This is a genomic window from Kitasatospora sp. NPDC041988 (assembly GCF_055588525.1).
On record NZ_JBVJCO010000046.1, the window covers coordinates 1 to 52,605 of the forward strand.

Genomic DNA, 52,605 nt, shown 5'->3' on the forward strand with positions numbered 1-52,605 from the left:
ACCACGCACCACACCCGGACCGTCCAACGAACGCAGCAACGAGGGATCACCCAGAACAACGGCCCGCTCCTCCAACGCGGCACGCGAGGTCACCAGGGCCCGGGCCACGTCGGCCGGCTCGGCCGCCTCCAACAGGCCTGCCACCTGCTCGGCCTGTGCCCGCAGGGCCTCCGGCGTCCGCGCCGAGAGCACGAACGGCAGCACCGCCGGGGCAGTCCCCGGCACGGCGTCCACACCGGCCGGCGCCTGCTCGATGATCACGTGCGCATTGGTCCCGGAGACACCGAACGCCGACACGCCGACCCTGCGCGGCCGGTCCACCTCGGGCCAGGCCTGCTCCTCCGTCAGCAGCCGCACCGCCCCCGCCGACCAGTCCACGTGCGGGGACGGCGCGTCCACATGGAGGGTGCGCGGCAGCACACCGTGGCGGATCGCCAGCACCGACTTGATCACGCCGGCTACGCCCGCCGCCGCCTGGGTGTGGCCGATGTTGGACTTCACCGAGCCGAGCCAGAGCGGCTGTTCCGGGGTGCGGTCCTGCCCGTAGGTGGCGAGCAGCGCCTGCGCCTCGATCGGGTCGCCCAGCGTGGTGCCGGTGCCGTGCGCCTCGACCGCGTCCACGTCCGCCGCCGCCAGTCCGGCCGAGGCGAGCGCCTGGCGGATCACCCGCTGCTGCGAGGGGCCGCTCGGCGCGGTGAGGCCGTTGGAGGCGCCGTCCTGGTTGACCGCCGAGCCGCGCAGCACCGCCAGCACCTCGTGGCCGTTGCGGCGCGCGTCGGAGAGCCGCTCGACCAGCAGCAGGCCCACGCCCTCCGCCCAGCCGGTGCCGTCCGCAGCCGCCGCGAAGGCCTTGCAGCGGCCGTCGGGGGACATCGCGCGCTGCCGGGAGAACTCGACGAAGGTGGTCGGAGTCGACATCAGCAGCACGCCGCCGGCCACCGCGAGGTCGGACTCCCCGGAGCGCAGTGACTGCGCGGCCAGGTGGAGCGAGACCAGCGAGGAGGAGCAGGCCGTGTCCACGGTGACCGCCGGGCCCTCGAAGCCGAAGGTGTAGGAGATCCGACCGGAGGCGACGCTCCCGGCGTTGCCGATGCCCAGGTAGGCCTCCAGTTCGGCGGGCACCTGCCGGCCGTCGGTCGCGTAGTCACGGCCGGAGATGCCGGCGAAGACGCCGGTCCGGCTGCCGCGCAGCGCGATCGGGTCGATGCCGGCGCGTTCGAAGACCTCCCAGGTGGTCTCCAGCAGCAGCCGGTGCTGCGGGTCGATGGCGGGTGCCTCGCGCGGCGGGACGCCGAAGAACTCGGCGTCGAACTCGCCGATGCCGTCGAGGAATCCGCCGTGCCGCGCGTACGAGGTGCCGGGCCGATCGGGGTCGGGGCTGTAGAGCCGGTCGAGGTCCCAGCCGCGGTCGGCCGGGAACTCGGTGAGCGCGTCCACGCCCTCGGTGACCAGCCGCCAGAGGTCCTCGGGCGAGCCGACGCCGCCGGGGTAGCGGCAGGCCATGCCGACGATCGCGACCGGGTCGTCGTCCACCGCCGCCACCGGGGCGACGGCATCGTCGTGCGGGGCCTCGCCCCACAGCTCGCCGGCCAGCCAGTCGGTGAGCGCGGCCGGGGTCGGGTGGTCGAAGACGGCGGTGGCGGGCAGCCGACGGCCGGTGACGGCGGTGAGCCGGTTGCGGAACTCGACGGCGGTGAGCGAGTCGAAGCCCTGCTGGCGGAAGGCCTTGGCGGGGTCGACGGCGTCCGCCGAGCGGTGCCGCTGGACGGCCGCCGCCTCGGCCCGGACGACGCCGAGCAGGCTGCGGCGGCGCTCGCCGGCCGGCAGGTCGCGCAGCCGGGCGAGCAGGTCCCCCTCGGCGACCGGCACGGCGGTGCCGGCGGCTGCCGGACCGGAACGGCGGACCAGTTCGGCGGCCAGCGGATGGTTCCGGTCGCGGAAGAGCGCGGACCAGTCGACGTCGGCGACCACCAGGTGGCTGTCGCCGTGGTCGAGGGCCTGGCCGAGCAGGTCCACGGCCTGCTCGGGCGGCAGCGAGGCCAGGCCGTGCCGGAGCAGCTGCTGTTCGGCGCCCTCGGCCGCGATGCCCGCACCCGCCCAGTGGCCCCAGGCGATCGAGGTGGCGGGCAGGCCGGCGGCGACGCGCTGCGCGGCGAGGGCGTCCAGGTAGGCGTTGCCGGGCGCGTAGTTGGCCTGTCCGGGGATGCCGCAGAGCCCGGCGAGGGAGGAGAAGAGCACGAAGGCCGTCAGGTCGAGGCCGGCCGTCAGCTCGTGCAACAGCCGGGCCGCGCCGGCCTTGGCGCGCAGGGCGAGGTCGAGCTGCCCGGGGGTGAGGGTGGGGATCAGGGCGTCGTGCAGGGCGGCGGCGGTGTGCACCACGGCGGTGAGCGGCAGCTCGGCGGGGATGCCGGCGAGTACCGCCGCCAGCTCCGCGCGGTCGGCGACGTCGGCGGCGGCGAAGCTCACCCTGGTGCCGAGGGCGGTCAGTTCGGCCTCCAGGACGGCCGCGCCGGGCGCTTCGGCGCCGCGCCGGCTGACCAGCAGCAGGTGCTCGGCGCCGCGGCCGGCCAGCCAGCGGGCGACGTGGCCGCCGAGGGCGCCGGTGCCGCCGGTGATCAGGGTGGTGCCGGTCGGCTGCCACGGCTCGGCGGCGTCGTCGGCGGGCGGGGCCGGGACGAGGCGGCGGGAGAAGGCGCCGGCGGGGCGCAGCGCCAGCTCGACCTCGCGGTCGGCGGAGGTGTCGGCGAGCAGCGCGGCGGCCTGCTGCCAGGTGTGCGGGTCGGGCTCGGCCGGCAGGTCCAGCAGGCCGCCGTGGAGGGCGGGCTGCTCGGCGGCGAGGATCGCGCCGAAGCCCCAGACCAGGGCCTGTTCGGGGTCGGTGACCGGGTCGGTGGGCCCGGTGGAGACGGCGCCCCGGCTGAGGTACCAGAGCGGTGCGGCGGTGCCGGTGTCGTCCAGGGCCTGGGCGAGCGCGACGTGGGCGGCGTGTGCCAGGGGGACGGCGTCGTGCCCGGGGAGCCGGCCCTCGCGCAGGCCGAGCAGCGAGACCACGCCGGCGACCGGCCCCACCGCGGAGAGGCGGGCGGCCAGCTCGGCCCGGTCGGGGCCGCCGGGCACCACGGTGACGTGGGCGCCGAGCGCCCTCAGGGCCGCGCTCAGCTCCGAGGTCCAGGGGTGTTCGGCATGGTTCTCGTCGGCGATGAGCAGCCAGTCGCCGGTGAGCCGGGGCGCGGCGGGCACGGTGGCCGGGCGCCAGGTGACGCGGTGGCGCCAGGTGTCGGCGGTGGTGGCGGCGCGCCGGCGGTCCCACCAGGAGGCGAGCGCGGGCAGCACGGGGACCAGCCGGTCGCCGTCCACGCCGATGGCCTCGCCGAGCCGGCCGGCGTCGCGCTCGGCGACCAGCTCCCAGAAGAGGCCGTCGCCGCCGGTCTGCGGGCCGGTGCCGTGCTCGGGCGAGCGGCTGGCGTCCAGCCAGTAGCGCTGCCGCTGGAACGGGTAGGTGGGCAGTTCGGCGTGGTGCGGGGCGGCGCCGGCGAAGGCGGCCGCCCAGTCGACGGCGACGCCGCGGACGTGCAGTTCGGCGACGGAGGTGAGCCAGCGGGCCCGGTCGCCGTGGCCGCGGCGCAGCGACCCGGTGACCACGGCATCGGTGACGCCGGCCGCGTCGAGGGTGTCCTCGATCGCGCCGGTCAGTACCGGATGCGGGCTGACCTCCACGAAGACGGTGTGGCCGTCCTCGGCGAGCCGCCGGGTGGCCTGCTCGAACCGGACGGTGTGCCGCAGGTTCCGGTACCAGTAGCCGGCGTCCAGGCCCGCGGTGTCCTGCCAGTCGGCAGTGACGGTGGAGAGCAGCGGGATCTCGCCCGTGCGCGGGCTGACGTCGGCGAGCAGGCCGAGCAGCTCGTCGCGCAGGGCCTCGGTCTGGACGGAGTGCGAGGCGTAGTCGATGTTGACGGGCCGGACGGTGGCGCCGTCGGCGGTGTAGACCTCGGTCAGTTCGGCGAGGGCGTCGAGGTCGCCGGAGACGACGGTGGACTGCGGGCCGTTGACCACGCCGATGGCGAGCCGGCCGGCCCAGGCGGTGATCCGCGCCTCGACCTCGGCGAGCGGGCGGGAGACGGAGACCATGCCGCCCCGGTGCGAGATGCGGGCGAGCAGCTTGGCTCGCAGCGCGACGATCCGGGCGGCGTCGTCCAGCGAGAGCCCGCCGGCCACGTAGGCGGCGGCGACCTCGCCCTGGCTGTGGCCGACCACGGCGTCCGGCCGGACGCCGTAGGCCTTCCAGAGCTCGGTGAGGGCGACCATGACGGCCCAGAGGGTCGGCTGGACGACGTCGACCTGGTCCGGGTCGGGGCCGCCGGGGACGCCGCGCACCACGTCCAGCAGCGACCAGTCGGTGTGCGGGGCGAGGGCGGCGCCGGCGTCGCGGAGGGCGGCGGCGAAGACCGGCTCGGTGTCGAGCAGTCGGGCGGCCATGCCGGTCCACTGGGAGCCCTGGCCGGGGAAGACGAAGACGGTCCGGCCGGGGGTGCCGGCCCGGCCGCGGACCACGCCGGGGGCGCGCAGGTCGGCGAGGCCGCCGAGTGCCCCGGGCCCGCCGACGAGGACGGCGCGCTCCTCCAGGGCGGCCCGCCCGGTGGCCAGGGTGTGCGCCACGGCGACCGGGTCGCCGGCGCCGGAGCCCGCGGCGACCCGGGCGGCGTGGGCGTCCAGCGCCTCGGGAGTGCGGGCGGAGAGGACGAACGGCAGGACGGCCGGGGTTTCGCCACGGTCCGCGGGGGCACCCTCGGGTGCCTGCTCGATGATCACGTGGGCGTTGGTGCCGGAGACGCCGAAGGCCGAGACGGCGGCTCGGCGCGGTCGGTCGAGGGCGGGCCACTCCTCCCGCTGCGCCAGCAGCCGGACCGTGCCGTCCGACCAGTCGACGTGCGGGGACGGCGCGTCCACGTGCAGGGTCCGGGGCAGGACGCCGTGGCGGATCGCCAGCACCGACTTGATCACCCCGGCCACGCCGGCGGCGGCCTGGGTGTGGCCGATGTTGGACTTCACCGAGCCGAGCCAGAGCGGCCGCTCGGCGGTGCGGCCGCGGCCGTAGGTGGCGATCAGGGCCTGCGCCTCGATCGGGTCGCCCAGCCGGGTGCCGGTGCCGTGCGCCTCGACCACGTCGACGTCGCCGGGCGTGAGCCCGGCCGCGTCCAGCGCCTGGCGGATCACCCGCTGCTGCGAGGTGCCGCTGGGCGCGGTGAGCTGGCTGCTGCGGCCGTCCTGGTTGACCGCCGAGCCGCGCAGGACGGCGAGCACCCGGCGGCCGTTGCGGCGGGCGTCGGAGAGCTTCTCCAGGACGAGCAGGCCGGCGCCCTCGCCCCAGCCGGTACCGTCGGCGGCGGCCGCGAACGGCTTGCAGCGGCCGTCCGGGGCCAGGCCGCGCTGGCGGCTGAACTCGATGAACATGCCGGGGGCGGCGAGCACGGTGGCGCCGCCGGCCAGGGCCAGCGAGCACTCGCCCGAGCGCAGCGCCCGGGCGGCGAGGTGCAGCGCGACCAGGGAGGAGGAGCAGGCGGTGTCCACGGTCACCGCCGGGCCCTCCAGGCCGAGGGTGTAGGCGATCCGGCCGGAGGCGACGGACGTGGTGGTGCCGGTGAGGACGTAGCCGTCGGTCTGTTCGGCGGGCAGGTGGTGCATGCTCGGCCCGTACTCCTGGGCGATGACGCCCGCGAAGACGCCGGTGCGGCTGCCGCGCAGGGCGGCGGGGTCGATCGCGGCGTCCTCCAGTGCCTCCCACGCGGTCTCCAGCAGCAGGCGCTGCTGGGGTTCGGCGGCGAGCGCCTCGCGCGGCGAGATGCCGAAGAACTCGGCGTCGAAGTCGCCCGCGTCGTAGAGGAATCCACCCTCGCGGGCGTAGCTGCGGCCGGGCTTGTCCGGGTCCGGGTCGTAGAGGTGGTCGAGGTCCCAGCCGCGGTCGGTGGGGAACGGGCCGACCACGTCGCGCTCCTCGGCGACCAGCCGCCAGAGCGCCTCGGGGGTGTCGGCGCCGCCGGGGAAACGGCAGGCCATTCCGACGATCGCGACCGGCTCCTCCTCGGCGGCACCTGCCGCGCGGGCCTCGGCGTCGCGCAGCCGTTGGCGGGTCTGGTGCAGCTCGGTGGCGACCTTGTTGAGGTAGTCGCGGAGCTTCTGCTCGTTGGTGCTCATCTCTGCGGGGCCTCTCTCAGGAAATTCCGAGCTCGTTGTCGATGAAGTCGAAGATGTCGTCGTCGCTGACGTCGGTGATGCGGGTGGCGAGGCCGTCGTCGGCCGGTTGCGGTGCGCCGCCGAGAGTCGCGAGCAGCGCGGTGAGCCGGGCGACCGCGTCCGCCCTGGTGTCCGGGTCCTCGGCGAGGGCGTGGAGGGCGCGTTCCAGCCGGTCGAACTCTTCCTTGGCGTCGGGCGGTTGGGGTGCCCGGGCGGGCGGGGCCAGCCGTTCGCGCAGGTGCGCGGCGAGGGCGGCCGGGGTGGGGTGGTCGAAGACGGCGGTGGTGGGCAGCCGCAGGCCAGTCGCGGTGTTGACCCGGTTGCGCAGCTCGATCACCCCGAGGGAGTCGAACTCGGCGTCCATGAAGCCGATGTCGGGCCGGATCGCGCCGGCGTCGGGGTGGCCGAGGACGGCGGCGGCGGTGGAGCGGACCAGGGCGAGCAGCAGCCGCTCCTGCTCGGCCGGCGGCTTGCCGGCCAGCTGCCGGCCGAGCACGGCCGGGCCGTCGGCGGATCCGCCGGCCGGGCGTGGGCGGTGCCGGACGAGGCCGCGCAGCAGGGGTGACAGTCGGTCGGCCGGGACGGCCGCGGTGTCCAGCCGGGCCGCGGCGAGCGCCGCGTACGGGGTGGTCAGCGCGGCGTCGAACAGGGCGAGCGCCTGCTCGTTGCCCATCGGGGCGAGCCCGGTGGCGGCCAGCCGCTCGGTCTCGGCGGCGCCGAGGCCGGCCGCCATCCCGCCGGCCTCCGCCCAGTGGCCCCAGGCCAGCGAGACGGCCGGCAGGCCACGGACCTTGCGGTGGTGAGCGAGTGCGTCCAACTGGGCGTTGGCGGCGGCGTAGTTGGCCTGGCCGGGGTTGCCGAGCAGGCCGACCGCGGAGGAGAAGAGGACGAACGCGGCCAGGTCCAGGTGCTCGGTGGCGCGGTGCAGGTGCCAGGCACCGTCGGCCTTGGGCCCGAGCACCGCGGCCAGCCGTTCGGCGGTCAGCGAGGTGAGCACGGTGTCGTCCAGCACTCCGGCCGTGTGGACCACGGCGGTCAGCGGGTGGTCGGCGGGGACGCCCGCAACCAGCGCGGCGACGGCCTCCGGGTCGGCGACGTCGCAGGCGGCGACGGTGGCCTCCGCGCCCAAGTCGGCGAGTTCGGCGACCAGTTCGCCGGCACCGGGCGCGGCGGTCCCCTGGCGGCCGGCCAGCAGCAGGTGCCGGACGCCGTGGTGGGTGGCCAGCCGGCGGGCGACCAGCCGGCCGAGGGCGCCGGTGCCGCCGGTGACCAGGACGGTGCCGCCCCCGGCGAGCGGCGCGGGCAGGGTGAGCGCGAGCTTGCCGGTGTGCCGGGCCTGGCTGAGCCGGCGCAGCGCCTGCGGGGCGTGCCGGACGTCCTGGGCGTGCACGGGCAGCGGTTGCAGAGCGCCCTGTTCGAAGAGGACGGCCAGCTCGGCGAGGATCGCGGCGATCCTCGCCGGGTCGACGTCGAACAGGTCGAAGGCCAGGTAGGCGGCGCCGTCGTGGTCGGCGGCGACGGTGGCCGGGTCGCGCCGGTCGGTCTTGCCCATCTCGACGAACCGCCCGCCGGGGGCGAGCAGCCGCAGCGAGGCGTCGGTGAACTCGTGGGCCAGCGCGTTGAGGACGACGTCGACGCCGCGGCCGCCGGTGGCCGTGCGGAACGCCTCCTCGAACTCCAGCGTGCGGCTGGAGGCGATCCGGTCGCCGACCAGGCCGAGCCCGCGCAGCGTCGCCCACTTGCCGGGGCTCGCCGTGCCGAGGACCACCGAGCCGCCGTGGCGGGCGAGTTGGACGGCGGCCTGGCCGACGCCGCCGGTCGCGGCGTGGACGAGCACGGTCTCGCCGGGCTTGAGCCCGGCCAGGTCGTAGAGGCCGTGGTAGGCGGTGAGGAAGGCCACCGGGGCGGTCGCGGCCTGGGCGTCGCTCCAGCCGGCCGGGGTGCGGGTGAGCAGCCGGTGGTCGGTGACGGCGACCGGGCCGAGGGTGCCCTGCACCAGGCCCATCACCTGGTCGCCGGGCCGCAGTCCGGTGACGCCGGGGCCGGTCTCCAGGACGGTGCCGGCCGCCTCGGCGCCGATCCGGGCGCCGCCGGGGTACATGCCGAGGGTGATCAGCACGTCGCGGAAGTTCAGCCCGGCGGCGCGCACGGCGAGTCGCACCTGGCCCTCGGCGAGCGGGAGTTCGGCCTCGGGGGCGGGCAACAGGGCGAGGCTGTCCAGGCTGCCGGGGCTCTCGGTGTCCAGCCGCCAGGCGGTCCGCTCGCCGGGGTCGAGGACGTCGGCCGGGCGGGTGCGGGCCAGCCTCGGCGCGAGGAGTTCGCCTGCCCGCAGGGCGAGTTGGGGCTCGCCGGAGGCCGCGGCCAGGGCCGACGGCAGGGCGGCGAGGCTCTCGGCGGTGCCGTCGAGGTCCAACAGGGCGATCCGTTCCGGGTGTTCGGCCTGCGCGGTGCGGACCAGCCCCCAGACGGCGCCGGCCGCCGGGTCCGGCACGTCCTCGCCGGGGTGGGTGGCGACGGCCTGCCCGGTGGCGAGCACCAGCGTGCCGCTGTGGTCGCCGGCCAGCCACTCCTGGAGCAGGGTCAGTGCCTGGCCTGCGGTGCCGACGGCGGCCAGCACGGTCTGCCCGGGCCCGGCCTCGGTGGTAGCGGCGAGCACCGGACGGCCCTCTGCGAGGCGCGCGGCCTCCTGGCCGAGGACGGCCCAGCCCTCCAGCGGCTCGGCGTCGTCGGCACCGGGCTGCCAGTCGAGCCGGTAGAGCGAGTCGGGGCCGGTGGCGGCCGGGGCGCGCAGGGTGAGCGCCGCGACGGAGGCGACCGGCACGCCGGCCGGGTCGGCCAGCTCCAGCGCGACGGTGTCCGGTCCGGCCGGGGCGATCCGCGCCCGCAGCGCGGCGGCGCCGGTGCGATGGACGGTCACCTCCCGCCAGGCGAACGGGAGCACCGTCCGCCCGGTGTCCTGGACGGCGGCGTGCAGGGCGGCGTCCAGCAGCGCCGGGTGCAGCGCGTACGGGGCGGCGTCGGTGACCGGGGCGATCTCGGCGAACAGCTCCTCGCCGAGCCGCCAGCCGGCGGTGAGACCCTGGAAGGCCGGCCCGTAGCGGTAGCCGCGCTCGGCCAACCGCTCGTACAGGTCCGTGAGTTCGAGCGCCTCCGCGCCGGCGGGCGGCCAGGCGGCGCCGGCCGGCGCCGGCGTGACGGTGGCGGCTGCGGCGGTGCCGGTCGCGTGGCGGGTCCACTCGCCGCCGTCGGTGTCGGGCTGGGAGCGGATCTGCAGCGGCCGCCGGCCGGTCTCGTCCGCCGCGCCGAGCAGCACCTGGAGCCGGACGCCGCCGCGGGCGGGCAGCGCCAGCGGGGCGGCGAGGTCCAGCGACTCCACCTGGGTGAGCCCGGCGCGCAGCGCGGCCTGGACGGCGAGTTCGAGGAAGGCGGTGCCGGGCAGCAGGACCACCCCGCCGACGGCGTGGTCGGCCAGCCAGGGGTGGGTCCGCAGCGAGATCCGGCCGGTCAGCAACCAGCCCTCGCCGTCGGGGAGTTCGGCGGCTGCGCCGAGCAACGGGTGGCCGGTGCCGGCCAGCCCGGTGTCTGCGACGGCCCGGCCGGACGGCTGGTCCAGCCAGTGCCTGCGCCGCTCGAAGGGGTAGGTCGGCAGGTCGGTGCGCGCCGCCGCGGCCGGGAGGACGGCCGGCCAGTCCACCGGCACGCCGTGGACGTGCAGCCGGGCCAGCGCCTCGGTGAGACTCTGCGGCTCGGGCCGGCCGGCACGCAGCAGGGGCACGAAGACGCGCGGCGTCTCGCCGCCCGCTCCGTCCAGACTCTGCTCGGCGAGCGCAGTGAGCACCGGGCCCGGGCCGAGCTCCAGGTAGGCGGTGGTGCCGAGGGCGTCGAGCGCGCGGACGCCGTCGTGGAACCGCACCGCCTCGCGGATGTGCCGCACCCAGTACTCCGGGTCGGTGAGGTCGGTGGCGGGCACGCCGGTCAGGTTGGAGATCACCGGCAACGTCGGTTCGTGGTAGGTGAGTTGCCGGGCGAGCGTGCGGAACTCCGCCAGCACGGCGTCCATCTGCGGCGAGTGGAAGGCCCGGCCGACCTGGAGCAGCCTGGTGCGCCGCCCCCGGGCCCGCCAGGCCTCGGCGAGCCGGCGGACCACGGCGGCGTCGCCGGAGAGGACGACGGCGGCGGGGCCGTTGACGGCGGCGATCGAGACCCGGTCGTCCAGCCCGGGCAGCACCTCCGCCTCGGTGGCCTGGACGGCGGCCATCGCGCCGCCCGCCGGCAGCGCCTCCATCAGCCGGCCGCGGGCGGCGACCAGGGCGACGGCGTCGGGCAGCGAGAGCACCCCGGCCAGGTGAGCGGCGCTCAGCTCGCCGATCGAGTGCCCGATCAGGTGGTCCGGCACCAGCCCGGACGCCTCCGCCAGCCGGTGCAGTGCGACATGCAGGGTGAACAGTGCGGGCTGGGTGTAGGCCGTGGTGTCCAGTAGAGCGGCCTGATCCGTCCCCGGCTCGGCGAACAGGACGTCCTTGAGCGGCAGGTCGAGGTCCGCGTCGAAGAGCGCCGCGATCTCGTCCACCGCCGTCGCGAACACCGGCTGCGCGGCGTACAGTTCGCGCCCGGCCCCGGCCCGCTGGCTGCCCTGGCCGGAGTAGAGGAAGGCCGTCCGGACGGTGCGGGCGGTGGTGGCTCGCACCAGCCCGGGGGCGTCGCGGCCCTCGGCCAGGGCGCGCAGGGCGGCGGTGCGCTGCCCGCGGTCGGCGCCGAGCACGGCGGCCCGGTGCGGGAAGTGGCTGCGGGTGGTGGCGAGCGCGTGGGCCAGGCCCGGCGGGTCCTGCTCGGCGAGGCCGAGCAGGCGGGCGGCCTGGGCCCGGACGGCCTCCTCGGTGCGGGCCGAGAGCAGCAGCGGCGCGTGCTCGTCCGCCCCGGGCGCCGGCTCAGGCGCGGGGGCCGACTCCGCCCCGGGCGCCGACGCCGGAGCGGGGGCCGAGGCCAGAGCGGGGGCCGGCGCTGCCTCCAGGATCAGGTGGGCGTTGGTGCCGCTGATGCCGAAGGAGGAGACCGCTGCCCGGCGCGGCCGGCCGGGCCCGGACTCCGGCCAGGGCGTGGTCCGGTCGAGCAGCCGGACCTCGCCCACCGTCCAGTCGACGTGCGGGGACGGCGCGTCCAGGTGCAGGGTGCCGGGCAGCTCGCCGTGCGCGAGCGCCTGCACCAGCTTGATCACGCCGGTGACCCCGGCGGCCGCCTGGGTGTGGCCGATGTTGGACTTCGACGAGCCCAGCAGCAGGGGATGCCGACGGTCCTGCCCGTAGGTGGCGAGCAGCGCCTGCGCCTCGATCGGGTCGCCCAGCGCGGTGCCGGTGCCGTGCGCCTCGACCGCGTCCACCTCGGCGGGCGTCAGCCCGGCCTGGGCGAGCGCCTGCCGGATCACCCGCTCCTGGGCGGGCCCGTTGGGGGCGGTCAGGCCGTTGGACGCGCCGTCCTGGTTGACCGCCGAGCCGCGGACGAGGGCCAGCACGCGGTGGCCGTGGCGGCGGGCGTCGGAGAGGCGCTCCAGCAGCACCAGGCCGGCGCCCTCGGCCCAGGCGGTGCCGTCGGCGGCGGCGGCGAACGGCTTGCAGCGGCCGTCCGGGGCCAGGCCGCGCTGCCGGCTGAACTCGGTGAACATGCCGGGCGAGGACATCACGGTCGCCCCGCCGGCGATCGCCAGGTCGCACTCGCCGCCGCGCAGCGCCTGGGCGGCCAGGTGGATCGCGACCAGGGAGGAGGAGCAGGCGGTGTCCACGGTGATCGCCGGGCCCTCCAGGCCGAGCGCATAGGCGAGCCGGCCGGAGGCGACACTCGTCAGGGTGCCGGTGAGGGCGTGCCCCTCGTAGCCGGTCGGCGTCTCGTGCAGCCGGGGGCCGTAGTCCTGCGGCATGACGCCGACGAAGACCCCGGTCCGGGTGCCGCGCAGGGTCGCCGGGACGATGCCGGCACGCTCGGTCAGCTCCCAGGCCGACTCCAGCAGCAGGCGCTGCTGCGGGTCCATCGCGGCGGCTTCGCGCGGGCCGAGGCCGAAGAAGGCGCCGTCGAACCGGTCGGCCTCGTAGAGGAAGCCGCCCTGCCGGGTGTACGAGGTGCCGGGGCGCTCGCCGTCCGGGTCGTAGAGCGCGTCGAGGTCCCAGCCGCGGTTCTCCGGGAACGGGCCGATCGCGTCCCGGCCGTCGCGGAGCAGCTCCCAGAGCTGCTCGGGGGTGTCGGCGCCGCCCGGCCAGCGGCCGCTGAGCGCGACGATGGCGACCGGGTCGTCGTCCAGTGCCCGGATCGGCGCGGTCCCGGGCCGGGCGCCGGCTGCGGAACCGCCCGTGCGCTCGGCCAGGTAGCCGGCGACGGCGCGCGGGGTGGGCCGGTCGTAGACCAGGCCGGCCGGCAGGGTGAGGCCGGTGGTCCCGGCGAGACGGTCGCGGAGCTCCACCGAGGCGACCGAGTCGAAGCCGAGGTCCTTGAAGGTGCGGTCCGGGTCGACGGCGTCCGGGCCGCTCTGGCCCAGCACGATCGCGGCGCCCGCACGGACCGCCGCCAGCGCGGACTCCTCGGTCAGGCCCGGCGCCTCGGTCGGGCCCACCTCCTTGGCCAGGCCGCCCGCCTCCTTGGCCAGGCCCGGCTCCTCGCTCAGGCCCGGCTCCTCGACGGCCCGGGTGTCCACGGCCCGGGTGTCCACGGCGCGGGTGTCCACGGCCGGTGCGGACCCGGCGGCCGGCGCCGGACGTGCGGTGGGCACGCCGTCCAGCCAGAGCCGCCGGCGCTGGAACGCGTACGTGGGCAGGCCGTCCACCCGCCGCTCGCCCGGCCCGTAGTACGCCGCCCAGTCCACTGCGCCGCCGCGGGCGAAGTGCTCGGCGAGCGAGCCGTGGAACTGGACGGGGCCGCCGTGGTCGCGGCGGAGCGTCCCCGTCACGGCCGCCGCACCGTCGGTGATCTGGCCCAGGCCCACCGTCAGCACCGGGTGCGGGCTGCTCTCCACGAACGCCCGGTGGCCGTCGGCGAGCGCGGCCCGCACCGCGCGCTCCAGCTGGACGGTCCCGCGCAGGTTGCGGTACCAGTAGTCGGCGGTCAGCCCGGCGGTGTCCAGCGGCCCACCGGTGAGGGTGGAGTAGAACGCCGTGCCTGTACTGCGCGGGCGGATCCCGGCCAGCAGGGCGGGCAGGCTCTCGCGCAGCGGCTCCATCTGGGCGGAGTGCGAGGCGTAGTCGACCGGCACCGGTTTGGCCCGCACCCCCTCGGCGCGGTAACGCTCGACGAGTTCGCCGACCGCCTCGCGGTCGCCCGAAATCACGGTCGCGGACGGGCCGTTGACCGCGGCGACCGCAACCGCCCCCGCGCCGCCGGCCAGCCGGGACGCCACCTCCTCGGCGGGCAGCGGGATCGCCGCCATCGCGCCCCGGCCGGTCAGGCCAAGCCCGGCGATGGCCTGCGCGCGCAGGGCGACCACCGCGGCGGCGTCCTCCAGCGAGAGCGCGCCCGCCACGTGGGCGGCCGCGATCTCGCCCTGGGAGTGGCCGATCACGGCGTCCGGGCGAACGCCCGCGGCCTGCCAGAGCGCGGCCAGTGAGACCATCACCGCGAACAGGGCCGGCTGTACGACGTCGACCCTCTCCAGCCCGGGCGCACCCGGCTCGCCGCGCAGCACCGCGCCCAGCGACCAGTCCACGTGCGGCGCCAGCGCCGCCTCACAGGCGGCCAGCTTCGCCGCGAACACCGGTGAGTCCGCGATCAGTTCACGTGCCATGGCGTCCCACTGCGAGCCCTGTCCGGGGAAGACCAGCACCGTCCCGCCGCCCTCGACGGCGCGCCCCTGTGCCAGGCCGGCCGCCTGCCCGCCCTCGGCCAGCGTTTCCAGCCCGGCCAGCAGCCCGGCCCGGTCGGCCGCGGTCACGGCGGCCCGGTACTCGAACGGCGTCCGGGTGGTGGCGAGGGCCCGCCCGAGGGTCGCCCGGTCCAGCTCGGGGCGCCGCGCCGCGAACTCCCGCAGCCGGGCGGCCTGTTCGCGCAGGGCGGCGGGCGTGCGGGCGGAGACCGGCCAGATCAGCGGGCCGGCCGGCGCCGCCGGGCGGCCCCCGGACTCGGCGCCGCCATCGGCGGCTTCGCGCGGCACGGCGGACGGCTCCGGAGCCGCCTCCGGCGCGTCCGCGACCAGGACGTGCGCGTTGGTGCCGCCCACGCCGAAGGAGCTGACGCCCGCGATCAGCCGGCCGTCCTCGTCCGGCCATGGCCCGGAGGCCGTGCGGACCGCGATGCCGAGCCGGTCGAACGGGATGTCCGGGTTGGGCGTGAGGAAGTTGAGGCTGGCCGGCAGCCGGCGGTGGCGCACCGCGAGCACCGTCTTCAGGAGCCCGACGATCCCGGAAGCACCCTCCAGGTGCCCCACGTTGGTCTTCGCCGAGCCGACCAGCAGCGGCCGCCCGGCGAGCCGCCCGGCGCCGAGCGCGTCCCCGAGCGCCGCTGCCTCGACCGGGTCGCCGACCCGCGTCCCGGTGCCGTGCAGCTCCACGTACTGGACCAGCGCCGGGGCGACGCCCGCCCGCCGCGCGGCCTCCCGGACCAGCCCGGCCTGGGCGGCCGCGCTCGGCACGGTCATCCCGTCCGTCGCGCCGTCGCTGTTGACGGCGCTGCCGAGCAGCACCGCGTGCACCGGATCGCCGTCGGCGACCGCCCGGGCCAGCGGCTTGAGCACCAGCAGGACGGCGCCCTCGCCACGGGCGTAGCCGTTGGCGCGGGCGTCGAAGGTGAAGCAGCGGTCGTCGGGCGAGAGCGCGCCGAAGCGGTCGACGGTCTCGGTGCTCTCCGGGGCCAGGTTGAGGTTGACGCCGGCCACCAGTGCCGTCTCCGACTCGCCGCTGCGCAGGCTCTCCAGCGCCAGGTGGACGGCGACCAGGGAGGAGGACTGCGCCGAGTCGACGGTGAGGCTCGGGCCGTGCAGGTCCAGCTGGTAGGAGACGCGGTTGGCGATGATGCCCCGGTTGAGGCCGGTGAGGCTGTGCCGGGTGATCGCGCCAGTACCGGTGGTCAGGGTGGTGTAGTCGGCGGCGATCGCGCCGACGAAGACGCCGGTGCGGCCGCCGGCCAGCGCGGCCGGGAGCACCCCGGCGTCCTCCAGTGCCTCCCAGGCGAGTTCGAGGACGAGCCGCTGCTGCGGGTCCGCGGCCGCCGCCTCGGCGGGCGAGATCCCGAAGAACTCGGGGTCGAAGCGGTCGACGTGGTCGAGGTGGCCGCCCGCGCGCGCCTCCTCACCGGCGGCGAACCGCCCGGGCGGGAAGGCCCCGACGGCGCTGCTCCCGGAGTCGAGCAGCCGCCAGAACGCCTCCGGGTCCGCCGCGCCCGGCAGCCGGCAGGCGGTACCGATCACGGCCACCGCCTCCGGCGAGCCGGGGGCGGGCACGGACGGGTCGGGGGATTCCAGGCGCGCCATGGTGATTCCACTCCTGAGGGCAAGTTGCTTCGTGGTGCCCTCAGCGTTCCGTCCGGCCGCGCCCTTCGGGCCCCTAGGCAACCCCTGTCGAACCCCTATGGCCTGCCTGGGCGGTGAGCGCCGGCGCACCGCCCGGAGCGTCCCCGGTGGGGCCCGCTCCCGAGCCGACCAGCCTGGCGAGGTCGACCCGGCGGCGGACCCCGAGCTTGCGGTAGACCCGGGTGAGGTGCTGCTCGACCGTGCTCACGGTGATGTAGAGCTTCCGGGCGATGTCCCGGTTGGAGAGGCCGCGGGCGGCCAGTTCGGCGACCCGGCGCTCGGCGTCGGAGAGGCCTGCCACAGGAGACTGGGAGGCGGTCGGCTGCTCGGCCGGAACGACGACCAGCGGCGGCGCGCCCCTGCGCCGGCGGTCGGACAGCCGGGCCCGGCCCGGGTCGCCGTCGCTCTGGTGCGCCTCGCTCAACTCGCTGAGCGTGGCAGCTAGTTCGAGTTCCGCCCCGGCCTCCTCCAGCAGGGTCACGGCCCGCTCCAGCAGCGGCGTCCGGTCCGACCGCTCCCCCGCCGCTGCGCGGACCCGCAGCGCGAGGCCACGGATCCGCGGATGCCCGGCCGGCCCGAGCCGGGCGAGCTGCTGCTCCGCCAGGACGGCCGCCGGGCGCGGCCGGCCGAGCGCGAGCTGCGCACGGGCCGCACCGAGCCGCCAGGGGGCGATCGCCGGCAGGTGGTCCAGGCCCCAGCGCGCCATCGCCTCGCCGCAGGCCCGGTAGTCGGCCAGCGCCTCCTCCGCCCGGCCGACGGCCAGCCGGTGGCCGGCGCGCGCGTACCGGTGGTGCAGGCCGGCCGGCGTCCGCGCCATCCCCTCCGGGGTGGCCAACTCCAGGAAGTGCGCGGCGTCCTGGTGCAGGCCGAGCGCGGTCCGGGCAGCCGCCATGGTGGAGAGCGGCAGGCCGACGGCCACTCCCCACGCCTCCGGCCGCACGTGCGCGAAGGCGGCGCGGGCCGCCTCGTCGGCTCCCTGCAGATCGCCCTGGCGCAGCGCGGTCTCGGCCCGCAGGGCGGAGAACAGGGCGTGCCAGTTGGGGCCGCAGCGCGCGCCGGTGCGCTCCGCCAGCGGGCCGCACCATCGGGCGGCGCGGTCGGCGCGGTCCGCGTAGAGCAGCACGGTGAGCGCCGCGGTCAGCGATTCGGTGCGGATTCCGCCCAGCCGGCCCACCCGCAGGATCAGCTCGGCCTCCGGGACGGCGTCCTCGGGCGCGGTGGTGCCGCCCAGCAGCGAGGCCAGCAGCCGCATGCCGTCGCCCCGGTGGTCGGTGGCCTGCTCCCGGTCGGGCGCGGGCAGCAGCGACGGGTACCAGTACGCGATCCAGGCGCGCAGGCCGTCGGCGGTGCCCGCATCGGCGGGTGCGGCCTCGAACCGCTCCAGCGCGGCGACGCCCTCCTCGGCGCGGCCGTGCCAGAACAGGTAGCGGATCGACTTCAGCTCGTGCCGCCGGGCGGTCTCCTCGTCCGCCACCGTGCCGGGCAGGGTGGGCACGCACTCGATCGCGGCGGCGCTGACCGCCCCGCCGGGCACCCCGAGGCCGGCGTCGCCCCCGGCGGTCCCGAAGCCCCCGGTGCTCGTGGGGCTGCTGCCGGCTGCCTTGACCGGGGCGTCCGGCCCGGGCGTGCCCGGCACGCCGTCCGGACCGGCCACGGCGCCCGAGCCGATCCCGTGCGCCGTACCGAAGCCCCCCGTGCTCGGCGCTCCCGCCGCGCTCTCGGCGCTTCCGGCCGAGCCTGCCACCACCACACCGAGGCCACCGAAGCCCCTCACCCCGGCCGCGCCGAACCCGCCGAACCCGCGCGTGCTCCCGAAGCCGCCCGTACTCGGGCCGCCGGCCTCCACGCCGGCCGGCACCGCGGGCGCGAGCGACAGCGGCAGCTGCGGCGCGGCCCGCGGCCCGGCTCCCGCCACCGGGGCCGCGGCCAGGGCCTCGTCCGGGGCGGCAACGGGAGCTGCGACCAGGACCGCCCACGGCGACCGCAGGTGCCCCTCCGCCACCCTCGCGTGCCCGACCACCGTCTCCGCCGCCGCCCCGGACACCCGCAGGAGCTCGCCCGCCCGCCGGTGCAGCCCGGCCAGCTCGTGCGGCCGCATCGCGGCCAGCAGGTCACCGGCGGCGGTCGGGTGGCGGAAGCCGCCGTCCCGGAAGAGGCCCGCCGACTGGAGCAGGTAGAGCGCCCTGGGCAGCGAGTCCGGGGCGAGCAGCAGCAGTTCGGCGAGGAGTTCGGGCGTGCTGGACGCACCGAGCACCGCGACGCCGCGGGCGTAGCGCAGCGCGAGCGGGTCGATCCGGTGCAGGCAGTGCATCAGCCCTCGCCGGTAGCCCTCCCCGACCGCCAGCTCCGTCGCCGGGGCCGGCCCGCCCACACGTTCCTGGTCACCGATCAGGGCCCGGACGAGCAGCGGGTTGCCGCCGGTCAGGGCGTGCGCGTCGGCGGCCAGCCGGGCGGCGGCCGCGTCGCCGAGGCGTTCCCGGAACAGCGCGGCCACGAGGTCCCCCGGGAGCAGGTCGAGCCGGATGTGCTGGTGGTGCGGCTGGCGGGCGAGTTCGACCTCGAAGAAGGGGTTGGGCGGGGTCATCGTCTCGCGCGAGCTCAGGACGGTGAGCACGCCGGCGTTGCGGGTACGGCGGACGAGGTAGAGCAGGAACTCCAGGGACTGCGGGTCGGTGTCCTGTCGGTCGTCGACCGCGATCAGGACGGGGGCGCGTTCAGCGAGCCCGCGGACGAGGGCGAACAGGCCCTCCAGTGTGCGTTGGGTGAGCCGGCCGGGTGCGCCGTCCGCCGTGGGGCGGGCGCCCTCGGCGGCGCCCTGGGCGAGCAGGGTCTCCGCCGCGGCCGCCTCCTCCGGTTCGAGGGCGGCGCCCTGGAGGAGCTGGCGGGCGAGGCCGAGCGGGAACTCGCGCTCCAGCGGCGAGCCGGTGCCGACGAGCACGGTCGCCCCGCGGTCCGCCGCGGTGTCGGTGAACGCGTACAGCAGGTCGCTGCGGCCGCTGCCGACGGACCCGTGCAGGACGATCACGCCTCCGGTGCCGGCCGTGCACCGGTCGAACGCCTCGTGCAGGCGCCGGTACTCGGGCTCCCGGCCGGCCGGCAGAGCTCTCGGGAGGTCACGTGGAGCGGGCGCAGGGAAGGTGGACATCCGTCCTCCTGAAGCAGGCGCGCAGGGAGGGCGGGCCGCGGGGCGCTCCTCCTCACGCGGGGTCGGGGTGAGGGGATCGGACGGACCGGCCGCGGTCCGGGCGTTCAGTTGCCCGGCCGGCCGGTCACCGTCGGCGACAGAGGGAGCTGGCGCGCCGACGCAGGTCGACGTCGAGCCTGGCCACCAGCCTGAGGCCCGCGCTGTGCCGCCCGCCCGCCCGCTGTTCCACGACCTTCTCCGTCCCCCGCCCACCCCGGCCATGACTGCGCTTGCGGCACGAGGCCATGCCGCCTGGCTCTCCCCGGGACGCCCCACCGCAGGGTGGGGGGGCCAGTCAGCCGGCCGGGGCCTGGGGCCTGTCCTCCAAGTCCCGCCTTCCCGGCGGCCCTGGGCTGACGTTCTTCGCCAGTCCCGAGTCTAGGAAGGCGTCGGCGATCCCGTCAATCGGCGTCCGGCCCGTCAGCAGCCACGTCACGGCGGGCCGGGCGCCCGGCGACACCCTCCCGCAAGATGGCGCAACACCGCTGCCACAGTGGGCCGGTGGGCGGTGGCCCGGTTTCGGCCGGCCCCCGAATTGACGGTTGGTCAGAAGCGGCAGGGTGGCCCCGGTGGAGGAATCCGCCCGGGGCACCGCGGCCGCGGCGGCCCGGCGGCGGCACCCCGGCCCAGCCGGCCCGGCGGCGGTTCGGGTACGGGAGGCGGCAGCCGGCACCCTGCACGGCGTGGCCCGCCACGCCGTGGACCCGGACAACGCCCGGCGCCTGTGGACGCTCTCGGAGGACCTGCTCGCGGACGCCGGCTGACCCGCCCGGCCGCTGCGGGTGGGCCGCCGGGCCGCACCTGCGGGACGGACGGCCGGCCATGGCTGGCGGCACCACACCCCGCGCCCGCACCACACGGGTGCCGCAGGAGTGACGGCCACCCCGCACGCGGGAGCTCCCCGGACCTGCCGGGCCTCGCGGCCGGTGGCCGGATCCGCCGGCGCGGTCACGCCGAGCAGCGGATCGGTCACCGGCCCGGCGGCGATCCGCCGAGGACACCGGCGACGGACCGAAGCCCGGCGGTGACCTTGAAGCCGGCGACCGGCTGTGCGTGACTGGAGGGAGCACGTGAGCAACAGCGGCCTGGTCGACATCGAGGTGCTCCGGATGGGATTCATCGGCACGGTGGGGCTGGTGCTCCACCCCGAGCGCACCTGCGCGCCCACTGTGGAGGCCGTGGTCCGGTGGAGCCGGGCCCGCGGTACGAAGGTCCTGGGGCTGGCGGCGGAGGTGGCACGGATCGGCTGCGAGGCCATTCCGGTCGAGTCCGAGGAGATGACCGCGAGCGCCGACCTGATGATCAGCCTGGGCGGGGACGGCACCATGCTGCGCGCCATGCGGCTCGCGACCGGGGGCCACGCGCCCGTCCTGGGCGTCAACGTCGGACGCCTGGGCTTCCTCGCCGAGGTCGACATCCCGGAACTCCCCGCCGCGCTGGATGCCATCGACGACCGCCGCTTCACCGTGGAGGTCCGCTCCGGGGTCCACGCCCGCTTCGGGGCCGCCCAGGAGACGGCCCTCAATGACGTCGTTCTCCTGCGCAGCCCGGGGCACAAGTCCGCGGCGGTCGCCATACGGGTCCAGGACCAGCCCTTCGTGTCCTACACCGCCGACGCGGTCGTCGTCGCCACACCGACCGGCTCCACCGCGTACAGCTTCTCCGCCGGCGGCCCGATCGTCTCCCCCAACGCCGAGGGGCTGCTGATCACGCCCGTGGCTCCGCATGCCGCGTTCAACCGCTCCGTCTTCCTCTCCAGCGGCGAGCGGCTTCGACTGGAGGTCCTGCCGCACAGCGGCGACCTCGCCGTCGAGGCCGACGGCCTCCTGACCGGCCACGTCTCACCGGGCGACGTCGTCGACGTGACCATGCTGCCCGCCGCCGCACGCGTCGTTCGACTCGGCCACACCACCTTCTACCAGCGGGCCCAGCGCAAGCTCCGGCTCACCGGCTCGGCGGAACACGGCTAAGAGCATCCTTCCGCTCCGCTCCGCGCTCGACGTGGAGGGGCGTCGACAGTGCGGTGAGGACCCGTGGCACGCGGGAGCCCCCCGGCAACGGCCGAGGCCCGCCGGGCGGCGCGAAAATCCAGGCACGGACGGCGCAGCCCGTGCCAGGATGCTCGGCATGTCGAGTCGCGCACTGAGCTTCGGAGTGATGGCGGAAGCCTACGAGCGGTTCCGGCCGGGGTATCCCACGGAGCTTTTTGACCTGGTGACGGCGTACGCGGGCCGTCCGCTGCGGACCGCCCTGGAGATCGGCGCCGGGACGGGCAAGGCGACCCGCCTCTTCGCCCACCGGGGGGTCGCGGTCACCGCGACCGAGCCTGACGGTGCCATGCTCGCCGAGCTGCGCAAGCATGTGCCGGCAGACGTCACGACGGTGCAGGCCGCGTTCGAGGACCTGCGGCCGGGCGAGCGGTACGGGCTGGTCTACGCGGCAGCGGCGCTGCACTGGACGAACCCGGAGGGCCGGTGGTCACGCATGGCCGAACTGCTGGAGCCGGGTGGTGTGTTCGCCTCCTTCGGCGGGCCGGCACGGTTGGCCGACCCTGCTGTGGACGAGGCTGTCCGCGCGGCCCGGGCGCCGTTCCTGGAGAGCGACGAGGTCCCGTCGAACAACGGGACGCCGCCGACGCACGACCTGCAGTGGCCGGGTACGGAGCTCCGACGGTCCGAGTGGTTCACCGGTGTTCAACAGTCCGTCATCGAACGACGTCTGACGATGAGTGCTCACGACTACGTCGGCCATCTCTCGACCGTCTCGGCCTATCTCGTACTGCCGCTCCCGGAGCAGGACCAGGTCTTCCGCCGGATCAGGCAGGTGCTACCGGAGACGGTCGAGATCGCCGCCGACATCACCGTCCATCTCGCGCGTCGGCGCCACGACCAGTAGTACCTCGATCAGCGGATCCCCTGTCCGGCGAGGGGCGACCTGCCGCTCGCCGTCAGACGTCGGACCAGCACGCGGGTGGTGCTTCCGTCGTCCTCTTCGATGTCCCGGACATGCTCGAAACCGATCCTCTCCAGCAGGGTCAGTGAGGCCTGGTTCGGTGCGGCCACGGTGGCGTAGACCTCGGTCAGGCCGAGAGTGCCGAAGCCATGGGCGATGATCGCTTCTGCCAGCTCCGTCCCCAGACCGAGCCCCCAGGCCGCCGGCGCCAGCGCGTAGACGATCTCGTGGCCCCCGACCACGTCGGTCCGCTTGATCTCGGCATGCCCGACCAGGTGCCCGTCCCGGCGAACGGCCCAGACGTCGAAAAGGTCCCGGGCATAGACCTTGGTGAAGATCCGCCCGAACAGGGCGTGGTCCTCAGCCGCGGAAGCAGGGCCGTCACCCATCCACTGCGACACCCTGGTGTCCTGGAACAGGGCTACGAAGCCCTCTTCATCGTCGGGGACGTACGGCTCCAGGAGCAGCCGCTCGGTGCGCAGAGTCGGGGTCACAGCCGGCGACGCTACCCAGGCGGCACCCGGGTCGGCAAACAGATTTGGTGATGGAGAAGACGCTGCCGTCGACGCCTCGGCCGAGAAATTCAGAATTTCTTCAGCGTCCTGTCACATCGTCCCGCCGGGACACGTCGGTTAGGTGACGGCAGCTGTTGCCGTTGTTCGATGGGGGATGCCGAGGGGGGCTCCGGGGTGGCGAGACATGAGCAGTGCCCGAACCGGGTCCTGCCCCGATGTGTGCTGTGCAGACGAAGAGTCAGACGCTGAAGCCATGAATCGGCGCCATCGCGCTGCTGCCTGAGTACCAGCACAGAGGCGTGACCCCGACCAGGACGGCGGAATTCGCGGACCACCGTCCACTCGGCTCCGGACCATCTCACCGAATTCACCATGCACCTCGGTACGCCGAAGGCTGCCTGAAAACAGAAAGCCCACATGAAGATCTCTCTCATAGCCCGTGGTTCGTCCGTTGCCGCTCTGGTGACAACGGCCCTTGCCTTCGGTGCGGTTGCCGCCGCTCCGGCGGCCACCGCCGAACCCCGCGCCACCGCCGAACCCCGCGCCACCGCCGAACCCCGCGCCGCCGTGGCGAATCCGGCGAGTCCGGCGGCAGACGACCGCCCCAGCCTGGGACAGGGCGTCCCCACCTCCCAGCTGCGCGCCGACGGCCTGGCCGCACCGCTCGCCGCTGCCCAGCCCATCACCCGCAGCGAGGTCCTCAGCCGCGCCGCCACCTGGGTGGACAAGGGCCTGGTGTACAGCATGGAGGGGTCGTACCAGGGCTGGCGCACCGACTGCTCCGGCTATGTCTCCATGGCGTGGGGCCTGCCCGGTCCGGGCGAGGCCACCCCTACCTTCATCCCGTCCGGCGTCGCCCACGCGATCACCAAGGACGAGCTGAAGCCCGGTGACGCCCTCAACAACCCCAACCCGGGCAGGTACGGCCACATCGTCCTGTTCGAGAAGTGGACCGACTCCTCCAGGACGTCCTACTGGGGCTACGAGTTCAGCAGCAGCGGCGTTCACCACCGGGTGATCCCGTACGCCTACTTCTCCCTTTCGGAGGAGTACCGGCCGATCCGGCTGAACAACATCGTGGACGACGAGTCGACCGCCTCCACCGACGACAGCTCCCGGGTCAGGGGCGACTTCGACGGTGACGGCCGGGACGACGTCGCGGTGCTGTACGACTACGGCAAGGACGGCGAGCGCAGCCACTCGGGGCTGTGGACGTTCACCAGCAACGGCACCGGCTTCAACTCCCCCAAGAAGGTGTGGGACAGCGGCTCGGACAGCTGGAACTGGGCGTCCAGCAAGTTGACCGTCGGCGACTTCAACGGCGACGGCAAGGCCGACGTCGGCGTCCTCTACGACATGGGCCGCGGCGAGGACGGCCGCAACCGCAGCAAGCTCTTCACCTTCACCAGCACCGGCAACGGCTTCAACACACCGGTCAAGGTCTGGGACAGCCAGGACGACGCCGTCAAGAGCTGGAACTGGACCGCCAGCAAGCCCATCGCCGGCGACTTCGACGGCGACGGCAAGACCGACCTCGCCGTCGTCTACGACTACGGCCAGACCGACTCCACCAACCGCACCGGCATCTGGACCTTCACCAGCACCGGCAACGGCTTCAACACACCCAAGCTCGTGTGGGACAGCAAGACGGACGCCGTCAAGAGCTGGAGCTGGGACGGCAGCAAGGCAACGGTCGGCGACTTCAACGGCGACGGCAAGACCGACATCGGCGTCCTCTACGACTACGGCAAGGACGGCGACCGCAGCCACTCCGGCCTGTGGACCTTCACCAGCAACGGCACCGGCCTCAACTCCCCCAAGAAGGTGTGGGACAGCGGCTCGGACAGCTGGAACTGGGCGTCCAGCAAGCCGACCACCGGCGACTTCAACGGCGACGGCAAGACCGACATCGGCGTCCTCTACGACATGGGCCAAGCCGACGACGGCCACAACCGCACCAAGCTCTTCACCTTCACCAGCACCGGCAACGGCCTCAACGCACCGGTCAAGGCCTGGGACAGCCAGGACGACCCCGTCAAGAGCTGGAACTGGACCGCCAGCAAGCCCATCGCCGGCGACTTCGACGGCGACGGCAAGACCGACCTCGCCGTCGCCTACGACTACGGCCAGACCGACTCCACCAACCGCACCGGCATCTGGACCTTCACCAGCACCGGCAACGGCCTCAACTCCCCCAAGCTCGCATGGGACAGCAAGACGGACGCCGTCAAGAGCTGGAACTGGAACAGCAGCAAGATCGGCTGACCCGGACAGCTTGTAGCGCGCGGGGTGGCCAACCTGCGCCACCGGCCACCCCCGCCGCCTGCGGCCCCGTTCCTTCCCGCTGGATACCGCTCGTCATCCACCGGCCCGCACGGCCCGTGATCAACCAACGGAGAGTCACCTTTCATGCGCAATCCCCCATGGCGCGGCCGAGCCCTCGCGGCCTCGACCGCGCTGCTCGCCCTGGCCGCCTCCGGCGTCGCCCAGCAGGCCCAGGCCGCGCCCGTCGCCGCACACCGGGAGGGCACCACCTCGGTCACCTACCGCGGCCTCACCTTCGATGTGCCGTCCACCTGGAAGGTCGTGGACCTGGAGAAGGCCCCGGACACCTGTGTGCGCTTCGACCAGCACACGGTGTACCTGGGTCACCCTGGCGCCGAACAGTCCTGCCCGCCCCACCTCGTCGTCGACAAGACGGACGCCCTGCTCCTCGAACCGATCGCGGGGGCCACCGGCCAGGACGTCCCCGACGCCCTGCGGGTGCCGGCCGGTACCGCGATGCCGCGTACCCTGCCGGCGAGCTCCGAACACGAGTCGAGGGTCGCGGTCGAAGGCGCCGGAGTCCTGGTGACCGCCGCGTACGGCGCGTCCGGCGCGACGGTCGCCGCCATCCTCGCCGCGGCTCGGCTCGACTCCACCGCCAGGCCCGCCACGCTCGCGCCCAGGGCGCCCAGGGCGCTCGGTCCCCTCACGGCCCCGGCCGTCGCCGCAGCCGACCAGGGCTACACCGGACCGGGGTTCGACACCTGCACGGCCCCCTCGTCCAGTGCGATGAACGCCTGGAAGGCATCGCCGTACCGGGCCGTGGGCATCTACATCGGCGGGCGCCACCGGGGCTGTGCCCAGCCGCAGCTCACCTCCGACTGGGTGCGCGAGCAGACCTCGAACGGCTGGCACCTGCTCCCGATTTTCGTGGACCTCCAGGCCTACGACATTTCACCCTCCACCGCAGTCAGCCAGGGACGCGAGTCCGCGGACGCCGCCATCGCCAAGGCCGCCGGCCTGGGGCTCGGGCCCGGCACGGTCATCTACAACGACTTGGAGCACTACGACGACCGGTCCTACCGGACCCGCGTCCTGGACTACCTCTCGGGCTGGAGCAGCCGCCTGCACGAGCGCGACTACCGGTCCGGTGTCTACGCCGGCTCCCAGAGCGGTGTGCGGGACCTCGCCTCGGTGGCCGGCAACTCCGACGACGCCATGCCGGACGTGATCTGGTCCGCCAACTGGAACAAGAAGCCCGACGTCTCGGACTCCTCCATGGGACTCCCCGGGCCCGGCTACTGGCCCAACCGGCAGCGTGTCCACCAGTACGACGGGGAGGTGACCGAGACCTACGGCGGCGTGACCATCCACATCGACCGCGACTACCTCGACGTCGGCGCGGCCGGCACGCTGCCGGCGCTCGACGGGCAGGACGGCTCCTCCCGGGTCAGGGGCGACTTCGACGGTGACGGCCGGGACGACGTCGCGGTGCTGTACGACTACGGACGGACGGGAGACGTCAGCCGCTCCGGCCTCTGGGTCTTCACCAGCAACGGCACTGGCTTCAACTCCCCCAAGAAGGTGTGGGACAGCGGCTCGGACAGCTGGAACTGGGCGTCCAGCAAGGTGACCGTCGGCGACTTCAACGGCGACGGCAAGGCCGACGTCGGCGTCCTCTACGACATGGGCCGCGGCGAGGACGGCCGCAACCGCACCAAGCTCTTCACCTTCACCAGCACCGGCAACGGCCTCAACGCACCGGTCAAGGTCTGGGACAGCCAGGACGACCCCGTCAAGAGCTGGAACTGGACCGCCAGCAAGCCCATCGCCGCCGACTTCGACGGCGACGGCAAGACCGACCTCGCCGTCGTCTACGACTACGGCCAGACCGACTCCACCAACCGCACCGGCATCTGGACCTTCACCAGCACCGGCAACGGCTTCAACACACCGGTCAAGGTCTGGGACAGCCAGGACGACGCGGTGAAGAGCTGGAACTGGACCGCCAGCAAGCCCGTCGTCGGCGACTTCGACGCGGACGGGAAGAGCGACATCGGCGTCCTCTACGACTACGGCAAGGACGGCGACCGCAGCCACTCCGGCCTGTGGACCTTCACCAGCAACGGCACCGGCCTCAACTCCCCCAAGAAGGTGTGGGACAGCGCCTCGGACAGCTGGAACTGGGCGTCCAGCAAGCCAACCACCGGCGACTTCAACGGCGACGGCAAGGCCGACATCGGCGTCCTCTACGACATGGGCCAAGCCGACGACGGCCACAACCGCACCAAGCTCTTCACCTTCACCAGCACCGGCAACGGCACCGGCAACGGCTTCAACGCACCGGTCAAGGCCTGGGACAGCCAGGACGACGCCGTCAAGAGCTGGAACTGGACCGCCAGCAAGCCCATCGCCGCCGACTTCGACGGCGACGGCAAGACCGACCTCGCCGTCGCCTACGACTACGGCCAGACCGACTCCACCAACCGCACCGGCATCTGGACCTTCACCAGCACCGGCAACGGCCTCAACTCCCCCAAGCTCGTGTGGGACAGCAAGACGGACGCCGTCAAGAGCTGGAACTGGAACAGCAGCAAGGTCAGCTGACCATCACTCAATCACCCGAACGAGATCAGGACATGATTCTTCCGATACGCAGGAAGCACACACTCGTCAACGCCGTCACCGTGACGCTGGCCGCCGTCGGGCTATCCGTGGCCCCCGCCGTCACCGCCCAAGCCGCCTCGGTCGCCACCTGGGAGAAGGTGGCGCAGTGCGAGAGCAGCGGCGACTGGAGCTACCACAAGGGAACGAACCTGGGCGGTGGTTTGCAGATCCTGCCGACCACCTGGGAGGAGTTCGGCGGGACGAAATACGCGCCGTACGCCTATCAGGCCACCAAGGAGCAGCAGATCCGGATCGCGGAAAACGTGCTCGCGGTTCAGGGGGTGATCGCCTGGCCGAACTGCTGGAGGCCGGCAGGCCTGACCGTGGACGGTGAACCGCCCTTCCCCGATGATTCCACCGACCCCGAGCAGGCCGGCGCCGACCGGACGACGGGCGATTTCAACGGTGACGGCAAGGCCGACGTCGCGGTGCTGTACGACTACGGACGGACGGGAGACGTCAGCCGCTCCGGCCTCTGGGTCTTCACCAGCAACGGCACCGGCTTCAACTCCCCCAAGAAGGTGTGGGACAGCGGCTCGGACAGCTGGAACTGGGCGTCCAGCAAGGTCACCGTCGGCGACTTCAACGGCGACGACAAAGCCGACATCGGCGTCCTCTACGACATGGGCCGCGCCGAGGACGGCCGCAACCGCACCAAGCTCTTCACCTTCACCAGCACCGGCAACGGCTTCAACGCACCGGTCAAGGCCTGGGACAGCCAGGACGACCCCGTCAAGAGCTGGAACTGGACCGCCAGCAAGCCCATCGCCGCCGACTTCGACGGCGACGGCAAGACCGACGTCGGCGTCCTGTACGACTACGGACGGACGGGAGACGTCAGCCGTACCGGCATCTGGACGTTCACCAGCACCGGCAACGGCTTCACCAGCCCGAAGCTGGTGTGGGACAGCAAGACGGACGCCGTGAAGAGCTGGAACTGGGCCGCCAGCAAGCTGACGGTCGGTGACTACAACCTCGACGGCGTGCGCGACATCGAGGTGTTCTACGACTACGGGAAGAGCGGGGACGTCAGCCGTACCGGGCTCTGGACCTTCACCGGCAACGGCGGTGGCTTCGACTCCCCCAAGAAGGTGTGGGACAGCGGCTCGGACAGCTGGGACTGGCACGCGATCAGGCCCGTCTCCGGGGACTTCGACAACGACGCCACGACCGACGTCGGCGTGCTGTACGACATGGGCCGCACCGACGACGGCCGCAACCGCACCAAGCTGTTCACCTTCCTCGGCAACGGCACCGGCTTCAACGCCCCCAAGAAGGTGTGGGACAGCCAGGACGACACCACGGTCAAGAGCTGGAGGTGGAGCGGCAGCAAGGTCGTGGCCGGCGACTTCAGCGGCGACCGGCTGGCCGACGTCGGCGTGCTCTACGACTACGGCACGACCGATTCGGGCAACCGCAGCGCGCTGTGGACGTTCACCAGCACCGGCCTGGACTTCGCCGCCCCCAAGGTGGGCTGGGACAGTGCCACGGACCCGGTCAGGAGCTGGCAGTGGGCCTCCAGCAAGCTCGGCTGAGCCCTTCCGCCACACCGCGACGGCAAGGTCCTGGTGAAGGACGTCGAGGATTCCGATCGGGAGGGGAAGCAGTGGGAGAGGGAAAACTGAAACGTCGCACGGCCTGCGTGCTCGCGGCGGCTGCGGCCGCCTGGGCCCTGTTCACCCCGGCCGGGGCGCCGGCTCAGGCGGCCGGGGGGATCCGGGTCGCCGCCCAGGAGCAGGCCTTCCCGGCGCCGGCTCTGCTGACCGAGCCGGAGCTGCGGGTGGTGTCCTGGAACATCTGCGGCGAGGCCGGCGGCAATCGCGGGCAGGACGGCTTCTGCCCGTACCGCGCCGAGCCCCAGCAGAAGGTCGACCAGATCGCCCAGGTGGTCGCGGAGCACGACGCCGACGTCGTCATGCTCCAGGAGGTGTGCGGCGAGGCGCCCGGCAGCCACATGGAGTTGCTGCGGGCGGCGCTCGGCAGCGGCTGGTCGATCGAGCACGCGACGGGGGCCCGCCCGGACGGGACCGCCGACTGCCGGAACGGGCTCAGCGGTGAGCTGGGAGTCGGCCTCGCGGTGAAGGGCCGCGTCACCGAGGTCACTTCGCCGAACACCGTGCCCGCCGGCGGGGACCGGCAGACCCTGCCCGTCCTGTGCGTGCGCGTCGAGGGCTGGACCACACGGGTGTGCACCACCCACATCCTGGCCGACAGCTCCGACCCGCGCCGGTCGGGGCAGATCCAGAACGTGAAGAGCGAGATCTGGCCGGACCGGAGTCACGTCGTGCTCGGCGGGGACTTCAACATGTTTCCGGACACCCCGGGGCTGAAGCCGATCTCCGACGACTTCGACGAGTGCGACCGGCGGTCCTACGGCGACGGTGACGAGGTGAACGAGGCCACCCATCACGCCTGGGACGAGCGCAGCGGGCACGTCCTGCGCAAACGTGACCACATCTTCGCCTCCTGGGGCGAGGCCGGCACCCGGTTCACCGCCTGTGACGTGGACCGGTCCCGGATGGACACGTCCGAGAACCGGCCCGACAGCGGTCCGCCCACCGGCTATTCCGACCACGCCCCGATCATCGGCCGCCTCAGGGCTCCCCAACACCTCGATGCGACCGGCGACTTCGACGGCGACGGGCACGACGACGTCGCGGTGCTCCAGGGCGAGGGGCGCTCCGCCGACGGACGTAACCAGTCCAGTCTGTGGATCATCAACGGAACCGGTTCCGGCTTCGCCGCACCGCGCCGGGTCTGGGACAGCGGCGCGGACAGCTGGAACCGGTCCGCGAGCACCCTGGCCGCCGGCGACTTCGACGGCGACGGCAGGACCGACCTCGGGGTCATGTACGACTACGGCAGGGACGGCGACCGCAACCGCACCGCGCTGTGGACGTTCAAGGGCGCCCCCCAGGGGCTGGAGGCACCGCGCAAGGCGTGGGACAGCCAGGACGACCCCGTCAAGAGCTGGAACTGGTCCATGAGCGCGCCCGTGGCGGGCGACTTCAACGGCGACGGCAAGGCCGACATCGGCATCCTGTACGACTACGGCCGCACCACCACCGGCAACCGCACCGGCCTGTGGACGTTCACCAGCAACGGCACCGGCTTCAACTCCCCCAGGAAGGCCTGGGACAGCCAGGACGACGCCGCCGTCAAGAGCTGGAACTGGGCGGCTGGCAGGCCCATGGCGGGTGACTTCAACGGGGACGGCAAGACCGACGTCGGCGTCCTGTACGACTACGGGCGGACGGGAGACGTCAGCCGCACCGGCATCTGGACGTTCACCAGCACCGGCAACGGCTTCAACTCCCCCAGGAAGGCCTGGGACAGCGCCACCGACGCCGCCCGGAGCTGGAACTGGACCGCCAGCAAGCCCGTCGCCGCCGACTTCAACGGCGACGGCAAGGCCGACATCGGGGTCCTGTACGACTACGGCCGTACCGGCGACCGCAACCACACGGGCCTGTGGACCTTCACCGGCACCGGCACCGGCATCGCTGCGCCGCGCAAGGTCTGGGACAGCGAGGACGCCGCCCAGAGCTGGAACTGGACCGCCAGCAAGCCCGTCGCCGCCGACTTCAACGGCGACGGCAAGGCCGACATCGGCGTCCTGTACGACTACGGGAACGCGCCCAACGGCCTGAACCAGACCAGCCTCTGGAGCTTCACCAGCCAGGGCGCGGACTTCGGCGGACCGCGGAAGTACTGGGACAGCAGCGCACCCCGCTGAACCCCCCACCGCTGAGCCGTCCGCCGCCGACCCGCCACCGCCGGGCCCGGGCCCACCTCGGCCCGGGCCCGGCGGTGGCGTACGCCCCTGGGGGGACACGAGGCCAGGACCGGAGTCCCGGACGCGTAGGACCGGGGGTACAGCGGTGCGGGGTCGGTCTCGTCCTGTGTGCGGACGACCTTCACGGGCCGCGGATGGTCCGCTGGAGGCCACCCGGGAAACCCCCGGAAAGCTCTCCACCGACAGGAGTTCCTCCGTGAACGAGCATGTGTCGCACCGGTCCGGTCCCCTCCGCCGGCCCGGTGGGCGGGGCCGGACGGTGGCCGCGGCCGTCGGCGCGCTGACGATCGGTGTGCTGCTTCCCTCCGCCGCCTTCGCCGCCGACCCGACGGCCGCCGACGCCCCCGGCTCCGCCGCCTCCGCCGCGTCGCGCCGGCCGGACGTCGTCCAGAAGAACCTGGACGCCCTGGTACGGGACTTCGGCGCGCCCGCCGCGCTGGCCGCCGTCACCGGTCCGGACGGCCGGACCCGCAACTACACGGCCGGGGTCGGTGATCTGGCCACCCGCGCAAAGGTGCCGGTGGACGGCCAGGTGCGGGTCGGCAGCAACACCAAGGCCTTCACCTCGGTGGTCGTGCTGCAGTTGGTCGGCGAGGGCAAGGTGGCGCTCGACGCGTTCGTCGACACCTACCTGCCCGGTCTGCTGCGCGGGGACGGCATCGACGGGCGGAACATCACCGTCCGTCAGCTCCTCCAGCACACCGCCGGCCTGCCCAACTACACGGAATACGTGGACGGCAGCCGACTGGACCGGTACTACGAGCCCCGCGACCTCCTCGACCTCGCGCTCGCCCACAAGGCCGACTTCGCCCCGGGCACCGGCTGGCGGTACAGCAACACCGGCTACCTGGTCGCCGGCGTGATCGTCCAGAAGGTCACCGGCCGGCCGGTGGGCGAGGAGATCACCCGCCGTGTCATCGACCGGATCGGCCTGCGGCACACCTACTTCCCGACTCCCGGGGACACCACCGTGCACGAGGCCCACCCCAAGGCCTACGACCGGCTCACGCCCGACGGCCCGCTCACCGACCTCACGCGTCAGGACGCGTCCTGGGGCTGGGCGGCGGGGGCGCTGGTCTCCACCAACACCGATCTCAACCGGTTCTACGCGGCCCTGATCGGCGGTGACCTGCTCGCCCCGGAGCAGCTCGCGCAGATGCGCACCACCGTCCCGACCGATGGAAGCCTCGGCGAGGACGTCCGGTACGGGCTGGGCCTGGCGTCCTACCCGCTGTCGTGCGGCGGCGTCTACTGGGGCCACGGTGGCACCCTCCCCGGCTACGTAACCCGCGGGGGCGTCACCGAGGACGGCCGCGCCGCCGACATCGCGGTGACGACCGTGCCTTCCGTCGCGGCCAAGCCGCGCATCGCCGCGGACGTGGACGCGGCCCTCTGCAAGTAGGGCCCCGGCTGTGGCCGCTGCCGCCGCCCCTCGATCGGCGCCTCGGTCACAGGCTCGTGAGCAGATCGTGAAGGGGAGCAGGGACCTGCCCGGGGTCGAGGGCCTCGACCAGGAGGCGGCCGTAGCGGATCTTGCGCCCCTTCTTCGTGCCGAGAAAGCGCCGCATCTGTCGCTGCGGGGGCCGGCCTTGGTGGGCGGGTTGGCGCACGAAGGTCTGCCAGGCCGGGAGGTCGCCCTCATCCCGGACGATCTCCTCGACCCGTGCCACGCCCAGCGCACGGATGAGTTCGTCCTCCAGGTCCGCCGCACAGACGAAGAACCCTTGGCGCGGTGCGCCGGCCCTTTCGAGACCGCGGTCGTAGAAGCCCTGCTCACCCTCGTCGCACAGCCCGGCGAGGCGCAGACCCAACCCCGGCGGGCCGAGGAGGCCGGCGTAGCGGCCGACGCTCATCGCTCCGCCCATGGGCATGACGCACACCCCTTCGGCGGGCAGGTCCCGGCCGTAGAGCTCGGCCAGCGCCTCGACGGCTTCGAGGTCGCTGGGCCCTTCCAACAGCACCGCGGTCCGCACGCGCAGCCGCACGGCCAGCTCACCCGCCTGCTCACCCGCCGGGCCATCGGGGCGGCCCGCCGCCCAGTCGGTGACCGCGTCCCGGAACGCTTGCATGTTCGCCATGGGGGCGATTCTGCTCCTGCTCGGACCGGCGCGGCACGGATTATTCGTCGACCGTCGACTCCGGGGGCTTCGGCTTGTCGGCCGCCTCGTGGTTCGCACCCGACGGAGCACACCATCTCTCCACGGATGTGTCAGCTCTGTGAAATTCGTGCGTTCTGACCCCTTGTCAGGCCGATCATTCCTACCTACCTTCGGGGGTCAGGACCCCGGCCCCATCGGGCCCGGCGGTCCGCGACGGCGCAACCCGCGCCGTCGCCGGACGCACGACAAGACCTGGAGGCGTCACATGCCCGTAGCCATGCTTGACGAGATCCGCGACGCGGGTCCGCTGGTGGTCGACGACGAGGCCATCGTGTTCGAGGACGACGACCGGAGCGACCACGACGCCACGGCGTGTCTCGCCGACCCGTGGGTGACCGCGACCACCCGCTTCGGCTGCGACTTCAACTCCTAACGGTGACCGCGCCCATCGCCGGCCGCAGCGGATGGTCCGACGACACCTGGTCGTACCTGAACGACCCGCGGATGCCGGCGATGGAGCACGGTTGGAAGCTGCACATCTCGGCGCGGCCCGGGGACCTCAAGGCCGTGACCGGCCTCGTCCTGCCGGTGCTGTCGCGCCACGTCTGCCACGCGAAGTGGGCCAGGAGTCCGGAAACCCTGCGTGCGATCAACTCCGGTGTGTCGAGTGCGGGTGCCGTCGGGAAGGCGATCACGGTCTATCCGGCGCCCGGCGTCGTCGTCGGGATCGCCGACGAACTCGTCGCCGTGTTGCGCGGCCGGGAGGGTCCGCAGATCGTCAGCGACCGGCGGGTCGATCCGCTCGCCCCCGTCTACTACCGCTACGGGCCCTTCACGGGCGACTACCGGACCGGCCGGAGCGGGCGGCTCGAGTCGGTCATGGTGGGTCCGGACGGCCGGGCCTTCGACGGTTTGGCCGCCGGTGCGTACCGCTGCCCACCGTGGGCCGAGGATCCCTTCGAGAACCGGCCCGGGCACGGCGCCCGGCCTCGCTCCTCCGCCGGATTCGGCGACGGACGCTACCGGGTCACCGGCGGCATCGTGCGCAAGCCGCAGGGCAACGTCTACCGCGCGGTCGACCAGGACACCGGGCTGCCGGTGGTCGTCAAGCAGGCGCGGGCCTTCGTGGCCGAGGACGAGTCCGGTGCGGACACCCGCGACCGGCTGCGCAACGAGCGGACGGTCCTGGCCACGCTCGACACCGTCGCCGGCGTGCCCCGCGCGCTCGACTACTTCCGGCACCGCTCGGACGAGTACCTGGTGATGACCAGTTGCGGTGACCGGGACCTGCGGCGGGACGTCCAGGAGAACGGCCCGTACCCGGACGACGAGGACCGGCCGTCGCGCACGCTCCCCGACCTGGCCGCCCAGCTCCTCCGCGTCCTGGACGCCGTCCACCTCCGGGGCGTGGTCGTCCGTGACCTCAAGCCCGACAACGTCGTGCTCGACGCCGCGGGCCGGTGCCACGTGATCGACTTCGGGATCAGCGCACTGGACGGCGTCGGTCCGGACGGCTCGACCCCCGGCTACAGCGACCCGGTCCGACGCGCGACCGGACCGGCCGAGCCCGCCGACGACTACTACGCCCTGGGCGCGACCCTCTGCTTCGCCGCCACCGGCATGGATCCGGTGATCGTCGACCCCGACGCCGCCGTCAACCGGGACCGCACCCTCGCCGGCCTGGCCTGGGCGCTGCCCGGCGACGACCACCGGCTGATCCGGGCGGCGATCGCCGAGTTGACGAGCTTCGATCCGGCCGTGCGGACCGCCGGCGCCGACCGGCTCCGCACCAGGGCGCCCGGGGGGTTCGAGCCCCCGGAGGCGTCCCGGGCGTCCCGGGCACCCCGGGGGCCCGGCCGGCTCCGATTCGACGACGGCCTGCTCGCGGAGATCATCGAGCACACGACCGCGTTCTGCGTCGACGAGGCCCACAGGATCGCAGACCCCGTGCTCGCCGCCCACGCGAACATCCCGACGCCGGTCGACGTCTACGGCGGAAGCTCGGGGCTCGGCCTGGAGCTCCTTCACCACCTCCACCGACACGGGGTGCGCGAGGCCGTCGACGCCCTGGCGCAATGGACGGAGAGCCAGTCCAGGAGCCTGTCACCGGGCTTCTACTCGGGCCGTACCGGCGTCGAGCTCTTCCTCGCCGAGGCGGCGGCAACCCCTGCCGCCGCGGACGTGGACGTGACCGTGGACATGGACACGGCCGGCACGGCAGGGCCGTCAGGCCACCCGGCCCTGCCCACCCGGGGACCGGACGGCGGACCACCGGAGGCGGACCTGATCGAGGGCGTCGCCGGAATCGGCATCGGCCGCCTGCTTCTCGCCCGGCACGCCTTCGCGGGCGGCAACAGCCGACTCGCCGACCGGCACCTCGCCGTCGCCGCCGAGTGCGACCGGATGCTCGCCTCCGACACGGCCCGGCTGACGCCCGCGGGCGCCGATACGATCGGCAGCGCCGCCCTGCGCGAAGGACTTGCGCACGGCGAGGCGGGTGTCGCGTACTTCCTGCTCGAGTACGCAAGCGCGACCGGGGATCCCGCCGCCGTCCGCAGGGCCGCGCGGGCCTGCGCACACCTCGCCGCGATCACACCGGGCATCCTGGCGGCGGCGACCGGCCCGGGGGCGACACGCCGCTACGGCTCGTGGTGCCGGGGCCTGGCCGGGATCGGGGCGGTGCTCGTCCGGGCCGCCGACCGCCTCGGCGAACCCGAGTACCTCGTCCTCGCCCGGCAATCCGCGCGCACCTGCGCCGCGCTGGCACCGCGGATGCCGTTGGTCACCCAGTGCTGCGGACTGTCCGGGGTCGGTGACCTGATGGTGGACGTCGCCAAGGCGTCCGGATCCGAGGAGTTCTGGGACGCCGCCGAGACCGTCGCCGCGATCATCCTGAGCCGCAGCGGCGGCACCTCGTCGCGTCCGGTGTTCCCGGACGCCGGCCTGACCCGGTCGAGCGCCACCTGGGCCGGCGGCTCCGCCGGCGTACTCGCCTTCCTCAGGCGACTGCACGACCGGGGCGGACAGCGGCTCGGCCTCATCGACTGACCGGCTCCAGGGCAACGCCACGGGCGTACTCCCCCGGTCCGACGGCCGGCCTCCGCGACGGCGGGTGCCCCGGTGACGGACACGATCCTGCCGTGCACCTCCCTCTCTGCCGTCCCCGGAGGGATGAGCGGGCTCGTCCGGCCGGCCTCCCGTGCACGGTCAAGCTTGACCCTCGACCTGGTTGAGCCCTCAGAGTCCTCGGTGCGGAGCCGACTCTCCTCCGCCACCGCTCCCCCCTCGATCACAAGAAAGCAGTTGTCCGGTGAAGATCCGTCTTGGGCGCGATGCGCTGGCCGAGGCTGTCGCGTGGGCAGCACGCGCTCTCCCCCACCGCCCGCCCGTACCCGCCCTCGCGGGCCTGTCGCTCAGCGCCCGCGACGACCTCCTGACGGTGTCGGCCTTCGACTACGAAGTCTCGGCCAGGTTCGAGACGGACGCAGACGTCATGGAGCCCGGTACCGCGCTGGTGTCCGGCCGGCTCCTCTCCGAGATCGCCAGGTCCCTGCCCAACCTGCCGGTCGATCTCACGACCGAGGGGCCGGACCTCGTGCTGGCCTGCGGCGACTCACAGTTCGCCTTGCCTTCCATCCCGCTCGACGACTACCCCCGAGTCCCTGACATGCCGCAGACCCGCGGCACGATCGACGGCGCCGCCTTCGGCTCGGCCGTCGCGCAGGTCACGATCGCCGCCGGACGGGAGGACACGCTCCCGGCGCTCACCGGTGTGCGGATCGAGATCGGCAACCGCAATCTGCGCCTGGTCGCGACGGACCGCTACCGCTTGGCCGTGCGTGACATCCCCTGGCAGCCGGAGGACCCCGACGTGGACCTCGACGCCATCGCCCTCGTGCCGGCCAAGAGCCTGCACGAGATCGCCAAGTCGCTGACCAAGGGCGAGGCCGGAGGCGAAGAGGTCACCATCGCCCTGTCGACCCGGGACTCCGACGGCAGCGGCGGCAGCGACGACCGCGGCGGACTGATCGGCTTCCAAGCCGGCCCCCGGCGGGCGACCGCCCGCCTGCTCGACTCCGAGTTCGTCAAGTACCGCACCATCTTCCCCACCGAGTACACCGGCACCGCGGTCATCGAGCGGCTTCCGCTCCTCGAAGCCGCCAAGCGGGTCGCCCTCGTCACGGAACGGCACACGCCCCTGCGCATGAGCCTCTCGCGGGGCCGGATCGTCCTGGACGCGGGCAACAGGAGCGAGGCGCGCGGGCGGGAGACACTGCGGAGCGACTTCGAGGGTGACGACATCTGCATCGCGGCCAACGCCAGGTACCTCGTCGAAGGCCTCAGCGTGATCAGCACACCGTTTCTGGAGCTGGGGTACACCACGGCCACCAAGCCGGCCGTCTTCACCGCCCGGGCAAGCGCCGACGCGGAGCACGACCCCGGCTACCGCTACCTGTTCATGCCACTGCGCTCCGCCTGACGGGCGGTCCCTCAGCCCGGCGGTGGCTCATCGGAACACGTCCACCGCGCCCGGCCGCGCGGGGCCGGGCGGCATGGTCCGGGCGGCGTCGAGTTCGTGGTGCCAGGCCACCGCGTGGAAGGCCTCGGAGTAGAGGCGGTCGCAGTTCCGCAGATGGTCGCGGAACGCGGTGTGCAGGCGGGCGCCGTAGTAGCGGCAGAGGACGGCGGGTGACGTACCGGTGTCGGCGGCGTCGATCACGGCCGCGCCGAGGACGGCGGTGCGCAGGGCCTGGGCGGTGCCGGTGCCGCTGAGGGGGTCGTAGCGGATGGCACCGGCGCCGACGAGCAGCCGTCCCGGGGAGGCCGGGGCCGGGTGGAGGCGGGGCGCGGCCGGGATGGCGACCGCCGTCGGCGGGGCGTGGTCCAGAGCCGACCCGAGGGTGGATTCGGCGAGCAGCCGGGCCAGCAGGTCGGCGGGGTGTTCGACCGGGCCGGGGACCATGGCCTGGAGCAGTGCTGTGCCGTCGCCGAGTGGGGTGAGGTGGAGCCAGGCCTGCTCGGTGCAGTCGAGGTGGGCGGTGCCCGGGTCGTGGCCGGGTGCGAGGAGCGCGACCCCGGTGAGCAGGTGGCGGCGCCCGGCTGTCCAAGGACCGGGGGCCGTCCCGGTGCCGGAGGCGGTGACCGTCCAGTCGGGCGGGCCGGTGGGCAGGTCGGTGGGCAGGTCGTCCGAGCAGATGTCGGGGTGGTCGGCGAGGAGCCGGGCGAGCATGCGGTCGGCCAGCTGTGCGCCGTCGACCACCCGGGCCGGTTGGGAGAGATGTCGCGGCGCCGCCGCCGGGCCCCAGCTGACCAGGCGGGCGCTCAGCGCGGGGGCCCCGTCCAGGAGTTCCGGTGCCTGTGGCCAGAGCAGCCCGATCAGTTCCAGGGTGGGGCCGCTGAGCAGGAGCGGCCGCGGCCCTTCGGCCGGCTGTGGTCCGACGGCCGAGTGGGGTCCGACGGGCGACTGCGGTCCGACGGCCGGCTGTGGCCGGATCCGGAGCCGGTGGCCGCGCTCGGCGAGCAGCCGGGCGCAGGTCAGTTCGGCCAGGCCGGTTCCGGCCACGACGACGGTGGCCGTCACGGGTGCCGGTCCTCCGGAGGAGCCGTGGGGGGCGCCGGAGCGGCGGCGGGGCCGCCCGGCCGGCCGCCGTCGTAGCCGAGAGCGGCCAGCAGCCCCTCGACGTCGTCCTGCTGGCGGAGCATCATGGCGCGCTCGGGGCCGCCGCCCAGCGAGCTGATCGTCTCCCGGGCCCGAGCGGCGGCCTCGGCGGCGGCTCGTACGGCCTGTCCGTCGCCCTGCACGGCCGGGCTGCCGATGCGCGCCGTCAGGGCCTCGCGACGCACGACCGGCTGCTCGGCATGTACGGGTGCGGCCGCCTGGGGCGCCGGCGGCGTGACGGGCGGGGTCGGAGGCGGGGTGACGGGCAGGGTGAACCGTGGTGCCACGCCCCGGGCGGCGAGGGCGTGGTTGACCTCGTGCAGGTTGAACATGGTCCGGCGAGCCTGTTCGATGAGAAGGCCGCCGGCCCGGTCGCCGAGGGCGAAGGTGGCTTGGAGCGCGGCCAGCAGCAGTGTGTAGTACTGGTCGGCGAGCACGAGCATCTGTTCGACCAGCGGGTCGCCGGTGCTCTGGCCGAGCGGGCGCAGGTACTGCTCGGGGGTGAGGGCGGCCAGGTGCTGCTTGACGGCGGTGAAGCGCCGGAAGTGGTCGGCGCCCTCGTCGATGATGAGCTTGATCAGGTGCGCGAGCCGGGTCGCTTCGGGGAACAGCTCGGGTTGCTCCACCACGCTCTGGTGGAGCTGGACGTACATGCCGTCGATGGTGCCGGGATCGGCACTGAGGTCCTGGCTGGGGCGCTCCACGTCGATGAACCAGTCGAGTTGCTCGGGGGTGAGCGGTTTCAGTTCGAACGGGCGGTCGAGCTGGCGGTGGATGGTGGCGGCCCGCCCGGTCGCGGGAGGGCGGCCGAGGGTGCCGAGGGCTTCGTTGACCCAGCGGAAGTGGCGCATCTCGTCCACGGCGACGTTGAACACCTCGTCGGCGGCGGCGAAGATCTGCCGGGTGGGCCTGTCCGCGCCGACCGGCAGTTTCATCGGGGCCTGCAGCGAGTAGTGGGCGTACAGGTACTCGACGCAGAGGGCGTGTTCGACGGTGGCCAGGTACTCCAGTTCGGTGATCACCTGGTCGCGGGTCAGGAGCTCCACGTCGGGGGCGTCGGGCAGGACGACGCTGTCGTCCTCACGGCCGTTGAGGACCACCGGAAGGACGTTCCAGTTCCCGATCAGGTCGGGGTAGTCCAGCTCCTGGCCACGGCGGCCGGCGAGCCTTGGTCCGTCGAGTCTCGGCGGCACGGTGGTGCGGTCGCTGCGCTGGAAGTTGAGGGGGAAGAACCGGCCGTCGGAGCTGGTGGTGATGTCCGGTTTCGAGGCGGCCCAGTAGAAGCAGCCGCAGTCCCGGAAGTCGTACTGCCAGGGCGCGCAGAGGCTGCGGGTGAGGTCGCCGGGGCGGTACACGTCTGGGTCGATCACGCCGTTCTCGTCGAGGTAGCGGGCCCGGTCGGTGACCAGCACGGCACCTTGGACCACGCCGTCCTCGCCTCGTTGGACGAAACTCTGCCCGCTCAGCCGCACGTCGTTGAGGTCGGGGTCGCCGTCGCCGCCGAGGGCGTCGGCTCCGGGCGAGAACCGGCCGGGGACGGGTCCGAGGAGTACGGCGATCCGGCCCGGCAGCAGATCGTGGACGCGGCGCCAGACCTCCAGGCCGTCCAGGTCGGTGCAGGTGAAGATGGGTGCCCGCTCCTCGGTCTGGTCGACGGTGGTGCGCCCGCAGACGGCCCAGAGGTGGAGCGGGAGGTCGGCGTCGGTGAGGCCCTGTTCGGCGGCTGGTCCCCCGGTGACGGCGATCACCTGGGAACCGGCCGGGCGGTGGAAGTCGACGGTGAGGCCGGGCAGGAAGGCCTTGTCCAGGTTGCGCTGGTCGAACTCCAGTCCCGGGAAGCAGTTGTCGACGCCACTCTCCGGCCGGGTGCCGGCCGGGTTGCCCCGCACCAGCTGGTCGGCCCGGGCGGTGAGGTTGCGCGGGAAGATCTTCCCGTCGGGTGTCGGCAGGTCGGAATCCGGCATCGGCGGCTCCTTGGTCGGATCGGGTGGTCGGATCGGGTGGTCGGATCGGCTGGTCGGGCGGAACGCTCAGCGAGCCACGGTGGTGGGGTCCGCGACGGCTCCGGCGGTGGCCGGATCGTCGAAGAACTCCGGTGCTGCCTTGAGGAGTTCGACGTAGGCACGGAGGCAGAACGCGAGCCAGCCGCGGATGTAGTCACAGCCGGGCCGGCCCCGGCGGGCGACCTCGTGGTAGCAGCCGCCGCCGCACAGGTAGCGGGCCCAGCAGCTCCGGCAGGGTGGCATCCGGTCCACGTGGCTCTGCGCCAGGTGGCGGCCGCGCGCGGCGTCGTCCGGTCCGGCTTCCACCGAGCCCATGGCGAAGGCCGGGTCGTCGACGAGCCGGTGGCAGGCGTAGAGGCCGCCCTCGGCGGAGGCGCTGAGGTAGCCGGCTCCGGCGCCGCAGGGATACGGGCGGTGGCTGCCGCGGTGCAGCTGGTGCATCGCGGTCTGGAAGTTGCCGAAGGGGAACGGCCGGCCGGCAGCCAGCGAGTGCAGCGCCGCCTCCCCGCACTCCACCATGCCGGCCAGGAACCGGTCGAAGTCGGCGGCCTTGACCTCGTAGGCGGGGTCCGGTGCACTGACCACCGCCGCGAAGCCGACCTCGTCGAAGCCGAGGCCGATGCCGTGTTCCAGCACGTCCAGCAGGCGCCCGGTGTGGGGGGTGACGCTGACCCGGGCCGCCAGGTGGCGCGGGCGCCCGTGCCGGCGCAGGGTCTCCAGGCCGGCGACCAGCCGGTCGTACGCGCCTTCGCCCGTTCGGGTGCGGGTGCGGCGCAGGGCGTCGTGGCCGGCGCGGTCGCCGTCCAGGCTGACCGACACGGTGAACGGGTGGTCGGCGAAGAGCCGGGCGTCCTGCGGCCGGACGGTCGTCAGGTTGGTCGTGAGCGCGAACCGGACCCGGTGCCCGGAGGCGGCGGCCGCCCGGTCGGCGTACCGGACGACGGAGTGCACCAGCTCACCGGCCAGCAGCGGTTCCCCGCCCATGAAGCCGACCACGACGTCGGCGCCGGGTGCGGCCTCGGCGAGCAGACGGTCGACGGCGGCGAAGGCGGTGGCGCGGGACATCGCCCGCGCGGAGCCGCCGAACCGGCCCTCGTCGGCGTAGCAGTGGCCGCAGCTGAGGTTGCACGCCTGCATCACGTTGAGCGAGAGGGCGGAGAGCTTCGGCACCTCGGCCGGTGTGCCGTCGATGCGCGGGGCCGGGGTGCCCTCGCCACCCCACAGCGGCAGGCCCAGCTCGGCGGCGAGGGCGGTGTCCTCGGCCCGCTCGTGCGGCACGGCCAGCCAGCTCTCCAGCCGGGCGGCCGTCGGCTCGGGCAGGTCGTAGATCCGGCTGCCGTCGGCGAGGAACAGGTGGGCGCCGTGCGCGCTGCGGAAGACCTGGGCCTCGGCTGCCAGCGCGGGTGGCTGCGCCGCTCGGGCCGTCCGGTCGTCCGGCTCCTCCTCGGGACGGCGGCCGATCTGCAGCAGCACGGTCATGTCCCCGCCTCGATGTCGGCCCGCAGCTCGCCTGCCCAGCCGACCAGCAGGTCGTACTGGCGCCGGGTCAGGTGCATCGGATAGCTGTCGGAGCCGCGCATCCCCACGGGCATCTTCCGGTCGTAGTAGCGCTCGGAGGTCAGGGGCTCCCGGATCACCCGGCTGATGAGTTCGGGCTGTTCGCGGATCAGGTCCTCCAGGACCTCCAGCGCGACGAACCGGCGGTGGCGCCGCCGGCCGCGCTCGCTGAGGGCGAGCAGCAGTCCGACCAGCGGTGGCGGGGTGGCGAACGCCCGGTCACGGGCGTCCTCGGGGGACAACGAACGGGCGGCGGCGATCGCGGCGTTCTCGCCTGCGGACCGTTCGTTCTGGACGTCCACGTTGACCGCTTCCATGGTCTCCAGGATCCGCTCGAACAGGTCGCGGATCTCCAGTGCGGTCTGCCGGACGTCGGCGAGGTAGGCCTGGTCGCGGACGTCGCCGCGCGCCACCCGGTCGGTGAGGCCGTCCGCGATGGAGACGAACGGGCGGCGGTCCGGCGCGAAGTCGGGCGGCCCGACCACGATCCGGGCGGTGGCCGCCGGGCCGCCGGGCATCGTGACGGTCACCAGGCCGTCGCAGACGTCGTCGACCAGCCCCACGCCCTCGTTCTCTTCGGCCCCGGCGAACAGGCTGGCCGGGGCGGTCCTCGGGTCGGCGCCGGAGAGCCGGAAGCGGTCGGCCCAGACGGCCTGGGGGGAGAGGATCAGCCGCTCGGGCGGCAGGGTGTACGTGGTGTCGCGCTGCGCCAGGTCGGTCGGCCCGTAGACGAGGCCGGCCGCCGGGGTGAACCGCAGCCGCAACTCGGGCAGCTGCGGGTTGGGCGCGGGCAGTTGGACGGAGCCCAGCGGCACGGTGGCCCCGGGCGGCACCAGCGGCCGGTCGGCACCCGCCGGGGCCCGGCCGTCCAGGGGGTGCCGCCGGTGGTCGTCGCCGGTCAGAACGGCCACGGCCTCGACCCGGTCGCCCGGGGAGCCGGTGTAGTGGTGCGGCTTCAGGTTGGCGACCTCCACCGACCACTGCACGTCGGCCAGGTCGATGTGTTGGTCCGCCAGCACCTGTGTGGTGATCGGTCCTGTGTGCCGTTCGCCGTCGAGCGTCCAGGTGCCGTGCAGCTCGAAGAACGGGCACACCGGGCGGAACCCGGCGGCGTCCTTGAACTGCACCCGCTCCGGCAGGCGCTCGGTCAGGGTGCCGTCCTCGGCGACGTCCAGGGTGGTGTCGGGCACCACGGTGGTCTTGCCGCTGCCGTGCGGGGTGAGGTCGCTGGGGCCCCAGCGGTAGTTGTCGCACGGCACCGCGGAGGGGCCCAGCCGGGCGAAGGCGAGCGGTGGGTGGAGCCAGAGCTGTTCGATCACGGGGTCTCCAGGTCCGAGCGGTCGGGTGGGAGATGCGGTGGGCACGGACCGGCGGCCGTCGACGGAGTGCCGGGGCGGGGGCACCCTGCCGACGACGGCCCGGTAGCCGGCGGTGAACGGGGGAGGACGTGGTGCGCCTCGGGGCGGCTCCCCGGAGTGCTGCCCACCTCGGCTTGCGGCCGGGCCGAGCCGAGCCAGGTGAGGCCAGGCCAGGCCAGGGCGAAACGGTGCCTCACGCTAACCCGGCACCGCGCTCGGCGCCGGGACGCCTGGCCTGAGAACGGGGGGCGTGTCCCGCAACGGACAGCGCGCGCCCGGTCCACCGGCACGCTGGTCGTGCGCCGGCGCACAACGCGGTCGCGGCACGGACGCCCATCCCGGCTCCGGCGGGCACGGCCACGTCCACCCCGGTCTCCCCAGCCACCGCGCGTGGAAGCGGTGGTCCGATGGATACGGATGGATACGGCGCAAGCAGTCGGATGATCATGCCCGCGTGCGGGCAGCATGGGAGGTGCCGGCTGAGACGTTGTCATCCGGCCGGGCGAACGCCCGGCCCCTCGCCGGCGCGCATCATCCGCACACCGACAGGGGGGGGTCAGGTGGAGGAGCAGTACCGTGCGGCCGCCGAGGGCGGCGATCCGAAGGCGATGATCCGGCTGGGCTGGCTGCTGGAGGAGCGAGGGGATTCCGTCCAGGCCGAGGGGTGGTACCGGCGGGCCGCGGCCGGCGGTCACCCCGACGGGATGGCGCGGCTGGGACAGCTGTTGCGGGACCGGGGAGAGCCGGAGGCGGCCGAGGACTGGATGCGCAAGGCCGCGGAAGCGGGGCACGTGAACGCGATGGGAGGCATGGGTTACCTCCTTGAGCAGCGCGGCGACCTTGCGGGCGCCCACGCGTGGTACCACCGCGCGGCGGAGAGCGGCGACGCCTACGCGATGTGGAAGACCGGGTGCCTGCTGGTGCAGGAGAGCCGCCTGGACGCGGCGCAGCAGTGGCTGCGCAAGGCGGCCGACGCCACCGGCAATTCCGTGGTGCAGGGAAACGCGCTGAGGGATCTCGCGCGCCTGGCGGTGCAGCGCGGTGACCCGGCCGAGGCGGAGCAGCTGGTGCGCAACGCCGCCACGATCGTGTCGCAGGCGGGCGACGCGCCCGAGGACGAGTCGGTCGAGCTCGTGGCCGAGCTGCTGACCCTGCTGGCGTCCCTGCTGATGGAGCGCGGCGAACCGGCCGAAGCGGAGGGGCTGCTGCGCTGGGCCGTCGGTGTCGGGCACCTCCCGGCGGTCTTCAGTCTGGCCGGCCTGCTGGAGCAGCAGGGCGACATGGCCGAGGCCGAGCAGTGGCACCGCCAGGCGGCGGAGGCCGGACACGTCCGTTCGATGATGATGCTGGCCACTCTGCTGGAGGAGCGCGGGGACGTGGCCGGGGCCGAGCCGTGGTACCGGTCGGCGGCCGAGGCGGGGGTGCCGCCGGCGATGGATCTGTTGGGGAGGGTGCTGGAGCAGCGGCAGGACTTCGCCGAGGCGGAGCGCTGGTACCGGGAGGCCGTGAGCGCCGGGATCAACCACGCGATGCTGCGGCTGGCCTCCGTGCTGGAACGGCGCGGCGCGGCGGCCGAGTCGGAGCAGTGGTACCGGAGGGCGGCGGACGCCGGGGACGCCCTCGCCATGTTCAGGGCGGGTGCGCTGGCGGAGAAGCGCGGGGACGCGGACGAGGCGCAGCGGTGGTACCTGCGGTCCGCCGAGGCGGGCAGCGAGTTCGGCATGTTCCAGGTGGGGCGGCTGCGGTGGCAGCGCCGGGACCTGGAGGGGGCGGAACTGTGGCTGCGCAGGAGCGCCGCCACCGGCAACGCGTCGGCGATGGCGATGCTCGGGCTGCTGCTGGCAGAGCTCGGCGAGACGGCCCAGGCGGAGCAGTGGTGCCGGCGGGCGGTCGATGCCGGATACGCCAACGCGCTGATCGATCTGAAGGCCGTGACGGAAGCACGGCGTTGGGGATGAGAGCCGAGAAGGGGACTGCGATGCAGGCACGAATCCGGTTGACCGGTGACCGCGCTCCGACGGAGCTGGTCGAGCTGGCGGACTGGCTGTCGCGCGAGGACGAACTCCGCGGGCAGGCCGCGATCGAGAAGCCCGGGACGCTCCCCGAGCAGATGGGCGGGCTCGCCGACATCCTGATCGTGGCCCTCGGCGCCCAGGGAGCCGGCACGGTGCTGGCCGCCTCGGTCGCGGTGTGGATCAGGCACCGCCGTCCGTCCGCGGATATCGAGGTGACCGGCCCCGACGGGCGGAGCGTCAGGATCTCCGTCCGGGACGCTCCGGAGCTGGACGTGGAAGCCGTGCTGCGGCATGCGCTGGAGCAGTGACCGGGCCGGCCGGACGCGACCGGCGGGCCGGACGCGGCGGGCGGACCAGATGCGACGGGCCGGCCGAACCCGCCTGACCCACTGCGCTCACCCGGCCCGCCGCGCTCGCCTCGCCCGCTGCGCTCCGGAGCCGTGCCGCGCGGGCGCGGACGCCGTCCCGCGGCACGCCCTGGAGGGGTGAATGCGCCTGCCGGACCCGCTGCGTTCCAGAGCCGTGCTGCTGGGCTCCAGTACCTATACCGACCCCGACCTGCCCGACCTGCCCGCCGTGCGCAACAACATCGCCGACCTCGCCCGGGTGCTCGGCAGCCCGTGGGGCACGGCCCTCCCGTCCGAGCACTGTGTGGCGGAGCCCGACCGGGCCGAGCTCGCCGTGATCGGCGCCCGGTTGGTGACCGCGGCCGCGCAGGCGGAGGACCTCCTGCTGGTCTACTACGCCGGCCACGGCCTGGTCGGCCCGGACGGGGAGCTGTACCTGTCGCTGCCCGGGACCTCCAGCGACCCCCCGCTGATCGCCTGGACGGGGCTGCCGTTCGGTCTGCTGCGCCGCACACTGGCCACCGCCCGTGCGGCCAACCGGGTCCTGATCCTGGACTGCTGCTTCTCCGGGATGGCCATCGACACGATGGCCTCCGCCACCTCGGTGGTGGCCGGCCAGCTGGAGGCGGCCGGGACCTGCACCCTGGCCTCCTCACCGGCGAACCGGCCCTCCATCGCGCCCTCCGACGCGCGGTACACGGCCTACACCGGTGAACTGCTGAGCCTCCTGCGGCACGGGTCGGCGGAGGCGGCGGAGTTCCTCACCCTGCTGGCCATCCACGAACACCTCGCCAAGGTGCTGCCCAGCCAGGGGCACCCGCGCCCCGAGCAGCGCAACACCCGCACGGCCGGCAAGCTCGCCCTGGTCCGGAACCGGCTGTACACCGACTCCCCCGACCCGGAGGCGCTGGTCAAGGAGGGGGAGCGGCTGGAGCGGACCGGCGAGACCGCCGACGCGGAGCACCGGTACCGGAGGGCCGCCGAGGCCGGGCTGCCCGACGCGATGCTTCGGCTGTCGCGCCTGCTCGAACGGCGCGGAGCCCTGTCCCAAGCGGGAATCTGGCGCCGGAGGGCCGCCGATTCCGGCGATCCGACCGCCATGAACGACGTCGGAGTCCGCTCCTGGCACACCGGGGATCTCGTGCAGGCCGAGCAGTGGTTCAGGAAGGCCGCCGATGCCGGACTGGCCGAGGCGAAGGAGAACCTCAGGACGCTACTGCGGCAAAAGGGCCGGGCCTGAGCACCAGAGGTCCCCGACCCCCTCGACCACGTCACCGCCCGGGACCGGCACCACGCCATCGTCCGCTCCCCGCTCGTCCAGGCGTACCGCCTGCGTCACCGGCACAGCAGTTGAGCGGCCGTCAATTGACCGGGCGTGACATCAGGGTCTACTTTGAACGCGTTCAATTTCGCGGAGGGGGAGCCTGTGCAAGCGTTCCAGCACATCGGGCCGGGAGCTGTCGCGCAACGACGCCGGATGGCCGGGATGGCCTCGGAAGGGCCCTTCGTGGCAGCCCGCGCCGCCGGTGCACGGCACGGCCGGACGCCGCTCGGGCGACCGGCCGGGCACGGCCTGTGCTGCGCGGTCGGCCAGTCCTTCACCGTTTCGATGCTCATCGCACTGCCCGCCGCCTACCTGGCGGTGTTCGAACTCGCCGAGGACTACCCCGGCGGAGACCTCGGGCTCCTGCTTCTGCTCATCGCGCCGCTGCTGCTGCTCCCCTTCGCCCTCGGTGCCCGCACCTGGGCGGCCCACGGGCGGACGGCCCTGCGCTGGGCCGGAAAGGCCGCAGCCCACTACGTCGCCTACTATCTGACGCCGATCGTCCTGCTGGCCTCCCTGCCGGCCCCCGTCCTCGCGAGCCCCGCCGACGACGCGGGCTTCCCCGACTCCCCGCCGGGGCTGTACCTCCAGGCCGCCGGCATCATTGCCCTGTTCATCGGCGCCCCGGTCCTTGCCGCCCTGCTCATGGTGGCCCCGTGGGCGTCACGCGGCCGGAACGCCCGCCTCCCCCTCGCACTGCTCGCGAACCTCGCGCCGGCCTTCCTCCTCCTTCTCGGAGGCCTCCCCGTCGTGCTCGTCATCGGCGCCCACATCGTCTTCGCCTGCCGCATCATGCCCGCCGCCGTGACCCCGCAGCCTTCCGGACCCGACCCTTGCAGGCAGCACCGCCCCGCCCACCACGACCCTCTCTGACCGGTCCCCGGAGTCGGTGCCGACAAGTCGTCCCGCGGGTTCGCACGGGGCCTCGCTCAGGGCCGGCACACCCCGTCCCATGTCGGCACACCACGGCCGGCGCAGGTCGGTCCGGATCGCGGCCGTGCACGTGCTCAAGGGTCGGGCTCAGGGATCCGGCGCTGCGGATTGCCGGCGGGGCGGAAGCCCTCCCTGCTGAGTTGGTGGCTGCGACGGGGTCTGGCCATGCGCAGCAGGACCAGCGGACGCCGGGCCGCCTTCGACAACGGGCCAGGCGAGCCCGCTACGGTCCTCCAGGCACCGGATCGCCTGGCGGGTGATCCAGGCGATCGCCTCTCGCGCGGTCTTCTCGTACCCGGGCGCGCCGGTGGCCTCGTAGAGGTCGAGCAGGGCGTCGGCGATGCCCGCCGCACCGTGGGCGTAGCCGAGGAAGCTCTTGCCGCTGAGATCTCCGTATCCCGGCGGGATCCGCCAGTGCGCCGTGCCGCGCTCGCCCTCCCGCTGCCGCAGGAGCGTGTCGCCGCATCTCACCGCTCGGTCGAGGCTCTGTCCGTCGCCTGTCTGGTCCCGGAGGATCAGGTTCGCGAGCAGCCGGCCGGCGAGGCCGTGGAACAGGTCGGGAGAGTCGTCGGGACGTGCCTGCGGCTGCCTGGCGGCCCGGTCGACGGAAGCTTGGAGGAGTTAGCACCTGTCCCGCCCGCAGGATGGCTGCGGCCACGCCCATGTCCCCCACGTAGAGCCCGGGTGGCCGGTCCCCGGGGATCGGTGGCATGGCGTGGAGCGTCCGTGCGGCGGCGCGCAGGACGTCTACGGGTCCCGCATCACGCCGCGGCCCTGTGCCGCTGAACCACGTCTCCCCCGGGAGGACCACCCGCTGCGGGGGCGTATATGGGGGTCCGTGGACCGGAAGATACGTGCTCAGCACCCATGAACCGCAGGTCCCGCGACGGCAGGATCGGCGGTGCGGTCGGACGCCGACCAGCTCCGGCAGTCTCCAGAGAACGAGGGAAGAACGATGGCAGACGGGTACACGGCGGGTCGGGACTCGGCAGATCCGTACGCCACGTTCTTCCCCGACCTGATCGAGGCGGTGCTCCGCAGGCAGGGCGCGCAGGGCTGGTCCGTCATACCGGAGGACTTCTGGTGCCGCGTCTCCCCGGGCGACGCCGGCGCAGGCCGGAGGCAGGGCTGGAAGCTGCACGTGTCGGCCACCCCGCTCTCCGCCCCGATGGTGCTGACCCGTGCCACCGAGGTGCTCGTCGCCGCCCGGGCCCCGTTCAAGTGCGCCGGTACACCCGGTCATCTGACGGATCTCGTCTCCGCCCGCTACGACCGCGGAAGCGGCGGAAAGTTCATCACCGTCTACCCGAACGACGACGACCAGTTCCGGCTGCTGGCCGAGGAGTTGCACCTGGCCACCGCGCAGTTGCCGGGGCCGGGCATCCTCTCCGACCGTCAGTACCGGCCGGGCAGCCTGGTGTACTACCGCTACGGCGCCTTCCGAGGCTTCCCCCGGCTCACCAACGACGGCTCACCCGAGCCGATGCTGCAGGCACCCGACGGGAGCTTCGTCCGGGACCGCCGGCTGGCCGGTTTCAGCCCGCCCGCCTGGGCCGTCTCCCCGCTGCCGCCGCCCGAAGAGCCCCCGCCCGCCCCCGGGACGAGCGTCCTGCTGAACGACCGCTACGTCGTGCACAAGGCCATCCGGCACTCCTACCGGGGCGGAGTCTTCCTCGGCACCGACCAGCGGACCGGACAGGAGGTCGTCATCAAGGAGGCCCGCCGGCACGTCGGGGCCACCCTCAGAGGCACCGACGCGGGCGACCGGCTCGGCCACGAGGCGGAGATGCACACGCTGCTCGCGCCGCTCGGCCTCTGTCCGCAAGTGCTGGATGTCTTCGGCCAGGGCGGAAACCGGTACCTCGCCGAGGAACGCGTCGCCGGGCAGACGCTGCGCTCCTGGGTGTCCGAGAGGCTCCGCCCCGACCGGGCGTCGATGCTGGGGCTGGCCTGGAAGCTGATGACCGTCGTCGAGGCCGTCCACGGACTCGGCCTGGTCCTACAGGACTTCAGCCCCAACAACCTGATGGTCACTCCGGACGGCGAGCTCCGCCTGATCGACCTGGAGGCCCTCGCCCGCCCCGGAGACCTCGTCCCGCGCATCCACACTCCGGGCTTCTGCGCCCCCGAGGTGCTCGACGGCGCCCCGAGCGGCTCGGCCCCCACCCCGGAGTCCGACCTCTACGGCCTCGGCGCCGTGCTGTTCCATCTGCTCACCGGCGCCGAGCCCGGACTCGCCCCGGACGGCGGGGCGACGCGCGGCCAGCACGAACGCCTCGCCGCCCTGCTGGCCGCCGCCCTCGCCGACCGCCCGGAGCTCACCGCCTTCCAGCCGCTGGTGCTGGGCCTCATGGCGCAGGACCCCAACGACCGGTGGAGCCTGGACACGGTCCGCGAGACGCTCGCCGGGCTGCTCGCCACCACACCCGTGGACGGACCCCCCGTCATCGGGAGCGTCCCGGACGGCGGGAATGTCCTGGACGGCGGGACCGCGGGGCAGCTGCTCTCCGACGGGCTGACCCACCTGATGGACACCATGACCCCGCTGGACCCGGTACGGCTCTGGCCCGCCGACCCCTCCGCCGAGCGGACCGATCCGCTGAACGTGCAGCACGGCGCGGCCGGCGTCCTGTCCGTCCTCACCGCGGCCGCCGCACACCGGACGGACCCACGGCTGCGGGCGACGGTCGCCGAGGCCGCGCAGTGGATCGCCGCCCGGGCCCAGACCGGCGGACAGCAGCTGCCCGGGCTGCACTTCGGGCGCTCCGGCACCGCCTGGGCGCTGCTGGACGCCGCCCGACTGCTCGACGACGACGGCCTCGCCGAGCACGCGGCCCGGCTGGCCCGTGAGGTGCCGGTGCGCTGGCCCAACCCCGACGTGTGCCACGGCGTGGCCGGCGCCGGCCTCACCCAGCTCCACTTCTGGCAGGCCACCGGCGACAAGGAGTTCCGCGAACGCGCGGTCGCCGCCGCCGAGCACCTGCTGACCACCGCCGCGAAGGGCCGCTCCGGTGTCGTGTGGCCCGTCCCGGCCGACTTCGACTCCGAACTCGCCGGAATCACCCATCTCGGCTTCGCCCACGGCGTCGCCGGCGTCGGCACCTTCCTGCTGCTCGCCGGGCTCGCCGCGGAGCGGGAGGACTTCGTCCACGCCGCCCGGGCGGCTGCCGAGACCCTCCTCACCACCGCACGCGTGCGGGACGGCGGTGCGGGCTGGCCCGTCGAGGACCGGGGCGCCGACACCCCCGTCCACGCGCCCCACTGGTGCAGCGGCGCCTCCGGCATCGGCACCTTCCTGATCCGCCTCTGGCAGGCCACCGGGGATCCCCGCTACCGCGAGACCGCCGAACAGGCCGCGACCGAGGTGTACCGCTGGCGGTGGCGGAGCTCGTCGGCCGCCTGCCACGGACTCGCCGGCAACGCCGAGTACCTGCTCGACCTCGCCGAGGCCCTCGACGACCCCCACCACCGGCGCCGCGCCGAGGAACTCCTCGCCTGCGCCCACGCGCGGCACGTCGTCCACGACGGGCTGCTCCTGATCCCCGACGACACCCTGACCAGGGTCGGCGTCGGCTACAACACCGGACTCGCCGGGCCACTCGGCCTGCTGGTACGGCTCCACCACGGCGGGCCACGCCTGTGGCTGCCCGCCCCGACCCGGCCGGAAGGAGGTGACCACCCATGACCAAGGACGTCAACGCCCTGCAGCTGCTGGACAGCGAGGAGCAGACCACCACGGACTACCTCTGCTTCCCGTTCAGCATCTTCACGTGCGGCAACTGGAGCTACGGCGACATCTAGCAGACCCGACCCGAAGAAAGCGAGTGAGAACGATGACCAACGACGTCAACGCCCTGCAGCTGCTGGACAGCGAAGAGCAGACCACCACGGACTACCTCTGCTTCCCGTTCAGCATCTTCACGTGCGGCCACTGGAGTGTCGACGACATGTGAGCCCGACAGGGGCAGAAGTGAGCACGACGACATCCGATGTGACTGCCCTGCAGCCGCCGGAGACCGAGGACTGCGGCCTGGCCGACTCCCCTGTCCTCACCCTCCGGGAGTGCCTGTTCCGGACTCACACGGACGCGTGACCACGGAGCGCCCCACGACGGCGGGGGGGGGGGGGGGGGGGGTCGGGCCCCAGCCAGGTTGGACGTTTTGTTTGGGGGGAGGGGAGGGGGGGGGGGGGGCGGGGGGGGAGGAAGGGGGGGGGGGGA

27 protein-coding genes, 1 pseudogene and 1 riboswitch are annotated in these 52,605 nt (G+C 74.1%); of the genes and pseudogenes, 18 read left to right on the forward strand and 10 right to left on the reverse strand.

The window, feature by feature from the left end; genetic code table 11:
• From ACZ6NC_RS33230 to ACZ6NC_RS33240, 3 genes are all read right to left on the reverse strand, one after another.
• A partial coding sequence (locus ACZ6NC_RS33230; RefSeq protein WP_465737577.1) for a type I polyketide synthase occupies nt 1-6,192 on the reverse strand: 6,192 nt, incomplete at its 3' end.
• 16 nt (nt 6,193-6,208) lie between these two features.
• Nucleotides 6,209-15,673 (reverse strand): type I polyketide synthase, encoded by a 9,465-nt coding sequence (locus ACZ6NC_RS33235; RefSeq protein ID WP_465737578.1) that lies wholly within the window; start codon nt 15,671-15,673, stop codon nt 6,209-6,211.
• A gap of 73 nt (nt 15,674-15,746) precedes the next feature.
• Complete coding sequence (locus ACZ6NC_RS33240; RefSeq protein ID WP_465737579.1) at nt 15,747-18,857, reverse strand: helix-turn-helix transcriptional regulator; 3,111 nt, start codon at nt 18,855-18,857, stop codon at nt 15,747-15,749.
• 260 nt (nt 18,858-19,117) lie between these two features.
• A riboswitch (SAM riboswitch) is annotated at nt 19,118-19,228 on the reverse strand.
• A gap of 237 nt (nt 19,229-19,465) precedes the next feature.
• Between ACZ6NC_RS33240 and ACZ6NC_RS33245 the strand changes: the two genes are divergently transcribed.
• From ACZ6NC_RS33245 to ACZ6NC_RS33255, 3 genes are all read left to right on the forward strand, one after another.
• The gene (locus ACZ6NC_RS33245) at nt 19,466-19,660 is read left to right on the forward strand and encodes a hypothetical protein (RefSeq protein ID WP_465737580.1); all 195 of its coding nucleotides are present in this window, start codon (nt 19,466-19,468) and stop codon (nt 19,658-19,660) included.
• A gap of 306 nt (nt 19,661-19,966) precedes the next feature.
• Nucleotides 19,967-20,866: an NAD(+)/NADH kinase gene (locus ACZ6NC_RS33250; RefSeq protein ID WP_465737581.1), complete on the forward strand. Its 900-nt coding sequence runs from the start codon at nt 19,967-19,969 to the stop codon at nt 20,864-20,866.
• Between the two features lie 157 nt (nt 20,867-21,023).
• Nucleotides 21,024-21,791, forward strand: coding sequence for a class I SAM-dependent methyltransferase (locus ACZ6NC_RS33255; protein WP_465737582.1), 768 nt, complete (start codon nt 21,024-21,026; stop codon nt 21,789-21,791).
• Nucleotides 21,792-21,799: 8 nt separating this feature from the next.
• Here the strand turns inward: ACZ6NC_RS33255 and ACZ6NC_RS33260 are convergent, their stop codons facing one another.
• Nucleotides 21,800-22,342, reverse strand: a complete 543-nt coding sequence (locus ACZ6NC_RS33260; protein WP_465737583.1) for a GNAT family N-acetyltransferase — start codon at nt 22,340-22,342, stop codon at nt 21,800-21,802.
• Nucleotides 22,343-22,780: 438 nt separating this feature from the next.
• Between ACZ6NC_RS33260 and ACZ6NC_RS33265 the strand changes: the two genes are divergently transcribed.
• The 5 genes from ACZ6NC_RS33265 (at nt 22,781) to ACZ6NC_RS33285 (ending at nt 32,493) form a co-directional block, all read left to right on the forward strand.
• Complete coding sequence (locus tag ACZ6NC_RS33265) at nt 22,781-24,628, forward strand: FG-GAP repeat domain-containing protein (protein ID WP_465737584.1); 1,848 nt, start codon at nt 22,781-22,783, stop codon at nt 24,626-24,628.
• 144 nt (nt 24,629-24,772) lie between these two features.
• Nucleotides 24,773-27,235 (forward strand): glycoside hydrolase domain-containing protein, encoded by a 2,463-nt coding sequence (locus ACZ6NC_RS33270; RefSeq protein WP_465737585.1) that lies wholly within the window; start codon nt 24,773-24,775, stop codon nt 27,233-27,235.
• 32 nt (nt 27,236-27,267) lie between these two features.
• Nucleotides 27,268-28,830, forward strand: coding sequence for a transglycosylase family protein (locus ACZ6NC_RS33275; RefSeq protein ID WP_465737586.1), 1,563 nt, complete (start codon nt 27,268-27,270; stop codon nt 28,828-28,830).
• Nucleotides 28,831-28,901: 71 nt separating this feature from the next.
• Nucleotides 28,902-31,031, forward strand: a complete 2,130-nt coding sequence (locus tag ACZ6NC_RS33280) for an FG-GAP-like repeat-containing protein (RefSeq protein WP_465737587.1) — start codon at nt 28,902-28,904, stop codon at nt 31,029-31,031.
• 256 nt (nt 31,032-31,287) lie between these two features.
• Nucleotides 31,288-32,493: a serine hydrolase domain-containing protein gene (locus ACZ6NC_RS33285; RefSeq protein WP_465737588.1), complete on the forward strand. Its 1,206-nt coding sequence runs from the start codon at nt 31,288-31,290 to the stop codon at nt 32,491-32,493.
• 46 nt (nt 32,494-32,539) lie between these two features.
• Here ACZ6NC_RS33285 and ACZ6NC_RS33290 read toward each other — a convergent pair whose 3' ends face one another.
• Entirely contained in the window at nt 32,540-33,169 is a 630-nt protein-coding gene (locus ACZ6NC_RS33290) for a TOPRIM nucleotidyl transferase/hydrolase domain-containing protein (RefSeq protein WP_465737589.1), read from the reverse strand.
• 286 nt (nt 33,170-33,455) lie between these two features.
• Between ACZ6NC_RS33290 and ACZ6NC_RS33295 the strand changes: the two genes are divergently transcribed.
• From ACZ6NC_RS33295 to dnaN, 3 genes are all read left to right on the forward strand, one after another.
• Nucleotides 33,456-33,623 carry an SflA family class IV lanthipeptide gene (locus ACZ6NC_RS33295; RefSeq protein ID WP_465737590.1) on the forward strand — a complete coding sequence of 56 codons (168 nt, stop codon included), beginning with the start codon at nt 33,456-33,458 and terminating at the stop codon, nt 33,621-33,623.
• Nucleotides 33,624-33,625: 2 nt separating this feature from the next.
• Nucleotides 33,626-36,238, forward strand: a complete 2,613-nt coding sequence (lanL, locus tag ACZ6NC_RS33300) for a class IV lanthionine synthetase LanL (protein ID WP_465737591.1) — start codon at nt 33,626-33,628, stop codon at nt 36,236-36,238.
• A gap of 262 nt (nt 36,239-36,500) precedes the next feature.
• Nucleotides 36,501-37,670, forward strand: a complete 1,170-nt coding sequence (gene dnaN / locus ACZ6NC_RS33305) for a DNA polymerase III subunit beta (protein ID WP_465737592.1) — start codon at nt 36,501-36,503, stop codon at nt 37,668-37,670.
• A gap of 27 nt (nt 37,671-37,697) precedes the next feature.
• Here the strand turns inward: dnaN and ACZ6NC_RS33310 are convergent, their stop codons facing one another.
• The 4 genes from ACZ6NC_RS33310 to ACZ6NC_RS33325 form a co-directional block, all read right to left on the reverse strand.
• Nucleotides 37,698-38,771, reverse strand: a complete 1,074-nt coding sequence (locus ACZ6NC_RS33310) for a hypothetical protein (RefSeq protein ID WP_465737593.1) — start codon at nt 38,769-38,771, stop codon at nt 37,698-37,700.
• Nucleotides 38,768-40,813, reverse strand: a complete 2,046-nt coding sequence (locus ACZ6NC_RS33315) for a ferritin-like domain-containing protein (RefSeq protein WP_465737594.1) — start codon at nt 40,811-40,813, stop codon at nt 38,768-38,770. The genes ACZ6NC_RS33310 and ACZ6NC_RS33315 overlap by 4 nt, the downstream gene beginning before the upstream one ends.
• Nucleotides 40,814-40,879: 66 nt before the next feature.
• Nucleotides 40,880-42,331 carry a radical SAM protein gene (locus ACZ6NC_RS33320; protein WP_465737595.1) on the reverse strand — a complete coding sequence of 484 codons (1,452 nt, stop codon included), beginning with the start codon at nt 42,329-42,331 and terminating at the stop codon, nt 40,880-40,882.
• Nucleotides 42,328-43,728: a hypothetical protein gene (locus tag ACZ6NC_RS33325; protein ID WP_465737596.1), complete on the reverse strand. Its 1,401-nt coding sequence runs from the start codon at nt 43,726-43,728 to the stop codon at nt 42,328-42,330. Before ACZ6NC_RS33325 ends, ACZ6NC_RS33320 begins: the two co-directional genes overlap by 4 nt.
• Before the next feature lie 599 nt (nt 43,729-44,327).
• On the opposite strand from ACZ6NC_RS33325, the gene ACZ6NC_RS33330 reads away from it, so the two are divergent.
• From ACZ6NC_RS33330 to ACZ6NC_RS33345, 4 genes are all read left to right on the forward strand, one after another.
• On the forward strand, nt 44,328-45,725 hold the full coding sequence (locus tag ACZ6NC_RS33330; protein ID WP_465737597.1) for a tetratricopeptide repeat protein: 1,398 nt from the start codon (nt 44,328-44,330) through the stop codon (nt 45,723-45,725).
• 20 nt (nt 45,726-45,745) lie between these two features.
• Entirely contained in the window at nt 45,746-46,090 is a 345-nt protein-coding gene (locus tag ACZ6NC_RS33335; protein WP_465737598.1) for an effector-associated constant component EACC1, read from the forward strand.
• Nucleotides 46,091-46,271: 181 nt separating this feature from the next.
• The gene (locus ACZ6NC_RS33340) at nt 46,272-47,369 is read left to right on the forward strand and encodes a caspase, EACC1-associated type (RefSeq protein WP_465737599.1); all 1,098 of its coding nucleotides are present in this window, start codon (nt 46,272-46,274) and stop codon (nt 47,367-47,369) included.
• Nucleotides 47,370-47,636: 267 nt separating this feature from the next.
• A complete protein-coding gene (locus ACZ6NC_RS33345; protein WP_465737600.1) occupies nt 47,637-48,326 on the forward strand; it encodes a hypothetical protein in 690 nt (229 codons plus the stop codon).
• A gap of 147 nt (nt 48,327-48,473) precedes the next feature.
• Here the strand turns inward: ACZ6NC_RS33345 and ACZ6NC_RS33350 are convergent.
• Nucleotides 48,474-48,959 (reverse strand): annotated as a pseudogene (locus ACZ6NC_RS33350) (lanthionine synthetase LanC family protein); the annotation flags it as partial.
• A gap of 382 nt (nt 48,960-49,341) precedes the next feature.
• Here ACZ6NC_RS33350 and lanL (ACZ6NC_RS33355) point away from each other — a divergent pair.
• Genes lanL (ACZ6NC_RS33355) through ACZ6NC_RS33365 form a run of 3 tightly spaced genes read left to right on the forward strand, consistent with a single transcriptional unit; the run spans nt 49,342 to nt 52,339 of the window.
• On the forward strand, nt 49,342-52,071 hold the full coding sequence (lanL, locus tag ACZ6NC_RS33355; protein ID WP_465737601.1) for a class IV lanthionine synthetase LanL: 2,730 nt from the start codon (nt 49,342-49,344) through the stop codon (nt 52,069-52,071).
• Complete coding sequence (locus ACZ6NC_RS33360; RefSeq protein ID WP_465737602.1) at nt 52,068-52,187, forward strand: ALQxL family class IV lanthipeptide; 120 nt, start codon at nt 52,068-52,070, stop codon at nt 52,185-52,187. The genes lanL (ACZ6NC_RS33355) and ACZ6NC_RS33360 overlap by 4 nt, the downstream gene beginning before the upstream one ends.
• Before the next feature lie 32 nt (nt 52,188-52,219).
• Nucleotides 52,220-52,339 (forward strand): ALQxL family class IV lanthipeptide, encoded by a 120-nt coding sequence (locus ACZ6NC_RS33365; protein WP_465737603.1) that lies wholly within the window; start codon nt 52,220-52,222, stop codon nt 52,337-52,339.
• The last annotated feature ends 266 nt before the right edge of the window (nt 52,340-52,605 follow it).

Bases quoted from the DNA above. Each gene is read 5' to 3' on its own strand.
- ACZ6NC_RS33360 (WP_465737602.1), top strand. From the start codon at position 52,068: ATGACCAAGGACGTCAACGCCCTGCAGCTGCTGGACAGCGAGGAGCAG.
- ACZ6NC_RS33265 (WP_465737584.1), top strand. From the start codon at position 22,781: ATGAAGATCTCTCTCATAGCCCGTGGTTCGTCCGTTGCCGCTCTGGTG.
- ACZ6NC_RS33240 (WP_465737579.1), bottom strand. From the start codon at position 18,857: ATGTCCACCTTCCCTGCGCCCGCTCCACGTGACCTCCCGAGAGCTCTG.
- ACZ6NC_RS33320 (WP_465737595.1), bottom strand. From the start codon at position 42,331: ATGACCGTGCTGCTGCAGATCGGCCGCCGTCCCGAGGAGGAGCCGGAC.
- ACZ6NC_RS33295 (WP_465737590.1), top strand. From the start codon at position 33,456: ATGCCCGTAGCCATGCTTGACGAGATCCGCGACGCGGGTCCGCTGGTG.
- ACZ6NC_RS33335 (WP_465737598.1), top strand. From the start codon at position 45,746: ATGCAGGCACGAATCCGGTTGACCGGTGACCGCGCTCCGACGGAGCTG.
- ACZ6NC_RS33365 (WP_465737603.1), top strand. From the start codon at position 52,220: ATGACCAACGACGTCAACGCCCTGCAGCTGCTGGACAGCGAAGAGCAG.
- lanL (WP_465737601.1), top strand. From the start codon at position 49,342: ATGGCAGACGGGTACACGGCGGGTCGGGACTCGGCAGATCCGTACGCC.
- ACZ6NC_RS33235 (WP_465737578.1), bottom strand. From the start codon at position 15,673: ATGGCGCGCCTGGAATCCCCCGACCCGTCCGTGCCCGCCCCCGGCTCG.
- ACZ6NC_RS33255 (WP_465737582.1), top strand. From the start codon at position 21,024: ATGTCGAGTCGCGCACTGAGCTTCGGAGTGATGGCGGAAGCCTACGAG.
- ACZ6NC_RS33270 (WP_465737585.1), top strand. From the start codon at position 24,773: ATGCGCAATCCCCCATGGCGCGGCCGAGCCCTCGCGGCCTCGACCGCG.
- ACZ6NC_RS33315 (WP_465737594.1), bottom strand. From the start codon at position 40,813: ATGCCGGATTCCGACCTGCCGACACCCGACGGGAAGATCTTCCCGCGC.
- ACZ6NC_RS33290 (WP_465737589.1), bottom strand. From the start codon at position 33,169: ATGGCGAACATGCAAGCGTTCCGGGACGCGGTCACCGACTGGGCGGCG.
- ACZ6NC_RS33275 (WP_465737586.1), top strand. From the start codon at position 27,268: ATGATTCTTCCGATACGCAGGAAGCACACACTCGTCAACGCCGTCACC.
- ACZ6NC_RS33340 (WP_465737599.1), top strand. From the start codon at position 46,272: ATGCGCCTGCCGGACCCGCTGCGTTCCAGAGCCGTGCTGCTGGGCTCC.